This is a genomic window from Corynebacterium sp. UMB8791, assembly GCF_054166365.1.
On record NZ_JBSZCG010000103.1, the window covers coordinates 56,507 to 113,752 of the forward strand.

Annotated in this window: 56 protein-coding genes and 1 tRNA gene (2 of these 57 only partly in view); 38 read left to right on the forward strand and 19 right to left on the reverse strand. The window is 59.7% G+C overall.

Features of this window, described 5'->3' with window-relative positions; all coding sequences use genetic code 11:
- A protein-coding gene (locus tag ACXIUA_RS03085) for a zinc-dependent metalloprotease (protein WP_256060150.1) crosses the window boundary here: on the reverse strand, positions 1-767 show its 5' portion. It extends 595 nt beyond the left edge of the window; the window shows 767 of its 1,362 coding nt (coding positions 1-767); its start codon is at positions 765-767; the stop codon falls past the left edge of the window.
- A gap of 93 nt (positions 768-860) precedes the next feature.
- On the opposite strand from ACXIUA_RS03085, the gene ACXIUA_RS03090 reads away from it, so the two are divergent.
- Positions 861-1,949, forward strand: coding sequence for a YlbL family protein (locus ACXIUA_RS03090; protein ID WP_457976168.1), 1,089 nt, complete (start codon positions 861-863; stop codon positions 1,947-1,949).
- Here ACXIUA_RS03090 and ACXIUA_RS03095 read toward each other — a convergent pair.
- Complete coding sequence (locus tag ACXIUA_RS03095; protein ID WP_284804237.1) at positions 1,946-2,617, reverse strand: hypothetical protein; 672 nt, start codon at positions 2,615-2,617, stop codon at positions 1,946-1,948. The genes ACXIUA_RS03090 and ACXIUA_RS03095 overlap by 4 nt on opposite strands.
- A 19-nt stretch (positions 2,618-2,636) precedes the next feature.
- Entirely contained in the window at positions 2,637-3,134 is a 498-nt protein-coding gene (locus ACXIUA_RS03100; protein WP_256001015.1) for a PPA1309 family protein, read from the reverse strand.
- Positions 3,135-3,309: 175 nt separating this feature from the next.
- On the opposite strand from ACXIUA_RS03100, the gene ACXIUA_RS03105 reads away from it, so the two are divergent.
- The 12 genes from ACXIUA_RS03105 to ACXIUA_RS03160 all read left to right on the forward strand — a co-directional run bounded on the left by ACXIUA_RS03105 (position 3,310) and on the right by ACXIUA_RS03160 (position 14,623).
- Complete coding sequence (locus tag ACXIUA_RS03105) at positions 3,310-6,204, forward strand: UPF0182 family protein (RefSeq protein ID WP_457976170.1); 2,895 nt, start codon at positions 3,310-3,312, stop codon at positions 6,202-6,204.
- Positions 6,205-6,338: 134 nt separating this feature from the next.
- Positions 6,339-6,412, forward strand: a tRNA-Met gene (locus ACXIUA_RS03110).
- A gap of 252 nt (positions 6,413-6,664) precedes the next feature.
- On the forward strand, positions 6,665-6,784 hold the full coding sequence (locus ACXIUA_RS03115; protein WP_083583987.1) for a helix-turn-helix domain-containing protein: 120 nt from the start codon (positions 6,665-6,667) through the stop codon (positions 6,782-6,784).
- Positions 6,785-6,954: 170 nt separating this feature from the next.
- Positions 6,955-7,977 (forward strand): DUF4192 domain-containing protein, encoded by a 1,023-nt coding sequence (locus ACXIUA_RS03120; protein ID WP_256060153.1) that lies wholly within the window; start codon positions 6,955-6,957, stop codon positions 7,975-7,977.
- Between the two features lie 159 nt (positions 7,978-8,136).
- Positions 8,137-8,280, forward strand: a complete 144-nt coding sequence (locus ACXIUA_RS03125) for a hypothetical protein (protein ID WP_170253140.1) — start codon at positions 8,137-8,139, stop codon at positions 8,278-8,280.
- A 233-nt stretch (positions 8,281-8,513) separates the two neighbouring features.
- A complete protein-coding gene (locus ACXIUA_RS03130) occupies positions 8,514-8,792 on the forward strand; it encodes a single-stranded DNA-binding protein (protein ID WP_457976095.1) in 279 nt (92 codons plus the stop codon).
- Between the two features lie 369 nt (positions 8,793-9,161).
- Positions 9,162-9,842, forward strand: a complete 681-nt coding sequence (locus tag ACXIUA_RS03135; RefSeq protein WP_022862719.1) for a metal-dependent transcriptional regulator — start codon at positions 9,162-9,164, stop codon at positions 9,840-9,842.
- 146 nt (positions 9,843-9,988) lie between these two features.
- Positions 9,989-10,408: a class Ib ribonucleoside-diphosphate reductase assembly flavoprotein NrdI gene (gene nrdI, locus ACXIUA_RS03140; RefSeq protein ID WP_033399510.1), complete on the forward strand. Its 420-nt coding sequence runs from the start codon at positions 9,989-9,991 to the stop codon at positions 10,406-10,408.
- A 67-nt stretch (positions 10,409-10,475) separates the two neighbouring features.
- A complete protein-coding gene (gene nrdE / locus ACXIUA_RS03145) occupies positions 10,476-12,671 on the forward strand; it encodes a class 1b ribonucleoside-diphosphate reductase subunit alpha (protein ID WP_457976096.1) in 2,196 nt (731 codons plus the stop codon).
- 51 nt (positions 12,672-12,722) lie between these two features.
- The gene (gene nrdF / locus ACXIUA_RS03150) at positions 12,723-13,748 is read left to right on the forward strand and encodes a class 1b ribonucleoside-diphosphate reductase subunit beta (protein ID WP_034666259.1); all 1,026 of its coding nucleotides are present in this window, start codon (positions 12,723-12,725) and stop codon (positions 13,746-13,748) included.
- Positions 13,729-14,001: a hypothetical protein gene (locus ACXIUA_RS03155; RefSeq protein WP_133065267.1), complete on the forward strand. Its 273-nt coding sequence runs from the start codon at positions 13,729-13,731 to the stop codon at positions 13,999-14,001. The genes nrdF and ACXIUA_RS03155 overlap by 20 nt, the downstream gene beginning before the upstream one ends.
- Before the next feature lie 40 nt (positions 14,002-14,041).
- Entirely contained in the window at positions 14,042-14,623 is a 582-nt protein-coding gene (locus tag ACXIUA_RS03160; RefSeq protein WP_022862715.1) for an NADPH-dependent FMN reductase, read from the forward strand.
- A 256-nt stretch (positions 14,624-14,879) separates the two neighbouring features.
- Here the strand turns inward: ACXIUA_RS03160 and ACXIUA_RS03165 are convergent, their stop codons facing one another.
- The gene (locus ACXIUA_RS03165) at positions 14,880-15,992 is read right to left on the reverse strand and encodes a coiled-coil domain-containing protein (protein ID WP_070478496.1); all 1,113 of its coding nucleotides are present in this window, start codon (positions 15,990-15,992) and stop codon (positions 14,880-14,882) included.
- Positions 15,993-16,658: 666 nt separating this feature from the next.
- Between ACXIUA_RS03165 and ACXIUA_RS03170 the strand changes: the two genes are divergently transcribed.
- Positions 16,659-17,138 carry a hypothetical protein gene (locus tag ACXIUA_RS03170; RefSeq protein WP_070478498.1) on the forward strand — a complete coding sequence of 160 codons (480 nt, stop codon included), beginning with the start codon at positions 16,659-16,661 and terminating at the stop codon, positions 17,136-17,138.
- Positions 17,139-17,301: 163 nt separating this feature from the next.
- Here ACXIUA_RS03170 and ACXIUA_RS03175 read toward each other — a convergent pair whose 3' ends face one another.
- On the reverse strand, positions 17,302-18,045 hold the full coding sequence (locus ACXIUA_RS03175) for a hypothetical protein (RefSeq protein WP_070975951.1): 744 nt from the start codon (positions 18,043-18,045) through the stop codon (positions 17,302-17,304).
- A gap of 396 nt (positions 18,046-18,441) precedes the next feature.
- Here ACXIUA_RS03175 and ACXIUA_RS03180 point away from each other — a divergent pair, with 396 nt between their 5' ends.
- Positions 18,442-21,033: an excinuclease ABC subunit A gene (locus tag ACXIUA_RS03180; RefSeq protein WP_457976097.1), complete on the forward strand. Its 2,592-nt coding sequence runs from the start codon at positions 18,442-18,444 to the stop codon at positions 21,031-21,033.
- Positions 21,034-21,106: 73 nt separating this feature from the next.
- Here ACXIUA_RS03180 and ACXIUA_RS03185 read toward each other — a convergent pair whose 3' ends face one another.
- Both ACXIUA_RS03185 and ACXIUA_RS03190 read right to left on the reverse strand, forming a co-directional pair.
- Positions 21,107-21,376 carry a type II toxin-antitoxin system RelE family toxin gene (locus ACXIUA_RS03185; RefSeq protein WP_256021699.1) on the reverse strand — a complete coding sequence of 90 codons (270 nt, stop codon included), beginning with the start codon at positions 21,374-21,376 and terminating at the stop codon, positions 21,107-21,109.
- A 9-nt stretch (positions 21,377-21,385) separates the two neighbouring features.
- Positions 21,386-21,640, reverse strand: coding sequence for a type II toxin-antitoxin system prevent-host-death family antitoxin (locus tag ACXIUA_RS03190; RefSeq protein WP_256021700.1), 255 nt, complete (start codon positions 21,638-21,640; stop codon positions 21,386-21,388).
- 535 nt (positions 21,641-22,175) lie between these two features.
- Between ACXIUA_RS03190 and ACXIUA_RS03195 the strand changes: the two genes are divergently transcribed.
- The 5 genes from ACXIUA_RS03195 to ACXIUA_RS03215 all read left to right on the forward strand — a co-directional run bounded on the left by ACXIUA_RS03195 (position 22,176) and on the right by ACXIUA_RS03215 (position 28,361).
- Positions 22,176-22,622, forward strand: coding sequence for a hypothetical protein (locus ACXIUA_RS03195; RefSeq protein ID WP_246814875.1), 447 nt, complete (start codon positions 22,176-22,178; stop codon positions 22,620-22,622).
- Between the two features lie 41 nt (positions 22,623-22,663).
- Positions 22,664-23,161, forward strand: coding sequence for a hypothetical protein (locus tag ACXIUA_RS03200; RefSeq protein WP_070476921.1), 498 nt, complete (start codon positions 22,664-22,666; stop codon positions 23,159-23,161).
- 280 nt (positions 23,162-23,441) lie between these two features.
- A complete protein-coding gene (locus ACXIUA_RS03205) occupies positions 23,442-24,971 on the forward strand; it encodes an LGFP repeat-containing protein (RefSeq protein ID WP_083290767.1) in 1,530 nt (509 codons plus the stop codon).
- Positions 24,972-25,159: 188 nt separating this feature from the next.
- On the forward strand, positions 25,160-25,324 hold the full coding sequence (locus tag ACXIUA_RS03210) for a hypothetical protein (RefSeq protein ID WP_168161596.1): 165 nt from the start codon (positions 25,160-25,162) through the stop codon (positions 25,322-25,324).
- 187 nt (positions 25,325-25,511) lie between these two features.
- Entirely contained in the window at positions 25,512-28,361 is a 2,850-nt protein-coding gene (locus ACXIUA_RS03215; protein WP_457976098.1) for a DNA methyltransferase, read from the forward strand.
- Positions 28,362-29,211: 850 nt separating this feature from the next.
- Here ACXIUA_RS03215 and ACXIUA_RS03220 read toward each other — a convergent pair.
- A complete protein-coding gene (locus ACXIUA_RS03220; protein WP_457976099.1) occupies positions 29,212-29,955 on the reverse strand; it encodes a hypothetical protein in 744 nt (247 codons plus the stop codon).
- A gap of 182 nt (positions 29,956-30,137) precedes the next feature.
- Between ACXIUA_RS03220 and ACXIUA_RS03225 the strand changes: the two genes are divergently transcribed.
- The 9 genes from ACXIUA_RS03225 (at position 30,138) to ACXIUA_RS03265 (ending at position 39,917) form a co-directional block, all read left to right on the forward strand.
- Positions 30,138-30,767 (forward strand): LysE family translocator, encoded by a 630-nt coding sequence (locus ACXIUA_RS03225; RefSeq protein ID WP_457976100.1) that lies wholly within the window; start codon positions 30,138-30,140, stop codon positions 30,765-30,767.
- 135 nt (positions 30,768-30,902) lie between these two features.
- Positions 30,903-32,249 carry an NADP-specific glutamate dehydrogenase gene (gdhA, locus tag ACXIUA_RS03230; RefSeq protein WP_457976101.1) on the forward strand — a complete coding sequence of 449 codons (1,347 nt, stop codon included), beginning with the start codon at positions 30,903-30,905 and terminating at the stop codon, positions 32,247-32,249.
- Positions 32,250-32,401: 152 nt separating this feature from the next.
- The gene (argC, locus tag ACXIUA_RS03235) at positions 32,402-33,457 is read left to right on the forward strand and encodes an N-acetyl-gamma-glutamyl-phosphate reductase (protein WP_256006259.1); all 1,056 of its coding nucleotides are present in this window, start codon (positions 32,402-32,404) and stop codon (positions 33,455-33,457) included.
- Between the two features lie 60 nt (positions 33,458-33,517).
- Positions 33,518-34,678 (forward strand): bifunctional glutamate N-acetyltransferase/amino-acid acetyltransferase ArgJ, encoded by a 1,161-nt coding sequence (argJ, locus tag ACXIUA_RS03240; RefSeq protein ID WP_457976102.1) that lies wholly within the window; start codon positions 33,518-33,520, stop codon positions 34,676-34,678.
- An 8-nt stretch (positions 34,679-34,686) separates the two neighbouring features.
- Positions 34,687-35,622: an acetylglutamate kinase gene (gene argB / locus ACXIUA_RS03245; RefSeq protein WP_457976103.1), complete on the forward strand. Its 936-nt coding sequence runs from the start codon at positions 34,687-34,689 to the stop codon at positions 35,620-35,622.
- The gene (locus ACXIUA_RS03250; protein ID WP_457976104.1) at positions 35,619-36,803 is read left to right on the forward strand and encodes an acetylornithine transaminase; all 1,185 of its coding nucleotides are present in this window, start codon (positions 35,619-35,621) and stop codon (positions 36,801-36,803) included. Before argB ends, ACXIUA_RS03250 begins: the two co-directional genes overlap by 4 nt.
- Before the next feature lie 157 nt (positions 36,804-36,960).
- Positions 36,961-38,136, forward strand: coding sequence for an ABC transporter substrate-binding protein (locus tag ACXIUA_RS03255; protein WP_256006263.1), 1,176 nt, complete (start codon positions 36,961-36,963; stop codon positions 38,134-38,136).
- A gap of 49 nt (positions 38,137-38,185) precedes the next feature.
- Positions 38,186-39,130: a FecCD family ABC transporter permease gene (locus ACXIUA_RS03260; RefSeq protein WP_256042089.1), complete on the forward strand. Its 945-nt coding sequence runs from the start codon at positions 38,186-38,188 to the stop codon at positions 39,128-39,130.
- Positions 39,131-39,134: 4 nt separating this feature from the next.
- Entirely contained in the window at positions 39,135-39,917 is a 783-nt protein-coding gene (locus ACXIUA_RS03265) for an ABC transporter ATP-binding protein (RefSeq protein ID WP_457976105.1), read from the forward strand.
- Between the two features lie 5 nt (positions 39,918-39,922).
- On the opposite strand, the gene ACXIUA_RS03270 is transcribed toward ACXIUA_RS03265, so the two are convergent.
- Genes ACXIUA_RS03270 through ACXIUA_RS03280 form a run of 3 tightly spaced genes read right to left on the reverse strand, consistent with a single transcriptional unit; the run spans position 39,923 to position 43,739 of the window.
- Positions 39,923-40,402, reverse strand: a complete 480-nt coding sequence (locus ACXIUA_RS03270; protein ID WP_457976106.1) for a response regulator — start codon at positions 40,400-40,402, stop codon at positions 39,923-39,925.
- A complete protein-coding gene (locus ACXIUA_RS03275; RefSeq protein WP_457976107.1) occupies positions 40,377-42,287 on the reverse strand; it encodes a sensor histidine kinase in 1,911 nt (636 codons plus the stop codon). The genes ACXIUA_RS03270 and ACXIUA_RS03275 overlap by 26 nt, the downstream gene beginning before the upstream one ends.
- Positions 42,288-43,739 (reverse strand): SLC13 family permease, encoded by a 1,452-nt coding sequence (locus tag ACXIUA_RS03280; RefSeq protein ID WP_457976108.1) that lies wholly within the window; start codon positions 43,737-43,739, stop codon positions 42,288-42,290.
- Positions 43,740-43,793: 54 nt separating this feature from the next.
- Between ACXIUA_RS03280 and ACXIUA_RS03285 the strand changes: the two genes are divergently transcribed.
- Positions 43,794-44,159 (forward strand): hypothetical protein, encoded by a 366-nt coding sequence (locus ACXIUA_RS03285; protein WP_252931476.1) that lies wholly within the window; start codon positions 43,794-43,796, stop codon positions 44,157-44,159.
- Here ACXIUA_RS03285 and ACXIUA_RS03290 read toward each other — a convergent pair.
- Positions 44,156-45,085 (reverse strand): cation diffusion facilitator family transporter, encoded by a 930-nt coding sequence (locus ACXIUA_RS03290; RefSeq protein WP_457976109.1) that lies wholly within the window; start codon positions 45,083-45,085, stop codon positions 44,156-44,158. The genes ACXIUA_RS03285 and ACXIUA_RS03290 overlap by 4 nt on opposite strands.
- 480 nt (positions 45,086-45,565) lie before the next feature.
- Here ACXIUA_RS03290 and ACXIUA_RS03295 point away from each other — a divergent pair, with 480 nt between their 5' ends.
- The 8 genes from ACXIUA_RS03295 (at position 45,566) to ACXIUA_RS03330 (ending at position 52,041) form a co-directional block, all read left to right on the forward strand.
- The gene (locus ACXIUA_RS03295; RefSeq protein ID WP_457976110.1) at positions 45,566-46,741 is read left to right on the forward strand and encodes a DMT family transporter; all 1,176 of its coding nucleotides are present in this window, start codon (positions 45,566-45,568) and stop codon (positions 46,739-46,741) included.
- A 133-nt stretch (positions 46,742-46,874) separates the two neighbouring features.
- Complete coding sequence (locus tag ACXIUA_RS03300; RefSeq protein WP_070362895.1) at positions 46,875-47,177, forward strand: urease subunit gamma; 303 nt, start codon at positions 46,875-46,877, stop codon at positions 47,175-47,177.
- Positions 47,178-47,190: 13 nt separating this feature from the next.
- Positions 47,191-47,499 (forward strand): urease subunit beta, encoded by a 309-nt coding sequence (locus ACXIUA_RS03305; RefSeq protein ID WP_252931478.1) that lies wholly within the window; start codon positions 47,191-47,193, stop codon positions 47,497-47,499.
- A 33-nt stretch (positions 47,500-47,532) separates the two neighbouring features.
- The gene (gene ureC, locus ACXIUA_RS03310) at positions 47,533-49,245 is read left to right on the forward strand and encodes an urease subunit alpha (protein ID WP_070362893.1); all 1,713 of its coding nucleotides are present in this window, start codon (positions 47,533-47,535) and stop codon (positions 49,243-49,245) included.
- Positions 49,246-49,344: 99 nt separating this feature from the next.
- Entirely contained in the window at positions 49,345-49,818 is a 474-nt protein-coding gene (locus ACXIUA_RS03315; protein ID WP_070362892.1) for an urease accessory protein UreE, read from the forward strand.
- A complete protein-coding gene (locus ACXIUA_RS03320) occupies positions 49,799-50,515 on the forward strand; it encodes an urease accessory protein UreF (protein WP_070362891.1) in 717 nt (238 codons plus the stop codon). Before ACXIUA_RS03315 ends, ACXIUA_RS03320 begins: the two co-directional genes overlap by 20 nt.
- Positions 50,516-50,537: 22 nt before the next feature.
- On the forward strand, positions 50,538-51,158 hold the full coding sequence (gene ureG, locus ACXIUA_RS03325; protein WP_070362890.1) for an urease accessory protein UreG: 621 nt from the start codon (positions 50,538-50,540) through the stop codon (positions 51,156-51,158).
- 4 nt (positions 51,159-51,162) lie between these two features.
- Positions 51,163-52,041, forward strand: coding sequence for an urease accessory protein UreD (locus ACXIUA_RS03330; RefSeq protein WP_070476968.1), 879 nt, complete (start codon positions 51,163-51,165; stop codon positions 52,039-52,041).
- Here ACXIUA_RS03330 and ACXIUA_RS03335 read toward each other — a convergent pair whose 3' ends face one another.
- The 7 genes from ACXIUA_RS03335 to ACXIUA_RS03365 form a co-directional block, all read right to left on the reverse strand.
- Entirely contained in the window at positions 52,042-52,371 is a 330-nt protein-coding gene (locus ACXIUA_RS03335) for an ArsR/SmtB family transcription factor (protein WP_070362888.1), read from the reverse strand.
- Between the two features lie 31 nt (positions 52,372-52,402).
- Entirely contained in the window at positions 52,403-53,173 is a 771-nt protein-coding gene (locus ACXIUA_RS03340) for an ABC transporter ATP-binding protein (RefSeq protein ID WP_070362887.1), read from the reverse strand.
- Positions 53,173-54,156 (reverse strand): FecCD family ABC transporter permease, encoded by a 984-nt coding sequence (locus ACXIUA_RS03345; protein WP_070476970.1) that lies wholly within the window; start codon positions 54,154-54,156, stop codon positions 53,173-53,175. Before ACXIUA_RS03345 ends, ACXIUA_RS03340 begins: the two co-directional genes overlap by 1 nt.
- Positions 54,157-54,158: 2 nt before the next feature.
- Complete coding sequence (locus ACXIUA_RS03350; RefSeq protein ID WP_457976111.1) at positions 54,159-55,160, reverse strand: ABC transporter substrate-binding protein; 1,002 nt, start codon at positions 55,158-55,160, stop codon at positions 54,159-54,161.
- A 76-nt stretch (positions 55,161-55,236) separates the two neighbouring features.
- Positions 55,237-55,683, reverse strand: a complete 447-nt coding sequence (locus ACXIUA_RS03355; protein WP_457976112.1) for a GNAT family N-acetyltransferase — start codon at positions 55,681-55,683, stop codon at positions 55,237-55,239.
- Positions 55,680-56,885, reverse strand: coding sequence for a DUF418 domain-containing protein (locus ACXIUA_RS03360; protein WP_457976113.1), 1,206 nt, complete (start codon positions 56,883-56,885; stop codon positions 55,680-55,682). The genes ACXIUA_RS03355 and ACXIUA_RS03360 overlap by 4 nt, the downstream gene beginning before the upstream one ends.
- Positions 56,886-56,907: 22 nt before the next feature.
- Positions 56,908-57,246, reverse strand: partial view of an amidohydrolase gene (locus ACXIUA_RS03365; RefSeq protein ID WP_457976114.1) — the final stretch only. Its footprint extends 864 nt past the window's final position; 339 of the gene's 1,203 nt are visible here — the last part of the coding sequence; its start codon lies beyond the right edge, outside the window; its stop codon occupies positions 56,908-56,910.

Genomic DNA, 57,246 nt, shown 5'->3' on the forward strand with positions numbered 1-57,246 from the left:
AGCCACGGCACGTGCTTGAACAGGCGCTGGCGGGCTGCTTCGCGGGCCACGATGTAGACCAGGACCTCCTGGCCGGGGATCTCGAGACCCTTGGCGGCGGCGGTGACGTTCTTCGGCAAGATGGCTGTCACGCCTGCGGGGGCGACGGGCAGGCCGAAGTCGGAGCCGGTCAGGGCTTGCTCGGCAAGATCACCGAGGGCGTGGCCGAGCTTGACGCCGAAGTTCATGGCGTTCATCTGTTCCATCATGCCGACCATCGGGCCCATCATCTCGCGGGCCTCGGCGGGCATGGTGTCTCGCTGTGCGCGGTTCATCTGCTCCGCAACGGGGTTGACCAGGCGCTTCCACATCGGCATGGTCTCAACCAGCCAGTCGTCCGCATTCCACGTGCGCGGCTGGGCGTTCGCGGAAGGAAGCGTAGTGGCGTCGTCAAGCCAAAGGTCGGCGAGGCGTACAGACTCCTCAACCGCGGTGCGATCCCCCGCGGAGACCGCAGCCTTGTCGCCGACGTGCTGGCGTGCCATGCGCAGCGCCATTTCGAAGTTCACGGATTCGCCCTCTGTGCGGGCGTTCATCGTCGAGCCCATGCCGGAGAGCATCTGCCCGAACTGGTTCAAAATATCGCCCAAGCCACCTTGGCCACCGCCAACGTTGCCCCCGAACCCGAACGCGGCGAACGGGTTGTTCTGCTGGTTGCGACGCTCGTCGTCACCGTTGTCACCGTCGTTGTCGTTGTTGGGGAAGGTAAATCCGAATCCATTACTCATAGGCACCACCCTACAGTCGTGTGCGCAGGTTGTGTCGGCTGCAAGCGGGAAAATCGCAACGCTGTGGGCGAACATCTAAGATCTGTGGGCGTGATGAACGCCGAGCAAGAACAAGCACAGGCACAGCCGCGCAGCCGCCGCCTCGCCACGATTGTGTGGGGTGCCATTCCGCTAGCGGTGCTGGCCGCGGCGCTGAGCCTCGACCATATTCCTGGCACCGATATCTCCCTGGCCGTGCCGTACGCGGCGCAGGGGCCGGGGCCGACGTTTAACACGCTCGGCGATGTTGAGGGCGTGCCCGTCGTTGAGATCGAGGGCGCGGACTCCGACGAAACGGAGGGCAACCTCAACATGACCACGGTGTCCGTGCGTACCAATATGACGCTGGTGCAGGCGCTGACCCGCTGGATCACCACGGATGACACGATTGTGCCGCTGGAGCAGATCATGCCTCCGAATACGAACCGGGAGGAGATGAAGCAGCGCAACCAGGAGGCATTCGTTGCTTCGGAGTCGGCGGCGACGATCGCCGCGATGAACTACCTCGGCCGCCCGACGACAGTGGTGGTTCACGAGGTGATGGAGGGCAGCGCCGCGAACGGTGCGCTGCAGGCGGCAGACATCATCACGAAGGTCGGGGGGAAGGACGTCTCACAGCCGCGGGAGGTGCAGCAGATCGTGCGCGAGCACGCCCCCGGCGACCGGCTCAGCGTCGACGTGTTGCGTGACGGCACGCCGCACACGGAGGAGATCACCCTCGGCGCGAATCCGGAGGATGCGAAGGTGCCCATGTTGGGGATCTTGATGACGTCCGCTCCGGCCGACGGCGTGCAGGTGACCTACAACCTTAACGATGTGGGCGGGCCGAGTGCCGGGATGATGTTCTCGCTGGCGGTGATCGATAAGCTTTCGCCGGGTCTGCTCAACGGCGGGAAGTTCGTGGCCGGCACCGGCACGATTGATGAGTCGGGGGAGGTCGGCCCGATCGGCGGCATCTCCCACAAGATCGCAGGTGCCCGCGACGCAGGCGCGGAGCTTTTCCTCGCGCCCGAGGGCAACTGCGCGGAAGTCATGCGCACGGACAGCGGGGAGATGCAGGTCGCGGCAGTCAAAACGCTTGATGACGCCGTGAAGGCCATGGACGCGTTCGCCCACGGCCAGCCGGTGCGCAGCTGCAGCTAGGACTCAGACTCGGTGGAGGTGGTTGCCTCCGCAGGGGTGGTGGCGCCCTCCGGGCGCTTCGCCAGCCCGAGCTTGTAGATGTGTTCGCGCGGGCCTTCGCGGTCCATGGTGAGCAGCTGCTTCATAATCTGGCCCTTGTCATTATCAATGACGGTCACCACGGCGGAGGACCCAACCGTGGACCAGCCGACCACGAAACGGCCGGTGTCCTCCACGACCTCGCTCGAGCGCAGCTCGGTGAGCACCTGCGTACTCGTGGTGGCGACGGACTCGGACTCCATGAACTGGAACTGGCCCATCTCGGAGCTGCTGCAATCGAACGCGTCCGGGAGGCCGGTCGGGGTGCAGCTGTCTAGCTTTTCGAAGAACTCGGGCGGAGCGAGCGTCGAGAACTGCTTGGCGACCTCAGCAACGCCGTTATCGTCTTTCTTCGCAGTGCTCGTAGTGCTTGTTGACGTCCCCTCCGTCGTAGCCTCCGCGGACTCAGCCTCAGACTCCGACGGCGAAGGCGACTCCGTGGTCTCAGCGGAGGTGGTCGGCGCCTCCGTCGTGGTCGGTTCCTCCGATGGCTCGTCCTTGCCACCGCACGCGGTGGCTACCACCAGCGCCATCGCCAGCACCGCTGGCGTACCGACGCGCCGACGCCAAACGCTCGAAAATGTAGCCACGTTGTGCTCCTTTAACCTCTTAGGACAGCTCATCAGGGTCTTGTTCCAAACCGTAGCGTAACGCAGCAATAACATTCGGCGCCACGTTAGGCCCACCGCGAAGCTCAATATCATCCTGGGCGAACAGGCCGCGCTCCTCCAGCTCCTCCTCGGTTAGGCGCATCTGCAGCAGCGTCTGCTCGATGCCCTCCTCGCGCAACACACCGGAGAAGAGGCGCGCCGGGCGCGGCGAGGGGTCGTCGCTGCTGGTGTCCCGGAACATGATCTCCTGTGCCAGCACGGCTCCCTCCACCGCGTGTGGCCAGGCGATACGTGCCACGTACTCCGCCAGCTCCTCGGAGCCGGGGCGGATGTTGTCCGGCAGGTTGTCCTGCACGACGAGGGTCAGGGGCGAAGAGGCGTCGTCAACCTCGAGTTGCTCGAGCTCGTCCACAAGCAGGGAGGAGGGCACGAGTGCGAAGAGCGTTGGCCCTTGGTCCCAGCCTTCCGCGTGCACGAACTCGACGGCTTCGGACATGGCCTTATTTAATGCTTGTTGGTTGAGCACGGGAACCCTTCTGTCAGTTCAGGCGTTACACTTTTTAAGGTAGAACCTTAATACGCGTACTAAGACTATTTCGAAGGAGCAGGATTTGGCCACCCGCCTCAGCCAACCACAGCCCCACGCGAAGAAACAGAACTCCGGACTTGCCATCACCATTGGTGTCCTCGGTGTATTGCTGTTTTGCATCCCGATCCTGATCGGTCTCTACACCGATTTTCTTTGGTTCGGGGAGCTTGATTTCCGTGGGGTCTTCAACCGCGTCATCGTGGCGCGAGTGGTGTTGTTTGTTATTTTTGCCGCCGTTGGCGCGCTGATCACCTACCTCGCCGCGTGGCTTGCGTGGCGCGGCCGCACAAAAGAAGCCTTGAGCTTTGAAGCCGTTGTCGGCGACACGCGGACCCAGGTCAACTTGCAGCAGGGCGTTCGCACGCTCTTGGTGTGGGTTCCGGTGGTGATCGCGGTCTTCTCCGGCCTGGCAGGGCAGCGCCTGTGGCGCACGTTCATGCTGTGGTTCAACGGGGAATCCTTCGGCGTGGATGATCCGCAGTTTGGCAAGGACCTCGGGTTCTACGCCTTCGCACTGCCGGGTATCACCGCGATTATCGACGGCCTCTCGCTCCTGCTGCTCGTCGCCTTCATCGTTGGCGCGGTGGGCCACTACTTGCTGGGCGGCATCCGCATCGGCAATAAGGTCAGCGGGGTGCCGGGCCACATTTCGACGTCCGCTCGCGTGCAGCTTGCCGTGACCGCGGGCCTGTGGATGGTGCTCAAGGCAGTTAGCTACTGGCTGGAGCGCTACACCCTGCTGTACTCCCAGAACGACATCTTCACCGGTGCGTCCTACACCACGGTCAACGCGTCGCTGCCGGCCAAGGTGATCCTGACGGTCATCGCGGTGCTCGTCGCAGCGGCGTTCTTCGCGTCCGTTGTATATAAGGACTTCCGCGTTCCTGTGCTGGCCGCGGTGCTGATGCTTGTGTCCTCGCTCGTAGTCGGCGGTGTGTGGCCGGCGCTGCTGGAGCAGTTCTCGGTCAAGCCGAACCGCCAGTCGAAGGAAGCCGAGTACATCGCCCGCAATATTGAGGCCACCCGCTACGCGTTCGGCTTGACCGACGAGCAGGTGAAATACCAGGACAACTGGGGCGCGGAAAAGGTCTCCAACGATAAGGTTGCGGACGACGCTGCCACGATCAGCAACATTCGCCTGCTGGACCCGGAGATCATTTCACCGACCTTTACCCAGAACCAGCAGCTGCGTAACTTCTACGGCTTCCCCGACCAGCTGGCGATGGACCGCTACGAGGTTGACGGCAAGATGCGCGACTTCGTCGTCGCGGCCCGCGAGATGGACCCGAACGCGCTGCGCGAAAACCAGCGTGACTGGATCAACCGCCACACCGTGTACACCCACGGCAACGGCTTCATTGCAGCGCAGGCGAACCGTGTTGACGAGGCCGCGCAGGACGCCGGCTCCACCCGTGGTGGCCTGCCGATCTTCACCGTCTCGGACTTGCAGTCCAACGCGATTGCTGCTGAGAAGGACCAGGCGGACGAGCTGGGGATCCAGGTCGACGAGCCCCGCGTCTACTACGGCCCGGTGATCGCTTCCGCGAACGACGGCCTGGACTACGCCATCGTCGGTGATAACGGTCAGGGCCCCGTCGAGTACGACACTGACAGCTCCACCTACACCTACCAGGGCGAAGGTGGCGTCAACATCGGCAACTGGGTCAACCGCATCGCGTACTCCGCGAAGTACCAGGAGCTGAAGTTCCTGCTGTCCGACCGCGTTGGTTCCGAGTCCAAGATTCTCTACGACCGCGACCCACGCGAGCGCGTTGAGAAGGTCGCGCCGTGGCTGACCACGGACTCCAAGACCTACCCGGCCGTGATCGACGGCAAGATCAAGTGGATCGTGGACGGCTACACCACGCTGTCCCAGCTGCCGTACGCAACGCGTGAATCCCTGACGGATACGACGCAGGATGCGCTGAACCCGGACGGGACCACGCAGCGCCTGCTGAATAACAACGTCGGCTACATCCGCAACTCCGTCAAGGCCACCGTTGATGCCTACGACGGCACGGTGGACCTCTACGCGTTCGACGAGAACGACCCGGTGCTCAAGGCGTGGATGGGCGCGTTCCCAGACACCGTGCGCCCGGCAAGCGACATCTCCGATTCGTTGCGTGACCACCTGCGCTACCCAGAGGACCTGTTCAAGGTTCAGCGCGAACTGCTGGCTCGCTACCACGTGAACGACCCAGGCGTGTTCTTCAACAACGACGCCTTCTGGTCCGTGCCGAACGACCCGACCGCGCCGGAAGGCCGCAAGGAGCTGAACCAGCCTCCGTACTACGTTGTCGCCGGCGACCCGGAGACCAATAAGCCTTCCTTCCAGCTGATTACGCCGTTCCGTGGCCTGAACCGTGAGTTTCTGTCCGCGCACATGTCTGTGTCCTCCGACCCGGAGAACTACGGCCAGATCACCGTCCGCGTGTTGCCAACCAACACGCAGACCCAGGGGCCGAAGCAGGCGCAGGACGCCCTGATGTCCTCCGACCAGGTGGCGCGTGACCGCACCCTGTGGAAGGGCACCAACGACCTGAAGAACGGTAACCTGCTCACCCTGCCGGTTGGCGGGGGAGAGATTCTCTACGTGGAGCCGATTTACTCGCAGCGCAAGGACCAGGCGTCCGCCTTCCCGAAGCTGCTGCGCGTGCTCGTGTTCTACCGCGGCCAGGTTGGCTACGCGCCGACGATCTCCCAGGCGCTGAAGCAGGTTGGCATTCACTCTGAGGCCGCCCAAGACATCGACATCGTCGACGATAAGGGCAACACGAAGCCTGCCAAGGAAGCACCAGCCGATGGCGAGAAGGCCGAGACCCCAGCACCAGCAGTTGCCGGTAACAAGGACGAGGCCCTGAACAACATCAACGACGCGCTGCGCAACCTGGAAGGCGCACGCAACGGCTCCTTCGAGGAGTACGGCAAGGCGCTCGATGAGCTCGACCGTGCGGTGAAGGAATACCAGAGCATGTAGCCCTTCCCGTGTGAACACCTGAATCCCCTGCGAATCCGTGAGGTGCGCAGGGGATTTGGTGTTTTTAAGGGTCGTGCGTATAGTTATCACTCGTTGCCCGTTAAGGCAGCAGGTGAAAATTCAACATCACCCGACGCGGGGTGGAGCAGCTCGGTAGCTCGCTGGGCTCATAACCCAGAGGTCGTAGGTTCGAATCCTGCCCCCGCTACTAAGATAAGGCCCCTACCAGTGCAAATGCTGGTAGGGGCCTTCTTCATTTTGTGAGCGGATCACCTTTTGGTGCACTAGCTGGTGTACTAGGGTCAAAATCCTGCACCAAACGGAACTGCGACGCTCCAACGAAGCGGCGCAGGTTTTCGGGGCATTGCTTAGTGATTGCGAGGTCGGCGGCAACGAAGGAACGCCACGGGAGCCGGCAGTTCGGGGGGTCTGCCTATCTCGGGGGTGAGACTGCTCAACCGTGGCGTTCGGGAGAAAGCTTATTGAGGGCGGCAAGTCCGTCAGCGCAGTAGCCAGGACACTCAACGTCTCGCGGCCGACGATCTATCGCGCTCTCAAGCGCATCGAAGCCGACGCTTAGGCACAGGCTGCGTCGCTAGCGCTCGCACCCGGCGAGAAGGCATCAGGCTGCGCTAGCGACGCTCGGCACACATGAGTGCTGCACTGCTGGGATACGCCTGCGATCGGCAGAGCCGGGCCGAATACGGGATTGACCACATACACCCCGTATTCGTGCAAAGGAGCACTGCCATGTCCACCCATTCTCACACGCTTGCATCCCACGGCGAGATTCTCGCGAACCTCCCCGGCATCCTCGGGTTTTACCCGAACAACTCGCTGATCCTCGCATTCTTCGTCGACGACGAGGGCGTCGACACCGTCCGCCTCGGCCCGGTCGCGCGGTTCGACCTGGACGAAGCTGTTGCAAAGCTCACCGAGAGCCGCGAGCGGTTCGCAGCGTGGGTCCACCACCTCGAACTCGACGCTGTTATCGCGTACATGATCAGCGATGACATTGCGCAGCCGGTCTTCGAGGAGACGGCAACGTATCTCACCAGCGGGGCAGTGCACCTACCGCCGCTGCTCGGGGTGGTGCAGGTGCCTGAGATCGTCACCGGGGCTGCGTGGTGGTCCGTGTATCAGCATCCGCTCATCGACGAGCCGCGCCACGGCGTTGTCGGCGAGGTCGCCGCATCGGCGGCGCTGCGGCAGATGCTAGAGCACACCGGCGAGCTGCCGGAGCCGAGCAAAGACGACATCGAGGCACGGTTGAACAGCACCGATCACGGCATCGACGCTGCCGAGCACGCCGACATCATCGAAGACGCGCTGGCGTATATCCCGCCCATGTTCTCCGACGTGCTGCAGCGTGAGTACGAGCAGGCGGCGGCAGGGATGACCCAGCCGAGCACTCGCGCTGTTCGATCCGCGCTGAAATGCTTCACCACGCCGCGCTTGCGAGACACGCTGCTTGCAGCGCTGCTCGATGACCCGCAGGCGGGCCTTGCGTTTATAGAGAAGGTTATGCGTGCCGTCCCGACCAGCTGGCCAGGGATGCGCTCGCAGCTCACGGCCACTGTTGCCGTGCTCGCGCACGCCACAGGCCAGCCGGGGCTGGCTGGCGTGGCTGCGCAGCGAGCCACCGAGATCGGGCCAGACGAGAACTTCCCGTCTCTGGTGGCCAAGCTGACCGACATCGGCCAAGGCGAGCGGATGGTTGAACTCGTTCGCGAGGGCGCTGAGAAGACCCGAACGATCTTGTTCGCCGAGTAATCCCACACACCCCGTTGCAGCGATGCAACGGGGTTTCTATTTCTCGTCGGCCGTGGCTTGCGACGACAGACACCTCAACGAGGCAAGGGAGCGACCCCTAGACAGCAGAGCTGTCTCCAACAGACGGATTGACCACCAATCCGAACAAGGAGGCACCTGATGCGCGACTTCATCCACACCGACCTGGAACTGCTCTACCAGCTCGCCGACGGCATCGACGGCGAGGACGCCGATCCGGGCGCAACACAAGAACTGCGCGACCTAGAGGCGGCAGGCACACCGCTGCCCTGGGCAGTGCTGTAGCGACAGCGCAACCACCCCGCAGCAGCAAAGCCGCTGCTTAAGTACCCAAATTGCACGGCAAATCACACCCACTCATATAAGGAGAAATCACAATGTCCAACCCGTTTAACAATGGCACCATCGTTGGCAACGCAGCACGCGAGCCGAAGATCTTTGAGCACGCAAACGGCGGTGCGACGGTGAAGCTCAACGTCTAGGCACGTAATACGTTCAAGAACAAGTCCACAGGCAAGGTGGAATCAGAGATTGTCGAACTCACTGGCTACGTGGCTGACGCCAAGAACCTCGGCGTCTTCGGATGCATCGGCGCTGGTGATCGCGTTGCAGTGAGCTACTCGCTGAAGACTGACAACTACACCGATAAGGACGGCAACAAGCACTATCCGCTGGTAGCGCGCATCGACACTGTGCAGCTGATCGACTCCAAGAAGGAGTCTGAGGCACGAGCAGCACGCCGCGAGAACAGCGCAGATAACGCTGCTGCTAATGACTCTGAAGAAGTGCCGTTCTAGTTGCAACAACACCCCGCAGGGAAACCTGCGGGGTTATTTTTTCAGCACAGACCACGCATAACGCCGTCGCCGTCCAGTACGGGAGCGCTGATACTCCTGCTCCAGACGCTCTGTCTCTACACAGTGCATTACATGAGCCATTACATGCGCTGTTTTACTGCACTGTGTACTAGCCATTCCATTACGCACTACGCTGGCGCACTTCAAGTTCATTGAAATCTTCTCAGACATTAGTGGTTCTCCTTCAAGTGAAGAATGCTTTAACTGGCCCCACCTTACCGGCATTCCTCTCAAACTTGGCCTCTGTTCGCTATGAGCGTTGGGGCACAGCGCCTAAGGCGCATACGGAAGCTGGGTTAACATTTACTCATGTCTGTTTCTGAGCTGTCCACCAGTACCCAGAACTATTTGAAAGCTATCTGGGGGCTAAAGGAATGGTCATCCGAGCCCGTTACCGCCACACTTATAGCGAAACAGCTGGGACTCAAGCTCTCCTCGGTCTCCGATGCAGTGCGCAAAATGTCGAAGCAAGGGCTCGTGTCACACACGCCCTATGGCTCTGTGGAGTTAACCGAACTTGGCAGGCAGTACGCATTGGTCATGGTGCGCCGCCACCGATTGCTTGAGTCTTTTTTGGTTCAAGCATTGGATTATACGTGGGACGAGGTCCATGATGAAGCCGAAAATCTTGAACACGCGGTGTCTGACATGCTCATAGAGCGCGTGGATAAGTTCCTCAATTACCCCACTAGGGATCCACACGGCGACCCTATCCCTACGGTTGATGGACAGGTCACTATCCCCAGTGCGCACCGTCTCACCGACAGCGGCGCACAACCGCAGGTGACCGTGGAACGCATTTCTGATTCCGACCCACAACTGCTGGCCTTCCTCAAAGAGCAAGGCATCGTCATTGGGGCTGTTCTTACCACGCGCGAAGGAACGCCCTTTTCAGAATCGCTCGAAGTACAGGTAGCCGACAGTACTCAGTGGGTAGTACTTGGGCGCCCAGCTACGGACGCAGTGTTTGTAGCACACCACAGCCTGTAGTCTTTCCCTTTCTCATTAATCCTGTCCCTACCTGCCCTTTTAAAAACTACGGTGCGGCGTAGTTTGCAACTACGGTAGTACGTAGTTAATCTTTTCGATCATCACCTATCCCACTTATGGCTAAGGCCAGGATGAGAAGGATTGTCATGTCAGACTCACCAGATTTGGTGTACTTTTCTAGCGTTTCTGAAAACACAAAAAGATTCGTCGAACGCTTAGATAGACCCGCAGTGCGCATTCCACTGCGGCCCAAGAAAACCGGAATGATCCAGGTTTCACACCCGTACGTACTCATCGTTCCAACCTACGGCGGTGGCTCGCTCAAACGCGCAGTCCCCAAACAGGTCATCGACTTCCTCAATGACCCAATCAACCGTTCCTTTATCCGGGGCGTGATTACCTCAGGCAATACCAACTTCGGAAGCGCTTACTGCGTCGCCGGCCGCATCATTTCCGCTAAGTGCCACGTTCCAGAGCTGTATCACTTCGAGCTACTCGGCACGCAGAAGGACGTTGCCGCTGTAAAGCAGGGCCTTCACAAGTTTTGGGAGCAGCAAAGCAACTAACAATTACACCCCATTGATTTCCCACAAAATGAAGACCACATCCGCAACACACAGATTGGAAACCACAATGCCGCCACTTAAGGCCACCCCCACACAGCCCATTGGTTCTACGCCCCGCACCGCTTCAGCAGACGATGCCGGCGGTGTCGGTAAGCGCAAGAGCTACCATGCACTCAACGCGCAGCTGAACCTATTCGACGATTCGGGAAGAATCCAGTTCGACAAGGACATTGAGGCAACACAAGACTTTTTAGCGCACCATGTCACTCCCCGCATGCATCAGTTTGAATCCACCAAGCAGCGCTTGGAGTGGTTGGTTGATAACGAATACTACGAGCGGGAATTCCTTGAGCTTTATGATGACGATTTTCTGTGCACTATGTACGACAGAGCCCACCGAGCCAAGCATCAGTTCCGCACTTTCCTCGGCGCATTTAAGTTCTTTACTTCATACGCACTGAAAACCTTTGATGGCTCGCGATTTCTGGAAGGCTACGAAGAACGCGTCGCCACCACAGCTTTGTACCTTGCACAGGGCGATGAAGAGCTTGCGGAGAAGCTGGTGGATGACATCATGACCGGACGCTTCCAGCCCGCCACCCCTACTTTTCTCAACGCAGGAAAAGCCCAGCGTGGCGAAATGGTCTCCTGCTTCCTCCTTCGCATCGAAGACAATTTGGAAAGCATTGGCCGCAGCGTGAACTCTGCACTGCAGCTTTCAAAACGCGGCGGTGGTGTGGCCTTGTTACTGAGCAATCTGCGCGAATCCGGAGCCCCAATCAAAAAGATTGAGAACCAAGCTTCCGGCGTAGTCCCAGTCATGAAAATTCTGGAAGATAGCTTCAGCTATGCCAACCAATTGGGCGCTCGACAGGGCGCTGGAGCCGTCTACCTACATGCGCACCATCCAGATATTCTTCGTTTCCTGGATACCAAGCGGGAAAATGCCGATGAGAAAGTCCGCATTAAGACTCTTTCGCTGGGAGTTGTTATTCCAGATATAACCTTCCAGCTGGCCAAAGAGAACAAGGATATGCATCTTTTTAGCCCGTATGACATCGCTCGCGAGTACGGCGTAGCCATGTCTGACATGTCTATCACCGAGTATTACGACGAGCTGGTTTCCAATCCGCGAATTTCTCATACGACTATCAAGGCCCGCGAGTTTTTCACCACGCTGGCTGAGCTTCAGTTTGAATCTGGATACCCCTACATACTCTTTGAGGATACGGTCAACCGCGCTAATCCCCTCAAAGGACATATCAATATGTCCAATCTGTGTAGTGAGATCCTCCAGGTCAACACGCCATCCACCTACGGCGCCTCAGGTAACTACACCACCGTTGGCCAGGACATTTCCTGCAATCTAGGGTCGCTCAACATCGCTAAAGCTTTTGAATCACCGGACTTTGGGGAAACTGTTGAAACCGCGGTGCGCGCTCTCACGAAGGTCTCAGACCTAACAAATATCGAAGCTGTTCCTTCCATCGCTCACGGTAATGCATCCATGCATGCCATCGGGTTGGGCCAAATGAATCTCCACGGTTTCCTGGCTTCCAAGCGTATTCCTTATGGCTGCGCCGAAGCACTGGACTTTACAAATATCTATTTCCTGACCGTGACCTATCATGCGCTCCGTGCATCCCATGCGCTAGCGGTTGAGAAAGGTCAACGATTCACTGGCTTTGAAGAATCCACCTATGCCACTGGCGTCTACTTCGACAAGTACATCGACCAAGACTGGGCGCCGGCCACTGACCACGTAAAACAGCTATTCCATGAGGCTGGCGTGCAGATTCCTCAACGCGAGGATTGGCTACGGCTCAAGAACCAAGTGATGCAAGACGGCATCTACAACGCCTACTTGCAGGCAGTTCCACCCACTGGATCAATTTCCTACATCAATGACTCCACCGCGTCCATACACCCGATTGCCTCCAAGATTGAAATACGCAAGGAAGGCCGCTTGGGGCGCGTGTACTACCCCGCACCGGAAATGACCAACGACAACTTGGAGTATTTCGATGACTCCTACACCGTGGGGTACAAAAAAATCATCGACACCTACGCTATGGCCACCCAACACGTGGACCAAGGGCTTTCCCTGACTTTGTTCTTCACCGCTGACACCACTACGCGGGACATCAACAAGGCACAAATCTATGCCTGGAAAGCCGGAATCAAGACCTTGTACTACATCCGTTTACGCCAACCTGCACTCCAGGGAACCGAGGTCGAAGGCTGCGTTTCCTGTGCTCTGTAGGAACACGGTCCTTCCTTCATTCACAACCATCCATCAAGAAAGAAAGAAGCTATGTCTTCAACATCAAACACTGCTGAGCTAACCAGCATCTCAGTTACGCCGCCAAGTTACCGGCATGACCCTTCAGCCCGCATCCGCGCCATCAATTGGAATCGGGTGAGCGATGAGAAGGATCTTGAAGTGTGGAACCGCCTCACCGCCAACTTTTGGTTGCCAGAAAAGGTTCCACTTTCAAACGATCTCCCGGCGTGGCAGAGGATGACACCGGAGGAACGCAACCTCACCATGCGGGTGTTCACGGGACTCACCACCCTGGACACCGTCCAGGCCACTGTGGGCGAAATCTGTCAGATCCAAGATGCCCGCACCGAGCACGAGGAGGCCGTGTATACCAACATCGCCTTCATGCAATCAGTCCATGCCCGTTCTTACTCTTCAGTGTTTTCTACTTTGAGCAGTACGAAAGAAATTGATGAGGCATACCGCTGGGCGGTGAATAATGACCTTCTCCAGGCACGCGCCAAAAAAGTGCTCACTCATTATTTTGGACCCGATCCACTCAAGCGCAAAGTGTCATCGACGCTGCTTTCCTCGCTGCTTCTCTACGCGGGTTTCTATCTTCCCCTGCATTTTTCCGTCCACGCCACCCTGACAAATACGGCAGACATGATTCGCCTCATTCTGCGTGACAAGGCAGTGCACGGTTACTACTCAGGCTACAAGTACCAGCGCGGACTGGAAACGTCTGCTCCACAACGGCAACAGGAGATGCATGATTTCACTATTTCCTTGCTCGAAGAGCTTTATGCCCTAGAGCTGGATTATTCCGGCGAGCTATATGAGCCGTTGGGGCTCATGGATGATGTAGCTGTATTCGTTCGCTATAACGCCAATAAGGCGCTCATGAATTTGGGCTACCCGGACTACTTCCCACCTGAAGAAACGGAAGTGAACCCGGAAATCCTCGCTGCCCTAGCACCAGGAGCAGATGAAAACCATGACTTCTTCTCCGGCTCCGGTTCCTCCTATGTCATTGGCACCGCTGAAGAAACGAGTGATGATGACTGGGATTTCTAAACCGTTTCCACGACCAGACCAAGGAAGCTGGCTTGAGACCATCGCGCTGTTTGAAGCCATCCGCGAAGGAAACCAACCAGCAGCCATGCGGCTTTTGGATACGTCCGCCGCACGGGAGGCCGTCCTCGGGGGACTGTTAGGACTCATCGAACTGTACTTCCGCCATGAAGAAGACAAAGTGGATAACTTTCTTACTGCCGCCCACGCCGCCGGGCCACCGCCTGCCTTTGGCTGCAAACCTTTTCTCCCTTGATCGCACGTACCTACGCCCAACTAAGAAGAAAGGACTTCCTATGACCACCCCACGCATTAGTGTTATCGTCGGCAGCCTGCGCCGCGGCTCATTTGCGCGCAAGATTGCACACGAAGTGCTCACAATGATCCCTGAAAACTACCAGGCAGACATCGTTGAAATCCGTGACTTGCCGCTCTATGACTTCGACTACGATGACCCCTCGGTCACGGACAAGCCCATTCCAGCTGAGTACACCACTTTCCGCGACACCATCAAGAACTCGAGCGGCGTCCTCTTTGTTACCCCGGAAAATAACCGTACTATCCCTGCCTGTCTCAAGAATGCAGTGGACATCGGTTCCAAGCCCAACTCGGATGTGGCTTGGAAGAACCTTCCCGCAGGTATCATCAGTCACTCTGTAGGCCGCATGGGCGGCTACAGTTCACAGAAGAACCTCCGGCTCGCCCTGTCCTACTTCGATATGCCGCTTCCTGGTCAGCCCGAGGTATTCCTTGGCCAATCCCCCACCCTCTTCGAAGACTCCGGCCATCTCAATGAAGGCACCGCAGGCTTTGTCAAAGACTACGTTATACGCTTCCTGCAGTTGGTCGACATGACATTAACAGCCAAGCACAGCTAGCGACGGCGACTAACCCTAGCCACCGCCCTCTACGAAGTACTTGAAGGCTTCTAAAGGGCCTTCTCAAAGACACAAACCCCGGATCACACTCATCCTTGAGTTACCTGAATCTGAACCCAGGACGCTTCAAAAAACACCGCTCTAATTCTTCGATTTTCGCTGAATTAGAGCGGTTTTAGCGCTGTCGCTGGACACTGACCCTGGCGACATCCTGTTAGGCCGCTACAGGGCCATACAGGGCAGGGGAGACCCCCATCTACGGCTTGCCGCCGTCGGGGGACTCCTTGTCACCGTCGTGGTCGCGCTGTTGCTCCTGCTGGCGGCGCTTAGCGATGCGTTCCAGCGCGCGACGCAGTACTGCAGCGCTTTCCTCCTGAGTACGGTCGATGACGATCTCGCGGTACCGTTGCTTCATCTCTGGGTTGCTGTCAATCTCGACCCGCAAAAAGTCCTGATCAACATGCGAAATCTCCTGCAACGACTGCGTTGCTTCCTCGATGATGATCTTCGCTTCCTGCTCTGCTTCCTCGCGCGTTACTGCAGCGTCACGTGTGGCCTCATCATGTTCTTCACTGCCGAATTCTTCGGCAAGGTCAAGCAGCTCATCTGCCTGAGCTTCAGCGAGACCCAGCGTCTGCTCAGCTTCTTTGCGTGCGTCACTGCGGATCTGCTCGGCTTCTTGCTCGGCCTTTTCGCGTGCTTCGCTGCGGAGCTGTTCAGCTTCCTGCTCTACACGCTTGAGCTTGGCTTCGGCGGCGCTCTCAACCTCCTTGGCACGGTCCAGCAACTCTTCCGCCCGTGCCTCGGCAAGACCCAACTCCTGTTCAGCATCCTTCTGTGCATCATCACGAATCTTTTCGGCGTCCTGCTCGGCCTTCTCGCGTGCTTCTTTGAGTACGCGCTCGGCAACCTCGCGAGCCTGCTGTTCAGCATTTTCCTGCACACGCTGGGCTTCTTCACGGGCCTGCTGCGCCCGTTCGAGTTCTTCTGCAGCTTGCTTGCGGTCTTTCGCTGCAGCATCGACATCTCGCTGTACGGAGCTGTGCTTCCGTTCCACCTCGTCCTCACGGTTCGCAAGGTCGCGCTCCCGGTCCTGCTGTTCGACGTAACGGTCAAGATTCAGCGACTCATTGTGACGTTCAGACACATCTAGCTCTACCGGGTAACCCAACGCGTACATGTGCTCTCGAAGTCCACGCTGCGCGTCGATGAACTTCTGGTTCCCGGAGATTTGTTTGCCCTTCTTCGGGCCAGATATGTACCGCACCGACTCATCAGTGTTGTACGCGATGCCGGGCCGGCAGCGGAGCTTGTCGGGATCAGCCCCCTCTTCGGAGGGGGCTTTTCCTGTTTCCGGCTTAAGGGACATTTTGTGCGTAAACACGGCGTGTCGCGATAAGGGACATTTTGTGTGTGTGTTCAGCTCCGTCCGGCCCACCTTTTTCTCACTCCTAAGCCGGGATTCCACTGATGATCAATGCCGGTATCGAATTCTTTCGGCCCGTCGACCTCTTCCGGTCGACCTCTTCCCGTCGACCTCTTCCGGTCGACCTACTCCGGTTTACCAACGCAGGTCAGCGCAAAATCGGCCAAATAGCACGAAATGGGCCCAAAATGCCGTGACCTGCATTGGTCGACGCTAGGAGGTCGACCGGAACACCCGCTAACTCGATGCGGCCAGAATTGTGCACGTCAAGGGCTTTGCTCGTCCCCTGGCTATTTGCGACCGCCCAATGCACAGGCGGCTGGTTCTAGTTCCTTAGAGTCCTTGATCTCGCTGGGGTTCCTGTGCTGCCCGCAGACTCCATACCACACACCAGACGTCATTCGGTGTTGATTTCTCAAAACGGGCAAATGGAACTGTTTTGAAAACCATATCTGGTTGTTGGCCGAGGCCATCCCGGGAAACCAGATAGACATCTACATACAAAATGTCCCTTACGCCCACATTCGATCTTCGAGCAATAGCGTTGGGAACCGAGACGCGGTCTCCAGCGTCTAAATATAGACAAGCATTCGCAGATGGAGTATCGCCATGATGAAAACAACCACGATTAATGAAGACATTGAGTCAATGAGCAGGGCGCATAACGGACTGTCGCCTCGTGCATGGAGCCTGATTAAGCACCGAACCAAAGAATTGCTCGTATCACATATCGCCGAGTGCGCGGCAACATGGGGAGGAGATGCCAGCAGGGCGGATGCAAGCGGGTGGCAGGTCTTTGGGATTGACCAAGCAGTGCGGCTTTTGGGGGAGGAAACCCTTGGAGCGCAGTTTCAGCGATTGAATGCGTTGACAGAAGGCCTTTCTAGGTACTTGTTGGCCAAGTATTACCAGGTTCCTGCGGGCGTCTATGACGAAGTGACGGATGAACAGATTGATGCTGTCGACGCTCTCCTGGGCACGGGCGATGTTAGGAGCGTTGTAGGCGAGGTCGTTGAGGAAGCGGTTCGTCGTATCCATGTTGTTGAGGTAAAACATGCGCTTGAACAGTTTGTAGCAGGAGAGTCATGAGCGCACATGCTATTGAACAGACCGTGTATCCCGTGTTGCGCGGGACGTATTGCCTCAATGTTGGATTGGACGCTCGCTCGCGGCGAGGACGCAACCCGTTCCAAGCTTGACCGGTCAAACTGAACCGGTGTGCCAGAACGAGTTGCGGTATCGATAACCCCGCTTAGCTGTCCCAGTCCACCGCCCAGGGATCCTCTTCTTCTTGCTGCTCCATCAGCGCGTTGATCGGCTCCGTCAGGTGTTGGTCGATCACCGTCCAGGCGGCTTCGTTCTGGTCCTGCAGGAAGATTCGTTTCATCTCGTCGCTGCTGTCCGGAAGGCTCTGGATGTCCTCCGCCCATCCCGCTAAGCGTTGTGCTCTCCGAGTCCACGACAATAAATCGACCTGTTGGTTCAGCTGCCGCCAAAGTTCCTCGACTGCCTGTGGGCTGTGGTCCTTGCCCAACGTTTTCAGTGCTTCCTCCACGGTAGTTTTCATCACTGCGTCGTTCAGTTCTGCTGGTGTGATCGCTGGCTTGTGGTAGCGCATCATTCCTGCCAGCTTCGTCGCGTCCCCTCCCGTCGCTTCCAAGGCTTTGATCACGAGCTGTCCTACTTGGTATTGCAGAAATTGAAACATTATTCGGTACAGGGATTGATCCTTGTCCTGTTGAATGCCCGGTGTCGAGCGCAGTACGTCGATCGCTTTGCGCTCCAATTCTGTGTGCTCCTGGTTGAGTTGGGACACCATCTTGTACGCGGTCGGCTCGTTCGCGTTCTCCGGATCGGTTATCTTCAGGTACTCCACGATGAGGAAGATCGAGTCGCTGTCGCGATCGACCATCGGAAGATCCCAATCCGACCCTCCCAGGATGTCCGGCACTGGTCGCTTCGGGTAACCGTGAAACCTGATTTGTGGTGTTGTCATCGTTGCTCCCTTCTACTTTCGGCAATGCTATAAAGGCATGCCGACATGACGGCATGGAGTTATGCTGGCGAGACGGCATGCTGACATTCTGTGTTTGAGTCAGCGCTGGTTAGAGGGTGTCCCGGCGTATTTTCTCTCGCAAAGATTTGCGATTTTTCTTTATATCGTCAGCGGCTGCTTCGGTGAGGATTTCCATCATTGTCGGGAAGTATTCTCTGGCTTGTTCGCTAATACGAATCGTTAATTTCTTCTCACGGTCGGGTGGTTTCATTCCGGTTTCAGCAGCAGTGGTTGATTACCCGTGGTTGCGGAGGGCGCATAGGCGGAGAGCGTCGTGCTACCCGTCGCTGACAACCCCCTCCGAGAGGGAGCAGCCCACACGGTAGGGTGGCCACCATGATTCACTCCACGTCCGAGTCCTCGGCTGCGCACGCTACGGCGCGTGCGGGCCACGATCCCATGATCCGGGTGCGTGATGCGCACCTGCACAACCTGAAACATATCGACGTCGACTTGCCTCGGGATACCCTCGTGGCGGTCACCGGTGTGTCGGGTTCGGGCAAGTCCAGCCTGGCCTTCGGCACTATTCATGGGGAGGCGCAGCGTCGCTACCTGGAGTCTGTTTCGCCGTTCGCGCGTCGTCTGATCGGTGGCGCGGTCAACCCGCGTGTCGGGTCGGTCGCGGGTCTGCCACCGACGGTGGCGTTGCAGCAGTCCACCACCCTGGGTGGGGCACGATCTTCTGTGGGAACGATCTCGAATATGTCGAATAGTATTCGGCTGCTCTTTTCCCGCTCCGGCAGCTACCCGGACGGTATGCGCGAGCGGCTGGAGTACGGCAGGCTCGACTCCGACGCTTTCTCGCCCAACACCACCGCTGGCATGTGCCCAGAGTGCCAGGGCACCGGTACCGTGCACCGGCCGACGGAAGCGTCGATGGTGCCGGATCCCAGCCTGTCCATCTGGGACGGCGCGATCGCAGCGTGGCCGGGGGCGTGGTTAGGGAAGAACTTCCGCGACATCCTGGGAACCCTCGGCTACCCGCTGGACGTCCCGTGGCGGGATATTCCGCAAGAGGACCGCGACTGGATCTTATTTACGGACGAGCAGCCGGTGGTCACCGTCCACCCGGTGCGGGACGAAAATGCGGTGCATCGGTCGTATAAGGGGAAGTGGCGCTCGGTTGCCTCGTACCTCACCGACACGTTGGCGGAGACGGAGTCGGACAAGAACCGTCGTCGGGTGCTTTCCTTCATGCATTCATCGACGTGCCCGACGTGCCAGGGCCGCGGTTTCCAGCCGGATACCTTGCAGGTCACCTACGCCGGCTACGCCATCGATGAGTTCAACGCGTTGGCATTGAAGGACGTGCTGGCTGTGCTGGAGGCGCGCCTGGAGCGCCTGGAGGGCATCGCGAAGCAGGACTGGAACGAGCACGACGAGGCCGAAGAGCTGCTGTTGGATCAGGTGCTGCCCACGGTGCGCGCGGCGATCGAGCTGGGGCTGGGGCACTTAAGCCTCTCCCGCCCGGCACGGAGTTTGTCTGCCGGCGAGCACCAGCGCCTGCGGCTGGCGTCCCAGTTGAACTCGAGCCTATTCGGCACGACATATGTGCTGGATGAGCCCTCGGCGGGCTTGCACGTCGTGGAGCGCAAGGCTGTCTCCGAGTTGCTCCAGCGGTTCATCGACGCTGGTAATTCGGTGCTTCTCGTGGAGCACGACATGTCCCTAGTAGCGGGATGCGATTGGATTGTGGACATCGGCCCCCGCGCAGGGGAGCGTGGCGGGGAGCTGGTGTTCTCCGGCCCGACTAGCCAGTTCCGCGCCAACGCCAAGCAGCTGGGCTCGCCCACGGCGATCGCCCTGAATGCGGACTTCCCCGAGTTGACGGACACCCCGGCCGACACCGGTGCATCCATCAGCCTGCGCGGTGTGCATGCCCGCGCCTTCGACGGCGCCGACGTGGACTTCCCACTGGGAGCACTTACCGCAGTCACGGGCGTATCCGGTTCCGGCAAGTCCACCCTGGTCATTGGGGTGCTGGCGGACGTGGTGTCTCGCTCGGCCAAGCAGGTGGTTGGCGCCGAGGAGGCATCGGATGGGGATGCGGATGGTGAGCTCACGGCGGGTTCAGATCCCTCTGAGGATTTCAGGGTGGACAACGTAGAGGGCGTCGATAAGATTCGCAGGTTGGTGCACATCACCCAGAAGCCGATTGGGCGCACAGTGCGTTCCACCGTGGCCACCTACACGGGGCTGTTCGATCACGTCCGCAAGCTCTTCGCCGCGACCCCCGAGGCCAAGCAGCGAGGTATGTCGGTGTCGGACTTTTCCTATAACACGACGAAGGGCCGCTGCCCGGAGTGCGACGGTGCCGGCAGTATCGAGGTCGAGCTGGTGTTCCTGCCCGGCACGTACACGACCTGCCCGGCCTGCCACGGCAAGCGCTACAAGCCGGAGATCCTTGAGGTGCAGTGGAACGGGCGCAGCATCGCCGACATTTTGGCGCTCACCGTGGACGAGGCGCTGGAGGTATTCGCTGAGGAGCCGAAGATTCTGCGCTCTGTCGAATTCCTGCACGCACTCGGCTTGGGCTACCTGCGGCTGGGGCAGGGGTCCCCGGAACTTTCGGGCGGGGAGGCGCAGCGCATCAAGCTGGCCTCCGAGATGCAGCGCGGCTCCAGCCGCAAGCACAGCCTGTACCTCCTTGACGAGCCGACGACAGGGCTCCACCCTGCGGATGTTGATCTGTTGCTCGCCCAGCTGCGTCGCCTTGTCGACGACGGCGCCACGGTGGTCGTCGTCGAGCACGACCTGCGGGTGGTCGCGCAGGCCGACCACATTATCGACGTCGGCCCAGGCGCCGGCGACGAGGGTGGCCAGATCCTGGCCACCGGGACGCCGACGGCAGTCGCCCAGCAGGGGACGGGTCCGGATTCGCGTTCGGTGACGGCCCAGGTGTTGGCCGAACGGGCTGGGTTGCGCTGAGGCTGAGCATTGAGTGTCATGTAGGACGCACGCTTGAGTGGTTCCGGAGGCTTCGACGCCTATCAGCGTGGCGCTAGTTTCGGTAGACATGCCTGCGATGCGCGATGCGCAGCACAAGAATATGGAGCTCGCCGTCCGCAATCTCATATACAACGCGGTAATGCCCGACGCGGATGCGGTACTGGTCAAACTCAGCGCGTAGTTTCTTCACCCCGCTAGGTCGGGGATCGAGTGCTAAGGCATCGATTGCGGTAAGGATGCGCCTCTGGGTCTGCTTGTCGAGTTTGCGTAGTTCCTTCGCAGCAGAAGATTTGAAGGTGATGCGATAAGTGGCGTTTGACATAACCGAGCTTTACGCGAAGCCGAGTTCCTTTTTGAGGTCCTCAAACGAGATTTCCTCGCTCTCTTGCCGAGCAATTTCGGCGGCGCGGATGTCTTCCAGGTCCTCGAGAGCTTCGACAGCGCGGGCAAAGAATGTAGGAGAGACGACAACTGCGCGAGCACGGCTGCCCCGGCTGGTGATAACGACAGGTGTGCGCTGCGCTTCCTCTAATAGCTGGCTCTGCGAATTGCGGAACTCGCTGGATGCCACTGATTTTGTTTCCATACCGTAAATGTACATCTTGTACATATCGGTTGGCAACGGTATTTCACTGGTCGTTCCGATTCGGGCTTGTGGTCAAAAGGCGCTGTAGCGCGATTGATCTGCAAGGTTTTGCTCGTGTCGAGGTGTTAAAGGAGTGCGATGCAGGTCGCACATTTTCGTCCAGCCCGGCTGATTTTCGACGACCAGCGTCGCACTCCTTAAGCACCTCGACCGGAATGGGCTGCAGCTGTTTGTTCGAGCTTCCCAGTCGCCAAGTCGAACGAGGAGACACGCAAAAAGATATTGCCAGCCGCGCGTGGACCGCACCCAGCGCATTCGTTGGGCTTGAGGGACATGTGGTGTGTAAAAGCCGCTGCCGAACCACCCATTTCTCACGCTTAAGCTGGGGCTCCACTGACTGTCGATGCCGGTATCAATTCTCTCGGCCACTGTGCTGGGCGCATGCTGGGTGACGCGTAGTCGGTAAGGCACGTGTTAGCATCTGGTGACGGACGGGTGTAAACCCTACAGAAGTTCCCACTTTGGATTTATGGAAATGGCAAAAGCTCCAGAGCATCAATTCGATTTAAAGGCCGCTGCAAACTATTTGGCCGAAATTCTCAATAAGGATGCTTTGAGTGAAAGCGATTCTCGGGTTGAAGGTGCCGTATCCTCGCCGAAGTTTCATGGGGCTGCCGCTTGGATTGATACATTTTTATATCTCGTTTTGGAAGTGGAAACGTCGACTGGGACCACCTTCGTGGGGTTTGAAACTCTCTTTCAACCCGAGGGAACGTTTCACGAAAATTCGGTTGAGTATGAGAATGTCCATGATTTGTGGGCGTACGAAATTGCTGGTGATTTGTTTCTTCAAACACTCAGTTTTGAGGATCCGGATCGTATCACGTGGATGAGAGTTGATACGAAACATTTCGTTCCTGCTACGTGGAGCGATTTGCTGGATTTTGCGTATGGGTCGAATCGAATATGGGTGCGTGATTAAAGTGGTACCAACACCGGCATGAAACCTACAGGAGCAGCCTCATGAACGCCGACGTACACTCCAGTTATTTCCTTGCTGATTCCTACGGGTCGCGCCTGGAGAAGATTGACGAAGAGTCGCGCGCCCTGCTTGCCGAATACCAGACTTTGCAGCCTCCTCTCGTCTCGCCGGATATGGATGTCACGAATCTCCGTGGGACCGCTTTCCCGCGGAGCTCAGTGGAGCGGATCCGCGATTCGAGCCTCAGCGAAGAGGAGCGTCAGAAAGCAGTGACCTACCTGCTGGGTTGTTGGTATATCGACCAGGTTGATGGTGTTTGGGATTTCGTTCCCATGCTTGTGGATAGGCCAGCGCTCTACCTTTCGTTTGGCCTCGGGGTCCGGACGGAGAACGGCTCGATGCTCATTATCGCCGAGTCTGCTCGAGAGCTTGTGGAAGGCGGGGACCTGGCTTTTAGTGAGGCCTTCTATGCGTCCAACGTGAAAGTCGAACGGCGACTTGCGGAAGAGAGGTCGCGCTCGGAGGAGGCTCGGGCCTAGATTCTCGCACCAAACGTCCATGCCATCAAACGTGCATGAAGGTTCGCTTGGGCAAGGACTGACTTGAGTTGAGGACTGTAAGGCGCAGAGTTGAGGTGTTGAAGCACGTAATGATTCCGCCATCTGCAGTGCTTTTACTGGGGTAGCGCAGGAGCACAGCTGCATGTGCGAAAGCGAGTTTACCCCTCCCAATATCGAAGCCACGAAAGTCCTGCGCAGGATTGTCGAATCAGCTACTCTAACGAGAAAGTTGATTTCCCCTCCCTAAGTAGGTTGCAAAATGAAATTGATTAACCGCATTCTCCCTCCCGTCACTGCGTTTCTTGCCGCGTGCAGTTTAGGCGTGGCCACAGCTAGCGCCGATGTCTTTCATGGGCATTGGATCGGCGGCCGAATTGAAGAAACGTATCAACGCCTCGGCGGATGGCCCACATTTGGGGATGCTTTGACTCCCGAAAGCGTGTCGGCGTGGAATGGTCGTTTTCAAGTCTTTGCCCGCGATTCCTCCATTTACTGGCACCCCAACATCGATGGTGGAACCGCCCACCAAGTTGGAGGGGCAATCAGGGACAAATGGGCGGAATTGGGGTGGGAACGGGAGCATCTGGGTTATCCCGTCACAGATGAACTTCCCACTCGGAAGCCAGGAGGGCGATTCAACCATTTTCAAGGAGGATCGATCTATTGGAGCCCGTCCACCGGCGCGCATAATGTTCAAGGCGAGATTAAAAAGCGATGGGGTTTGAGCGACTGGGAAATGGGCCCACTTGGCTTTCCTACGACCGACGAGATCGACACTCCTGGCGGAGAAGGAAAGTTCAATCACTTTCAAAGAGGCTCGGTCTATTGGAGCCCGTCCACCGGCGCGCATAAAGTGCTAGGCGAAATTAGAAACTACTGGGGTAAACACGGGTGGGAGAAGAGTAGGTTCGGTTTTCCTGTATCCGAGGAACGGCATTTGAATGACGGCGCAGTTCAACAAGAATTTCAAGGCCATGCCCTTCAATGGGTTCCTTTTAGGCCCGCATCCCTACCAACCTACGACTCTGCATATGGTAGCTACAACCAGATTTACGATATTTTCAATATCAGTGAGCAATGGACCCCGCAGGCCCTCAATAGAGAGTTGACCACTCGGTTTAATCAATATTTCACTTTCACGGGCTGTCCTGACATCCTCCACGTAGGAGATACTTGCGACCTTGACACAGCATTACCTGTGGTTGCCCCAGTACGAGTAGAGGCCATTTCTCCAGACGGTTTCACCCTTAAATCCCTGGAGGGGCACCCCGAGGGTGCCGGCAGGTTGATTAACTTTAGATTCGTTCCGACTACCGTCACAGGGGTTACGACTATCAGATTGCAAGTACAAGCATGGGGGCCAGTTTCAAGTGCATCGCTCGCCGGGCCTTTGAACTCCGAAACCATCGCTCGGTATTCATGGTCCCGCCTGGCACACAATCTAAGGAAGCGAACTTCGACTGCATCTGCTACATACATCACCGCAGATAAGAACACAACCTCTGTTAGGACGTTGAATGTTCCCAATTCGGACTCAGCTTTTGCCCTTTCAGGTGCTGAGGTGGTTGACACGAAAGACTACCAGTTGAGCGAAGGTATGGACCGCGTTCCGCTCTTCCCAGCAGGAACATCCTCGGAGGAAATCGAAGCGGCACTGCAAGGTGGTAGCATGCCCACTTCATTTCCAACAATCCTTGAAAATGAGACCGACACCTCAAGCGACACCACGACCGATAGTCAGCCAGAGCCCGTTCAGATAACACAGGGAGCAGAAGATAGAACACAATAGAAGTCGTCTCGTCACCCCCAAAAAAGAAGAATTAGGAGAGAAACATGGTCTTTGCGGTTCTCAGTTTCGGTGCAGCAATCGCGCTATTCGTGTCCTTTTGCATCTTGGTAATTGGGTTCGTAGTCCACTTACTCCTAGTCCACTTCTCAGTGAAGCGAAAGGTGCTTTCTGCATACCGTTTCTTAGTGGTGATGGTTTTATTAGCACCTGTTTTTCTGATGTACGACGGGTTCGGCGGTGGGAGGCGTGACGGCTTCTTTAGCGTAGTGGTCACCGGGTATTTAATTACCGCAGTCATCATCAGTTTCCTTGGGCGCATCATTGAGTACTACAACAGCGAAGAGCGGGAGTAGTTAAGCAAAACGTGCGGTCATCATCGTTGCGCGGGGCACCTGAAACCACTGGCGTTGAAGATGGTTGGGTGAACTCGCTGCGGCAGCAGGCGTCGGCTCCCCAAAGAAGAAGTTCTCTTGGGTGGAGGCCCCAGGCTTATCGACGATCGCCCGCTCGCATGTCGAGCGCCTCCGTTAAGCTACCCGTATGAGTTCTGTGACAACTGCTCCGCGCCTTGACCGCGCCACCATGCGCCGTAACCTCGACGGCTTCAAACACCGTTGGAACGAACGCCTCGACGGGTGGCGCTCGCTCGACGAGGGCGCACTGGAACGCAAGTACGCGCAGTCATATTGGGCAGAGCTCCTCGCATGCTTCGGCATTACCGCCTCCCGCATGGACTTGTTCGAACAGGACGCGAAGCGAGCGTCGAGTGGGCAGCGCGGCTACATTGACCTCTTCTGGCCGGGCGTGGTTATCGGCGAGGCGAAGAAACCGGGCGTCGACCTGCAGGTAGCGATCGACCAAGCCCGCGACTACCTCCTCGGCGGTACTGTCAACGACGCCGAACAACCCCGCTACATCATTGCCACAGACTTCTACCGCATCAGGCTGATGCGCCTGGGTGATCCAGAAACGCGGTTCAACATTGAGTTTCCACTCGAGGAGATCACGGATCACGTCGACGAACTCAAGTTCCTGGCGGGCTACGAGGATAAGCTCACGCATGTTGAACAGACCCAGGCTTCGATCGCGGCGTCGAAGATCATGGCGAACCTGTTTACCGCGATGGTCGGTGACGAGGTGGACGAAGAAGTTGGCGACGCAGCCCCTACGTACATGCAGGATGAGGAGCTCGCGGTGCAGGAAACGTCCATGTTCCTCACGCGGCTGTTGTTCCTGCTGTTCGGCGATGATGCCGGGCTGTGGGAGCAGGACCTGTTTTATCGTTTCATTCTTGAGCACACCAACAGTGAGAACCTCGGCACACAGCTTGCTGGTCTGTTCGAGGTCCTCAACACCCCGGAGGAGCGCCGCCGACGCGTCCCCGATTCGATGGCGGCATTCCCGTACGTCAATGGCGCCCTGTTTGAAACTATGATGCCGACGCAGTTTTTCACCCCGGAGATGCGCGACGCAATCCTGGTCGCCTGCCGTTTCCAGTGGACCAACATCTCCCCGGCAATCTTCGGCTCACTCTTCCAACTTGTGAAGTCGAAGGAGGCGCGTCGCGACGACGGCGAGCACTACACGTCCGAGAAGAACATCCTGAAGACGCTCGGCCCGCTATTTCTCGACGAGCTCCGCGAAGAAGCCGACCGTCTCATCAACTCGAAATCGACCAGTGTGAAAAAGCTCCGCGAATTCCGCGATAGCCTCGCCACACACGTATTCATGGACCCCGCCTGTGGCTCCGGAAACTTCCTCATCGTCGCCTACCGTGAGCTGCGCAAGATTGAGACCGACGTCATCGTCGCGATCCGCGAACGCGAAGGCAACACCGCGATGTCGCTGGATATCACGTGGGAGCAGAAGCTTTCCATCGGACAGTTCTACGGCATCGAGCTGAACTGGTGGCCAGCCCGCATCGCCGAGACCGCAATGTTTCTCGTAGACCACCAGGCGAACCGTGAACTCGCCGACCGAGTAGGACTCGCACCGGAACGTCTGCCGATCAGCATCACCGCACACATCACGCACGGTAACGCGCTCGCCGTGGACTGGCGCAACGTCCTACCGGAAACCGCAGGGCGAACATATGTGTTCGGCAACCCACCATTTATCGGGCAGTGGACAAAGACTAAAGAACAGACCGCCGACATGAAACGCGTGTGGGGCAAAGACTACGACGGCTACCTGGACTACGTCACCGGCTGGCACGCCCAAGCTAAAACATTGCTCGCAGAGCGTCAGGGTGAGTTCGCATACGTCACCACCAACTCGATCACCCAAGGACAGCCCGTTCCAGCATTATTCGGACCGCTGATTCGGGATGGGTGGCGGATCAAGTTCGCGCACCGAACGTTCGCATGGGACTCCGAAGCGCCAGGCAAAGCAGCCGTGCACTGTGTCATCGTCGGGTTCACCCGTGACCGTGGCGTGAAACAGCGCCTGTGGGACTATCCAGACATTAAAGGCGACGCGGTGGAGCAAGCAGTTGTTCATGGGATCAATGCGTATTTGATTGATGGTCCTAATGTACTTGTCAAGAAACGGTCGAAACCGTTGGCTGATTTTTTGCCGAAAGCTTCAAAGGGAACCCAACCAACTGACGATGGTCATCTTTTAGTCGAAGTAGATGAGTATGACGAAGTCAAGGCTGATCCAATCGCTGCAAAGTATTTGCGGCCTTTCCGTATGGGAAGAGAACTGGTGCGAGGCCTTGATCGTTGGTGTCTGTGGATGGCAGACGATGACTTCGAACCCACGGATATTGCAAAATCGCCCTTGCTGAAGCACCGAGTGGAAGCTTGTAAACAGTTTCGGCAACGAGGATCGGAATCGAGCGATGCTTTTAAGTTGAAGGATATTCCTCATTTGATGCGACCGAATTCCAATCGCCCATTGGTACGGTACGTCGGAATCCCTCGTGTCGTGACCGACTCTAGAAAATATTACACAGTTGACTATTTAGAGCCGACAACCATTGCAGGCGACAAGGTGTACACAGCGGTGGATCCATCTGGTCTATTGTTCGGTTTGATTTCATCATCAATGTTTATGACGTGGCAGCGTGCCGTAGGCGGACGAATGAAATCTGATCCAAGCTTTGGCTCTACGCTGACCTGGAACACGTTCCCCGTCCCCGAGCTGGATGAGAAGACGCGCCAGCGGATCATCGACGCGGGCAAGAAAGTGCTGGCCGCCCGTGAATTGCACCCGGAGCGTTCGCTGGCGGAACACTACAACCCGCTCGCGATGGACCCGGCGCTGCTCAAGGCGCACGACGCGTTGGATAAGGAAGTCGACAAGGCATTTGGGGCACCTCGCAAACTTGCGAACGAGCGTCAACGCCAAGAGTTGCTCTTCGCTAACTACGCGAAGATGACCAAATAAGCGACTGGATGAGGAAGGAGCAATCGAAAAATGCGAACGGTCCAACCGACCTTGTTCGAGCGGTAGTCTATTTCCTTTGTCGAACATAGTCGTGCCAAGCAAACGACTACGGTCGGTGTGCTCCTGGAATGGAGAATCGCGAATGCTGCAACGTTAAGTAATGCTCGGGCCAGGTCGGTTTTGCCGACGGATGATTTCGTATGACCTCGTCCCGAGAATGGCTAGGGTAGAAAATTGCTCTAAAGCTTTGGAGTTGTATATAGTCCGAATCAAGAGATACCCCCTCCAAGCCTATGCGTTGCAAGCTCAAATGCGAGGGGGGCTTTTGCATAACAAATCAAATGGGGACGCGACTTGATTTTGAATCGCAAAGAATTGGATTAAGGGACATTTTGTGTGTAGCTAACCGCGTCCAGCCACCCTTTTCTCACGCTTAAACTGGGGCTTCGAAGCGGACACCCCGACTGCAGTAGCTTTGCATTTGTTGGAATAGGGCCGGTAGGGTGGGCTGCGATAGATCCCCGGTCAAGCCTCTTTCCCATGAGGAAAATGCACAAATGACCGGGGCCTTTCATTATCTGTGGCGGCATACTCGATGCCGAAGGATTGGGCGGGCCACGAGCAGCGGATTGGGCTGCCTGGCCAGCGGGCATGCACATCGATGACAGCGCAGCTGCAGGTGTTCAGAAGACTGAAATGATAGCAGCGTGGTGAGTATCCGGTAGCGGATCACCCAGGTGCATGTAGGCGTTGGGTCGTTATTTGCCACCTGTGAACGAACGCCAGCGTCAGGGAGTATGCCCTTCACTAACTACGCGAAGATGACCAGCGGGCAAGCGGGGGACAAGGCCTAGCTGTCCCAGTCCACCGCCCAGGGGTCTTCCTCTTCCTGCTGGTCCATGAGGGCGTTGATTGGTTCTGTTAGGTGCTGGTCAATCACGGTCCAGGCGGCTTCGCGCTGGTCCTGTAGGAAGATCTGTTTCATCACCTCGCTGCTGCGCGGGATGTTGGCGATGTCCTTCGCCCACCCGGCCAGGCGTAGCACCCGCTTCGTTTTCGCGATCAGGTCCGCCTCCTCGTTGAGCTCCAACCAGAGTTCCTCGACGGCCTGCGGACTGTGGTCCCTCCCGAGCATCTTCAGAGCTTCCTCCACGGTGGTTTTCATGACGGCGTCGACAACCCAGGCGCATTCTATAGATGGGTGGTGGTAGCGCATCATCCCGACCACCTTGTACGGGTTCCCGTCCGTGGCCTCCAGGGCTTTGGCCACGAGCTGCCCGGCTTGGTACTGGCGGAACTGGAACATCACCCGGTAAAACGCCTGGTCCTTCTCCTTCGGGATGCCTGGTGTCTCGCGCAGTCGGTGAAATAGTCCCTGCTCCATTGCGCGGTGTTCGTCGCTGAGCTCGCGGAGTAGTTGGTAGGCCGTCGGCTCGTTCGCGTTCTCGGGGTCGGTGATTTTCAGGTACTCCACGAGGAAAAAGATTGAGTCGCTATCGCGGTCGGTCATGGGCACGTCCCAGTCGGAGCCGCCGAAAATATCGGGGACGGGACGTTTCGGGTAGCCGTGGAACCGCACTGTGGGCGTTGTCATGATTGGACTCCTTCGATGTTGTCGGTGTCGCTGCAATGTACCGAACGGGTCCGACATGGCACTGAGCCAGCACGCGCTCAGTCGCAGATATGTTCGTCCTGCGAATCACACCCGGATGTCGCGGATAGCGCATATCCTGGCACCTACTGAAAACTTTGGCCCGATGCGTAGGAGGTTCGCCCGTGCTCGTAGACGTGCTCACCTGGGCAACGGTGATGGCGATTCCGGGGCCAGACATTGTGGCGATCGGCACGCAGACGTCACGCTACGGGCAGCGGGCGGGGTTTTGGACTGCGCTCGGGGCGATGCTTGGAGTGGCAACGTGGTCGATACTCGCGCTGCTCGGGATTGAGGCGATCCTGCACGTCGTGCCCGCGCTGTCGGTGGTACTGCCGCTGGCGGGGTCAGTGGCGCTGATGCTGCTCGGCGCGTTTGGTCTGTGGGGGAGCGTGAGGCGGGCGAAGGGGGCGTCGAAAAGTACTGAAGAGCAAGAAGTGGCGAGCGTGGCTGCGCGCACGGCGGGTGCCTCGGTGCGGCTGGGATACGTCACCAACATCTCGAACCCAAAGGCGCTGGTGTTCTTCACCTCCTTCTTCACCCCGTTGATGAGCCACTACGATGGGCTGGCGGAAAAGCTCAGCATGCTGGGGCTATTGCTGGGGGTGACGCTTATGGTGTTTAGCGCGATGTCGGTGCTGATTCAAGTGGCGGCGAAAACGCAGCTGCGCAACATCCCGGGGCTGCAGTACCTGCCGGGGATCATCTTCCTGGGCATTGGGCTGTTCTACTTCGTGGAAATGCTGGCGAAATAGCGCAGAAAATGTGACTTATGTCGCAAAAATTCGGTGGATTTTTTCCTGCGACGCTTTTGCAATGAGGGAAAACTAACAGGGGTCCAGCCAATGAAGTGCTCGCCACGGAAGGGGCGCTACGAAGAAAGGATTCACATGTCTATCGATCAACAGATCTCAGACTATTACGGCAAATTGCAGATGAGGAACGCGGGGGAACCAGAGTTCCACCAGGCGCTCGCGGAAGTGCTTGACTCCCTCAAGATCGTCCTCAACAAGGATCCTCACTACGCTGACTACGGACTCATCGAGCGCCTCTGCGAGCCAGAGCGCCAACTTGTGTACCGCGTCCCATGGGTCGATGACAACGGGCAAATCCAGGTCAACCGCGGCTTCCGCGTACAGTTCAACTCCGCGCTCGGCCCATACAAAGGCGGGCTGCGGTTCCACCCGAGTGTGAACCTGGGCATCATCAAGTTCCTGGGCTTTGAGCAGATCTTCAAGAACTCCCTGACCGGTCTGCCAATCGGCGGTGCGAAAGGCGGCTCCGACTTTGACCCGAAAGGCAAGTCCGACGCCGAGATCATGCGGTTCTGCCAGTCCTTCATGACGGAGCTGCACACCCACATCGGCGAATACCGCGACGTGCCAGCCGGTGACATCGGCGTTGGCGCCCGCGAGATCGGCTACCTCTTTGGCCAGTACCGCCGCCTGGAAAACAGCCACGAGTCCGGCGTGATCACTGGCAAAGGCCTGAAGTGGGGCGGCTCCCTCGTGCGCACCGAGGCAACCGGCTATGGCCTGGTCTACCTCACCTCCGAGATGATGCAGACGCACGGCGAGACCTTCGAGGGCTCCAAGGTTATCGTGTCCGGCTCCGGCAACGTGGCTATCTACGCTGCGGAGAAGGTGCAGCAGCTCGGCGGCGTGGTTGTGGCCATGTCGGACTCCTCCGGCTACGTCACCACCCCGAACGGCGTGGACATCGAACTGCTCAAGGACGTCAAGGAAGTGCGCCGCGGGCGCATCTCCACCTACGCGGCTGAGGCCGGCGAGGGCGTCGAATTTCACCGGGATGGCAACGTGTGGGAGGTCCAGGCGGATGTTGCCCTGCCGTGTGCCACCCAGAACGAGCTCGATGGTGACGACGCCAAACTCCTCGTGGACAACGGTGTCCGCTACGTCGCCGAGGGTGCCAACATGCCGTGCACCCCAGCGGCTGCCCACTACTTCCAGCAGAAGGGGATCGCGTTCGCGCCGGGCAAGGCCGCCAACGCAGGTGGCGTGGCCACCTCCGCGCTGGAGATGCAGCAGAACGCCTCGCGCGACTCCTGGTCTTTCGAATACACCGACCAGCGCCTGCACGAGATTATGTCGAACATCTTCAAGACGGTCGATTCGACCGCCAAGGAGTACGACATGGAGGGCGACTACGTTGCCGGCGCGAACATCGCGGGCTTCAAAAAGGTCGCTGACGCGATGCTGGCGCAGGGTGTTATCTAACCTGCATGATTATGCCCTAATGGCATAAAATACGCGTTCACTGCCCACTGCCGATTTCGTTTCGGTAGTGGGCAGACGTGTTTCCGGGGTAGGAGGAAAGAAATTTTCCTGAATAACATACAGGGCGCCGTATATCTGTTACGCTGCCGTGTATGTCAGAGCAAAAAGTGTTGAACGTAGCAGTCGCGGGCGCTACCGGGTACGCCGGCGGTGAGATCCTCCGCCTGCTACTCGGCCACCCGGCATACCTCGCGGGCGAGCTCGAGATCGGTGCGCTCACCGGGGCCTCCAACGCGGGAGCCTCGGTCGGGGAGCTCATGCCGCACCTGCCCGAGCTTGCCGACCGCGTCATCGAACCCACCACGGTAGAGGTGCTCGCGGGCCACGACGTCGTCTTCCTCGGCTTGCCACACGGGCACTCCGCGAAGATCGGCGCGGCGCTGCCGCCAGAAGTCACGGTCATCGACTGTGCTGCGGACTTCCGCCTGCGCAGCGCCGATGCCTGGCAGCACTACTACGGCTCCGAACACGCCGGGTCCTGGCCGTACGGCCTGCCGGAGCTGCCCGGCCACCGCGAGCAGATCGCGGCAGCCACGCGGATCGCGGTGCCCGGCTGCTTCCCGACGGGCGCTACGCTCGCGGCGTGGCCCGCGGTGGCATCCGGCCTGGTCGAGCCGGACCTGACTATCGTCTCCGTCACCGGCGTGTCCGGCGCAGGTAAGAAGGCGAGCGTTGCCATGCTGGGCGCGGAAACGATGGGCTCGCTGAAGGCCTACAGCGCTGGCGGCACCCACCGGCACACCCCGGAGATCCATCAGAACTTGCAGGAAGTAGCGCAGTCTCCGGTCGGCATCAGCTTCACGCCGGTGCTCGCACCGCTGCCGCGCGGCATCCTCACCACCGTGGTGGCGTCGCTTGCCCAGGGCGTGGATGCTGCCGCTGTCCGCGCGGCGTACGAATCCGCCTACGCGGGCGAAGCCTTCGTCACCCTACTTCCGGCAGGGCAGCAGCCACAGACGCAGCACGTGGTCGGCTCAAACATGTGCCACGTGCAGGTAGAAGTCGACGAATCGGCCAAGAAACTGGTGGTCACCAGCGCCATCGACAACCTCACCAAAGGCACCGGCGGCGGTGCCGTGCAGTGCATGAACCTCGCGCTCGGGCTCGAAGAGACCGCGGGGCTCTCGCGAGCCGGGGTGGCTCCGTAACCGCCAGCCTCACTCCATCTCTACTTCTTCTCATAACGGACTGTAAAGGACATTTTCATCATGAGCACTACTGGTGTTACCGCCCCCAAGGGATTCAGCGCCGCAGCAACCTGGGCCGGCATCAAAGCATCCGGCAAGCCGGATATGGCCGTCGTGGTCAACGAAGGGCCAAAGAACGCGGCTGCAGCCGTGTTTACCCGCAACAAGGTCTTCGCGGCTCCGGTCAAGGTCAGCCGCGAAGTAATCAGGGGCGGCGCGCTGTCCGCCGTCGTGTTTAACTCTGGCAACGCCAACGCCTGCACCGGCGCGCAGGGCGTCGAGGACGCCAAGGCGATGCAGCAGCTGACCGCCGAGGGTATCGGGGTGGACGCCTCGCAGATCGCGGTGTGCTCCACCGGCATCATTGGTGACCTGCTGCCGATGGACAAGATAGAGCACGGCATCGGGGTCGTTGTGAAACAGCTCGGCGACCATGGCGCGGACGCCGCCGTCGCCATCAAGACCACGGATACGGTGGCGAAGGAGGTCGTCGTCAATGGTGACGGGTGGACGCTCGGCGGAATGGGCAAGGGCGCTGGCATGATGGCGCCGTCGCTTGCCACCATGCTCGTGTGCATCACCACGGACGCGGACGTCGACAGCCAAGCGCTGCAAGCTGCGCTCGACCGCGCCGTCGCCACCACCTTCAACACCCTCGATATCGACGGCTCCACCTCCACCAACGACACCGTCATCGCCATGGCCAGCGGCGCAAGCGGCGTCACCCCGACGCATGAAGACCTCGACGCCGCGATGCAGGACGCCTGCTCGCAGCTCGCCGCCATGATGCAGTCCGACGCCGAAGGCGTGACCAAGCGCGTGGCCATCACCGTCGAAGGTGCGGCCGACGATGCCCAGGCGCTCAACGCAGCCCGGACAATCGGGCGCGACAATCTGGTCAAGACCGCGATGTTCGGCTCCGACCCGAACTGGGGCCGCGTGCTCGCCGCCGTCGGCATGGCGGACGCCGAGATGGACGCCGAGAACATCTCCGTCACCTTCAACGGGCAGACCGTATGCGAGCAGTCGGCGGGCGCGCCGGGCGCGCGCGACGTGGACTTGAGCGGTGCGGACATCGAGGTCGTCGTCAACCTCGGCACCGGTGGGCAGGGCAGCGCCACCGTGCGCACCACCGACCTGTCGCACGCCTACGTCGAAATCAACTCCGCATACAGCAGCTAGGAGGCACCGTGTTAGCGAATCTCAGCAGCGAGCAGCGGGCAACCGTCCTGGCAGAGGCACTGCCGTGGCTGCAGCACTACCGCGACAAAATCGTCGTGGTCAAGTACGGCGGCAACGCCATGATCGACGAAGACCTCAAGGCCGCGTTCGCCGCCGACATGGTGTTCCTGCGCACCGTCGGCGCGAAGCCCGTCGTCGTCCACGGTGGCGGCCCACAGATCAGCGCGATGCTCTCCCGCCTCGGCCTCGACGGCGGCGAGTTCGTCGGCGGGTTCCGCGTCACCACCCCCGAGATCCTTGACGTGGTGCGCATGGTGCTCTTTGGCCAGGTCGGGCGCGACCTGCTGGGCAAGATCAACTCCCACGGGCCCTACGCGGTGGGCACCTCCGGCGAGGACGCCGGCCTGTTCACCGCGAAGCGCCGCACCGTCGACGTCGACGGCGAAACCCGCGACATCGGGCTCGTCGGCACGATCACCGATGTGAACCCCGCCGCCGTCATGGACATCATCGAGGCCGGCCGCATCCCGGTGGTCTCCGGCATCGCGCCGGGCGAGAACGGCGAGGTGTACAACATCAACGCCGACGAGGCAGCGGGCGCACTCGCCGCGGCGATCGGCGCGGAGCGCCTCGTGGTGCTCACCAACGTGGAGGGCCTCTACACAGACTGGCCGAATAGGGATTCGCTGCTGTCTAAGATCGAGGCCGGGGATCTCGAGCAGATGCTGCCAGCATTGGACTCGGGGATGATCCCCAAGATGGAGGCGTGCCTGACCGCAGTGCAGGGTGGGGTGAAAGCCGCCCACGTCATCGACGGGCGCGTCGCACACTCCGTACTTCTTGAGCTGCTCACGATGGGCGGGGTGGGCACCATGGTTCTGCCAGATGATTACGACCGTTCCCAGTACCCGGACGGCACCATTTTTAGAAAGGATGACGCATGAAGGACTTCACACAGCGTTGGGCGGGCGCGCTTCTAGATAACTACCCGGTTCCGCCAGTCGAACTCGTCGAAGGTTCCGGCTCCACCGTGACCGACGTGGATGGCAAGCAGTACATCGACATGCTCGCCGGCATCGCGGTCAACGCGCTCGGCCATGCGCATCCGGCAGTGGTCGAGGCGGTCACCAACCAGCTATCGACGCTCGGCCACGTCTCGAACCTGTTCGGCTCCGCACCCGTGGTCAAGGTCGCCGAGGCACTCCGCGAGCACGTCGGTGATGACACCGCCCGCGTCTACTTCGGTAACTCCGGCACCGAGGCCAACGAGGCCGCCTTCAAACTCGCGCGGCTGACCGGACGCCGCCGCATCCTCGCAGCGCAGCACGGCTTCCACGGCCGCACCATGGGCGCGCTCGCCATGACCGGCCAGCCCGACAAGCAAAAGCCCTTCGAGCCGCTGCCCGTCGGCGTGGAGTTCTACCCCTACGGCGACATCGAGGCGCTCACCGCACTCGTGGAGCAGAACCCCTCCGACACCGCGGCCATCATCCTGGAGCCCATCCAGGGCGAGACCGGAGTCATCCCCGCCCCGGAAGGCTTCCTCACCCAGGTCCGCGAGCTGTGCGACAAGCACGGCATCCTCTTTATCGCCGACGAGGTGCAGACTGGCGTCGGCCGCACCGGCGACTTCTTCGCCTTCCAACACGAGGGCGTGCTCCCGGACGTGATCACTATGGCCAAGGGCCTCGGCGGCGGCCTGCCGATCGGCGCGACGATCGCTCGCGGCGAGGCGGCGAAGCTCTTCACTCCGGGCAGTCACGGCACCACGTTCGGCGGCAACCCAGTCTCGTGCGCGGCGGCCACGGCAGTGCTGGCCACCATCGACGACGCCTTCCTCGCGGAGGTGCGTCGCAAAGGCCAGGTGCTTTACGACGCCGCCTCGAAGATCCCGGGTGTGAAGGAAGTCCGCGGGCGTGGGCTCATGCTCGGCGTGGTCTTGGAGCAGCCGGTGGCGAAGCGCGTCGTCAAGCTTGGCCTTGAGCACGGCGTGATCCTCAACGCGCCGGCGGATGACGTGATCCGCCTGACGCCGCCGCTGGTGATCAGCGACGAGGAGATCGCACAGGCGGCCCGGCGCCTCGCGGCCGCGATTGCGGAGGCCTCAGAAGAGGTCTCACAATAATTTGACAGGCTTGACGTATCGCTTTCACATGTGCTGTAATTTGATTGTTCAATTCATTAATTGAACATTTGCTAGTGGGGTGGAGCCATCCACCCTTGCGCCTTCACATTCCTTGCTCGGAATCGGTGCAACCAAACCACAGTGAAAGTCGATAATCATGGCCTTCTCCGCGAAGAAATCCCTCCCAGCTGTAGTGCTCTGTGCCGCGATGATGTGGACAGTGACTGGATGCAGCAGCCCTGCGGACAACGAGCCTGCCTCGGAAACGAGCCAGACTGCCGCAGACGCCTCGCATGCAGTGACCATCACGGACATCACCGGGAACACGATTCAGCTGGAGAAGCCACTCGAGCACGCAGCCATTCAGCTTTCTGGTTCTGGCGGGCCGCTTTTGACGATGGCGGCCCTTGACCGGGACAACTACACGTCTAAGATCGCTGCGATGGATAAGGGCCTCGAGTCCAACCGACAGGACCTGTGGGACCTTTTGCTTGAGGCGAACCCGGAGCTTGCTGATATCCCGAAGATTGGTGATGCGACGAAGGATCAGATCTCCGCCGAACAACTTTTGACGATGGGTGTCGACGGAGTCATTGCTCCGGTTCGCCAGAAAGCAAAGATGGATGTCATCGCTGAACAGACTGGCATCCCGGTAATCTACATCGATTACCACAGCCAAAAGCTGGAAAACCATATTCAGTCCACCAAGATCATCGCTGAAGCCACTGGGCTGACGAAGAACGTCGACGAGATCACGAAGTTCTACGAGGACGTCGTCGGCGACATCGAGGAGCGCGCTTCGAAGCTGGACCACACCACGTCGGTCTACTTTGAGACGACCTCGAACGGCCCGACCGAATTCGGCAACACCTACGGCGCCGGCATCATGTGGGGCGCCATCCTGGACGCCGTCGGCGCGGACAACATTGCGACGCACTTTATGGCTGCGGACGACGCCGAGGCGCTCTCCGCCGAACAGGTCTTGGTCAGCAACCCGGACAAAATCGTGCTCTCGGGTTCCCTGTGGGCGAACCAGCCGGACTCGGTCAAGATGGGCTTCTCTGTCTCCAATGAGGAGGCGCTGGCCTCGATGGAGCCGTTCCGCCAGCGCGAGGGCTGGGACAAGCTCAAGGCAATCCAGAACAACGAGCTGTACGCGATTGGTCACCCTATGACCCGCGAAATGCTGGACTTCTACTCCTACGCGCAGCTTGCCAAGCTCTTCCACCCGGAGGAGTTCGCGGACCTGGATCCGGAAGCGCTGATCAAGGAGTACTTCGATAAGTACATGCCGATCCCATACGAGGGAACCTGGTTCATCAAGTATGAGTAAGGCAAGAACAAAAAGCCTCCCGAAAGGACTACTGGTCGCATTTGCCATTTTGGCGGTCGTAGTCCTTTTCGTGGTGGATCTTTGCGTCGGCCCCGCCAACATCAAGCTCTCGAACTTCTCCGCCGTGCTAGATCCTGATTCGGTTGAGCACATTGCGTTTTTCCGCATGCGCATGCCGGCTGCCCTCATGGCAGTTGGGGTGGGGATGAGTCTGGGGTTGGCGGGTGCCGTGATGCAGACGATCCTGAATAACCCGCTTGCCAGCCCGTTCACGCTTGGCGTGTCCTCGGCGGCAAGCCTTGGTGCTGCCATCGTGTTCGTGATGGCGCTGCCGATGGTATTTGTTACCGGCGGTGCGCTGGTGCTCGCACTGCTCTCTGTGCTGGTGATCTTCGCGGTGGGCAAATATATCGAGATGAGTAACTCCTCACTGGTGCTCGCGGGTATCGCGCTGAATTTTCTTTTCGATGCCTTCCTGTCTCTGATCCAGTACCGCGCATCCGAGGAGAGCCTGTCGTACATCGTCTTCTGGACGATGGGCGGGCTGACCCGCGCCTCCTACCCGCAAGCGTGGATTCTGCTCTCGACGTTCGTCGTTGTGTTCGCGGTGCTGCTTCGCAACGCCTGGAACCTGACCGCCCTGAAATTCGGCGAAGCACGCGCGGAAGCACTCGGCGTCAACGTCGGACGAGTGAAGATCCTTTCCCTGATCCTCGCCTCTATCCTTACTGCGCTTGCGGTAAGTTTCTGCGGAAAGATCGGGTTCATCGGGCTGGCCGCGCCACACTTGGCACGCCGCCTGGTTTCCGAGGACCAGCGTTTCTACCTGACAAGCTCCGCCATCCTCGGCGCAATGATCCTGCTTGTCTCCTCAATCCTTTCCAAGCTGATCGTTCCGGGCGTGGTGGTGCCCATCGGCATCATCAGCTCGATTATCGGCATCCCGTTCTTGGTCTATGCGCTGACCAGCCAGCGCCGTCAAAGGGCGGTGTAGCGGCATGATTCGCGTCAAGAACTTCTCGTTCGATTACGGCGAGCGCCAGATCATCAACAACATCAGCTTCCAAGCCAAACCCGGCGAGGTCACCGTGTTGATGGGACGCAACGGCGCGGGCAAGACCACGCTGATGACGTCGATTGTCCGCTCACACAACCAGGGGCGCGGCAAGAAGATCTCCGGCGACATCGAAACCACTGGCACCATTTCTTACCTGAACCAGCACACGGAGGGTGACCTGCCGTTCACGGTCTTCGAAACGGTGATGATCGGCAAAGTAGCCAAGCTAGGCATCCGCACCACGCAGGAAGACGTCGACGACGTCAACGAAGTGCTGGACATGCTGGAGCTGCAGCCCCTCCGCGACGTCGCGATCCGCAACCTCTCCGGCGGGCAGCGCCAGAAAGTGTTCATCGGGCAGGCGATGGTGAAGCGCCCCGAGATTCTCCTTTTCGACGAGCCCACTTCCGCCCTCGACATCGAAAACCAGTACCGCATCCTGCACCAGATCAAGGACCTCACCGTCCAGCGCAACATCACGACGGTGGTGACCCTGCACCAGATCGACCTGATTGAGCGCTTCGCCGACCACATCATCGTGCTCCACGAGGGCCAGATCTACGCCGAAGGCTCACCCGCCGAAGTGTTTACGAAGCAGACGTTCCGCGACGTCTACTCCGTCGAAGCGATCCTGGCCGGGGTCAAGGACCGGATCCTGTTCGGGTTCGACCTCCTCGACCACCCGAAGATCCCGTCTGAGCACACCCCGACTTCGATCCACTAGGCCCGCTAGTCCCGGTGGCGGGTAAGCTTCAGCGCCCGCTGCTGGTCAAGCACCTCGAAGTAGGGCAGCGGGTCAATGTCGAGCGCCTCTACGTAGTCCGTGAGCATGTTCCGCACAACCTGGTGCAGCTCCTCGACGTCCCACGGCTTAGCGATGTAGTAGTCCAGGTTCGCCTCGTTGACCGCGTGTACGGTGTCCTTGAGCTGAGCCTGGCCCGTGACCAGCACCTTGCGGGTCGCTGCGGTGCGCGGGTCCTGCGCCATCTGCACCAAAAACTCCACGCCGGTGGTTCCGGGCATGCGGTGGTCGCACAGCGCGAGCGCGAGGAGGTCGCCGTCGTCGCTGAGCTCGTCGATCACTTCCCAGGCCTCGTCGGCGCTGGAGGCCACCTCCAGGCGGACGACGTCCGCGAAGGGGAGGAGGTCGCGCTCAAGGGCGGCGCGCACTTCGGCTTCATCTTCAAGAATCAGAATGGTGAGGTTCATGGTGTCTCCTTGGTCCGTTGATACGTAGGCGAACGCTGGCTTGGGTGCCCCGCGGGGAGGACTCCAGCGTGATAGTTCCGTGGTGCTTATTGATGATGCTTCGGCACACACTCAGGCCGATGCCCATCCCGAAGCGCACCTGGCCGTTCTTCGTGGTGAAGCGGGGTTCGAAGAGCTGCTCGAGGCGCTCGCCGGGGATGCCGGGGCCGTCGTCGATAATGTCGACTTCCACCCAGCCCGGCTCGGGCGCACTCGTGCGGATCGTGACTGTGCTGCCGACGCCCGTGTCCTGCATCGCTTCGGCGGCGTTGGTCAGCAGGTTCGTCCACACCTGGGCCAGCTGGCCCGGCATGCACGTGATGTTGGGCAGCTCCGCATAGTCGCGGATGACCTCGACGTGGTCGAGCCGGTGCGAGATGAGGCGCAGCGTGTCGTCGATACCTTCGTGGATGTTCACGTCGGTGACGGGGTCGCCGTCAGGGCGCGCGTACGAGCGCAGCGAGGCCACGAGTTCCGTGATGCGGCTCGCCGCGGTGGAGAGGTTGCGCACCCCAGTGCCGATCGCCGCAGCGCGCTCGATGGTCTCGAAGTCGAGCCTGCGGGAGCGAGCCACCTGCTTAGCAAAGGCGGCGTCGTGAAGCCCGGCGAGCACCCAGCGCTGCGCAAGCGCCCGGTCGCCGATGACCTCCGTGAGCTCACGCCGCAGCCTGCGTGCCTCCTTCGTACTCACCGAGGGAGCTAGTTTCGCCTGCTCAAGGGCTTTCAGGACGCCCTCGCGCCACTTCCGGTTCGGGCTTGACGCCAGCAGCGTATCGACGTCCTCTCCGAGATGCGCCGCCGTACGCTCAATCGCGGCCATCGGGTTGTTCAGCTCATGCGCCACCCCCGCGGCCAGCTCGCCGAGCGAGGCGAACCGGGCCTGGCTCATCAACTCGCGGCGGGCCTCCTCCAGATTGCGCAGGGCGGTGCTCAGCCGCGCCCGCTCTTGCTCGAGCTCCACGGTCATCTCATGCTGGTGCACCTGACTGTTCTCAGAGCGGCGCAGGCGCCGGTCGTAGGAACGCACCAGCAACACAGCGAGCATGCGGTCCAGGCCGGGGGCGATGTCGAGCAGGTAGTTGAGCTGGTCCATCGGCAGCTGCACCGCGGTGACCTCTGTCGTGGTCCGCGCCGTGAAGAAGCCGATGCGCGTGCCTGCCAGCGCCAACAACCCGATGACAAGGCCCGTCGATCCACGGTGCATCGTGATGTCGCCAGCGTCCGTGTTGCGCTGCAGCACCACCTCGCCCGAGATAGTCAAGATGACCTCCTCAACCTCCTTGCCCTCCGTGGTCAGGTTCACCCCGGGAGGAAACACCAGGCGTGGCTGGCGCCCAAGGTGGCGGTCGGCTGCATCAATAATGCGCCCGACAATCTCCTCGTTTGTCAGTTCTACATCCAGCGCCGGCGCGGCCGGCTGATCGTACTGGGCCGCGAGCTCGGGGCTGTCGTGGTAGCGCGACGCCCAGTAGCGGGTGAGCTGCTGCTGCAGGTTCCTGGCCAGTGCCTCCTCGTGGATTTCCGGCGTGTACACCAGCATGTCCAACCTGCCCAGCTCGCTGAGCCGGTCCAGGCCCGACACCGAGGGGGCGGTGGTCAGGACGATGATGCGGGTGTGCTCGTAGTGGGCGTCGTCAAGAAAAGCGACGAGGGGGTGATCAGCGGTGAGCCCGTGCTCGTGCACCGTCACAGTGATGAGCGCGAGGTCCTCTGTGCGCGGTAAGTCGGTCAGCGAGGGGAACGTGAGCACCGTGTGCGTGTCGCCGAACGCGTCGCGCACGATGCTCTGGACGGTGCGAGACGCCTCCGACGCACCGATGACCGCGATTTTCGAGTGGGGAATCATCTACAGCAGCCCCAGCAGCGTCCACACCGACGGCATCACGAAGATCAGCAGCAGCGTTGCCATCGTGCCCACCACCAGGCCGACCTGCGCCATCTGCGGGATGGTGATCTCCTTCGTGGCGTACGCAATCGCGTTCGGCGGGGTGGAGATCGGCAGCGCCATACCCAGCGAGCAGGCGATCGCCACAATCACCGCGATGAGCATCGGGCTCGGCTCGGACAGCGTGATCGCCAGCGAGACCGCCAGTGGCACCAGCAGGTTCGCCGCCGCCGAGTGGGAAATGACGTTCGCCATGGCAAACCCGATCAGGCCCAGTAGCGCCAGGATCATCATCGGGCCGAGCACCTTCCAGTTCACGGAGCCGACCAACCAGTCATCGAGCCCCGTCGCACCCACGCCCGTGCCCAGCGCAATACCGCCGGAGACCAGCCACAACACAGGCCAGTCCAGCGCCTGGACGTCCTTGCCCTTCATCACTTTCAGGCTCAGCAGCGCGACGACGGGGAAGAAACCGACAATATTCGAGGAGATCCCGTGAAGTGGCTCGCTCATCCACAGCGCAATCGTCAGCCCCGCGACGGCGTAAAACAGCTTCGCGTTCGACGACGTATCCCAGGACGCATCCATTGCAATCGAGATCCGCGTCTCCGAAGGGATGAACGCGACGCACAGGAACAGCCACGCAAACACCAGCACAACCAGCATGAACGGGACGGCAAGCAGCATCCACTGCACGAAGGACACCTTGATGCCGTATTCTGCCAGCGCACCAATCGCGATCGCGTTCGGCGGCGTACCTACCGGAGTACCGATGCCGCCCACGTTCGCCGCTAGCGGAATCGACAGCGCCACACCCGCGCGCACCTTACCCGGCGGCAGCGTGCGCAAAATCGGGATGACCACCGCGAACATCGTGGCCGTCGTCGCCGTATTCGACATAAACATGCTCAGCAGCGCGGTAATCAGCATGAGCCCCAGCACCGTCAGCCGCGCCTTGTCCGGGAACGGCCGAAGCATGATCGCCGCCAGGTTCTTGTCCAGCCCGAACTTCTCCGCGCCATGCGCAATCATGAACCCGCCCAAGAACAGGATGATCACCGGGTTCGCCAGCGCCGCAAAGTAGTCGGACGCCGGCAGCACCGTCTCCTTCAGCGCCTCGACGCCACCCGTCGGGTCAACGATGGCGCCCTTCGAAAGCAGGGTGACCTCGAGGAAGATCACTAGCACCGCGGTCGCGGTCAGCGGGATCGGCTCGAGGATCCAGAAGACAATCGCCAACAGGAAAATAGAAAGCATCCGCTGGCCGGGCGCCTCGAGGCCAGGGATGTTGAAAAAGAAGGGGAGCGCGAAGAGCACGGCGCCAAGAATCAGGCCCGCCCACTGCTTCTTCGAAAGGGAGGGGGTGCGCTGCTGGAGCGCCGGTGGTGGAATCGTTCCATGCTGTACAGCCATACCTCTGTATCTTAATCGTATGACCAGCGAATTTCGGTGGTTAGAATAAGCAGAATGAAACACTCAAAGCTTTTCGTCGCAGCACTCGCCGCCGCCTGCGTATCGACGGCCACTTCGTGCACCACCCAGCCCCTCCCATTCGAGCAAACACCCGCCGCACCGGCTTCGCAGGAAGCAGAGGCCGAGCCCGATGCCGATCCAGGCGAGATGGACGAGCCCGCCTTCGAAGACGCCATCATTGCCATCTGGTCAAAGACGGACGAGATGCGTGGCATCGGCGTTCCCGAGTCCGAAATCGAAGACCTGCAGGCCCGCACCGACAAGCGCGACGAGTCCATGGGGCAGCGCGCCATGTTCTACGTCACCGAGGCGGACAAGCTCAGCGAACAGTACGCGTCCGTAACCGAAGACGGGTCTTAAGCCCAGAGCGGGCCTGTGCGCGTGTGGTACCCCGCGGGCTCCACGTGCACGATGGTTTCCGATTCGCCGATGGCTTCGGTGATGCCGTCCTCGATGGCGTCAGCGTGTTCGTGGGAGTACGCCACTGTCCAGCCGCCGGGTACCTGCACCACGAGGCTGATGAGCCGATCCCGCCCAAACGCAGCCGTGCGCACAGACGTGAACTCGACGTCGTGCTCGGCGACGTAGCTATTAAGGAAGCCGTGCAGCTTCTCCAGCTCATCTTGCGGTAGCGCTTCCGAGAGCAGCCCAAGAATGGCGCCTTTGAGCAGGCGGTAGCCAGTGAACAGGACGTTGAAGCCGACGCACAGCGCGATGATCGGGTCGAGCAACTGCCAGCCGGTAATCCAGACCGCCACGATGCCCACGATCACGCCAACCGTGGTCCACACATCAGTAAGGAGGTGGTGGCCGTCGGCATCCAGTGTTGACGAACGGTACTTCTTACCGGCCTTCACCAGCGCAACACCGACTACGAGGTTTAATACAGTCGCAGCAACAGAGAATGCCAAACCGATGCCGATCTGCTCGACCGGCTGTGGATGCAGGATGCGTTGTACCGACGTATAGATAATGGCCACCGATGCAACCAAGATGAGGGAGCCTTCCACCTGTGCGGAAAAGTACTCTGCTTTGGCGTGGCCGAAGTTGTGGTTCTCATCCGCGGGCTTCGCGGAGAGTTTGAGTGCCCACAGGCCCACGAGTGCAGCGATCAGGTTAATGACGGATTCGATGGCGTCGGACAAGAAGCCGACTGATCCCGTCACTCCAGCTGCGATTACCTTGAGCGCAATAGTAAGGACTGACGCGGCAATCGAGAGCCACATGAACTGTTCGAGGCGGCGCTGCTCCTGTTTGCGCTCGGTGTTTATTTCGGCAAGTGGCATGGTTGTTCTTTCGTCTTCCCTAATTGACCTGCATTATCGTAACAGTCGGGGAAGGGCAAAAGACGTTTGCTTGGCAGGGTCGGTGATGAGTGATGCCAGCCCGCCCCGAAAATGGTCTATCAAAACCGCGGTGTACCTTAATGAATATCAAGCGAATATTTGATAATTGATTTATAAATAAATGAAACGGAAAGTATGGGTTGTTCAAACAAACAATTGAGTCTTACAATGTCAAGCAAACGTTTGAAATTTAATGTTTTGGGCCCCATTTCTGTGGTAATTCTGGGAAGTATGTAGATATGCAGTACGTTTGCACTGCATTGAGTGACCCCTAATCGGGGGTAGTCAAAATGTATAAAAACATGAATGTAACTTTCATAAAGACACTCGGGGCGGGATTATATATGCATTCCGTAGCAAACTATGCAAATAGAGCCTTAGGGAATTCTGAATTCTTGTCAGGAATGTATGGTGATTGGCATGTCAAATACTTCTAGCGCCACTGCGGCAGCGGACATCAAGGGTCCGCCAATCAAACCAGTGAGCCACGGCAAGGCGGTTTTGTTCCTTGCGCTTGGTACAGCATTCCTTGCCGGCACCCCGCTGTGGGTAAAGGCGACAAACATGGATCCAGCGACGCAGGCCTTCCTGCGCGTCGTGATCGGTTGCCTCGTGTTGATCCCGTTCGGTGTTATGGAAATCCGCAAGAAGGCGTCGCTGAGCAAGAAGGGCATCATGCTCTCCATTGCCTCCGGCCTCTTCCTGGGCGTGGACTTCACGTGCTGGAACTACTCCATCTTCTATGTCGGCGCCGGCATTGCCGCAATTCTGCTGAACCTGCAGGTCATCATCGTGCCGATGCTTACGGCAGTCTTTGATAAGTACAAGATTCCGCCGGTCTTCCTGATCCTTGTCCCGATCATGGCCGTCGGTGTGATGCTGACCGGTGGCGTCTTCGAGGCCTCTGAGGCATCTGGTGGACCGGAGTCCATCTACGGCATTAAGACTGCAACCCTGGGTACCATCTTCGGCCTGACCTCGGGCGTGTGCTACTCCTTCTACCTGTACCTCTCCCGTAAGGCTGGTACCTCCGCACGTAAGGACCTGTACGTCCAACCGATGATGTACACGATGATGGCGCAGGCAGTCCCGCCAACAATCGTGGCATTCTTCATCTCCCCGCGTAAGGGATTCGACTTCGTGAACGGTGTTCTGATCGACGGCCAGCTCCCGCTGGTTGATCCTGAGCACACCGTCGGTGACGCGCTGACCACTTGGAACTGGTTCAACCTGATCTGCTTGGCTATCCTCGGCCAGGCGCTGGCATGGACCTTCGTCCAGTACGGCACGGTTTGGCTCGACCCGACCCTGTCCGCAGGTATCCTGCTGCTCTCGCCGGTGACCTCCGTCATCATTGCAGCTCCGCTGTTCGGCGAGATCCCATCGGTACTCCAGATCATCGGTATCTTCCTGATTCTGGGTACAGTGGCATACCAGAACGGACTGTTCTCAATGTTTACAAAATCGAAGATGAAAACCGACCATGAGAATCCGGACCACTCACTCGATGAACAACTCATCAGAGAGGGATTAGCGCCCGGACACTCACCGGAAGAAGCCTCGGATAACCCGAAGAAGCATCACCATCACCACTAATTCGGAGTAGGTTCGGGGCGAACCGAAAAAATTTCACACAATGAGTGAAAACTGAACCCCGTCTGTTCCAGAAGGCACAGACGGGGCGTCGGCAAATAATCGAATATCAATCGTCAACGAGCAAGGAGAAGAAATGAAGCTGACCCAACGCGAACAGGAAAAGCTGCTCATCGTGGTTGCTGCTGATGTGGCACGTCGCCGCAAGGAACGCGGCGTGAAGCTGAACTACCCAGAGTCGGTAGCCCTCATCACGGATTACCTCATGGAAGGCGCCCGCGATGGCAAGACGGTAGCGCAGCTGATGTCCGAGGGCATCCAGGTGCTTACCCGTGACGATGTCATGGAAGGCGTTCCAGAGATGATCTCTGACGTTCAGGTTGAGGCAACCTTCCCTGACGGCACCAAGCTTGTCACTGTCCACAACCCAATCCGATAAAAGGAGACTATCCATGATTCCAGGCGAGTACTTCATCACTGAAGGCAAGGTCATCCTGAACGAAGGCAGCGAGCCAATCACGCTTGAGGTGAAGAACACCGGCGACCGCCCGATCCAGGTCGGTTCCCACTTCCACTTCGCAGAGGCAAACAGCGCCCTCGAGTTCGACCGTGAAGCTGCGATGGGCAAGCGCCTCGACATCCCGTCGGGCACCGCAGCCCGTCTCGAGCCAGGCGATTCCCGCACTGTTGAGCTGATCGACTTCGGCGGCAAGCGCGAAGTTCACGGCTTCAACGGCAAGGTCAACGGCCCAGTCAAGTAAACGGATTACGAAACCTTTAAGGAAGGGAACAAAATGGCATTTGAGATGGATAGGCGTCAGTACGCCGAGCTTTACGGCCCACACACCGGTGACGGCGTCCGCCTCGCGGACACCTCGCTGATCGCACGCGTTGAGAAGAACCTGCTGAAGCCAGGCGAAGAAGTCAACTTCGGTGGCGGCAAGGTTATCCGCGACGGCATGGGTCAGAACTCCCGTGTTACTGGTGAAGAACTGATTCCGGACCTCGTCATTACCGGCCCGATCATTATTGACTACACCGGTATCTACGTTGCTGACATCGGCATCAAGGACGGCAAGATCCTCAAGATCGGCCGTGCAGGTAACCCAGATATCCAGGACGGCATCGACATCGTTGTCGGCGTCGCAACCGAGGTCATCGGCGGCGAGGGCAAGATCGTCACCGCTGGTGCAGTGGATACCCACATTCACTTCATTTCCCCAGAGCAGGTCCTGGCTGCGCTGGACAACGGCACCACCACGCTCATCGGTGGCGGCGTTGGCCCGGTTGATTCCACCAACGCAACCACCGTCTCCGCTGGTGCGACCAACATCAAGCACATGATCGAGGCTTCGGTTGACTTCCCGGTCAACGTTGGATTCCTGGGCAAGGGCCACGCGTCCGCGCTCAACCCGCTGCGTGAGCAGATCAAGGCCGGCGCTATCGGCCTGAAGATTCACGAGGACTGGGGCGCGACCGCGAACACCATCGACAACGCGCTCAAGGTCGCGGACGAGATGGACGTCCAGATCGCGATCCACACCGACACCCTCAACGAGGGTGGCTTCGTGGACAACACCATCAAGGCAATTGACGGCCGCGTCATCCACACCTTCCACACCGAGGGTGCTGGCGGCGGTCACGCGCCGGACATCATTGAGCTGGCTGGCCACTCCAACGTGCTGCCAGCGTCGACCAACCCGACGCTGCCGTACACCCACAACACGCTTGAAGAGCACCTTGACATGATCATGGTCTGCCACCACCTGAACCCGGATCTTCCGGAGGACGTGGCGTTCGCAGACTCCCGTATCCGCAAGGAGACCATCGCGGCGGAGGACGTCCTGCACGACATGGGCATCCTCTCCATCACCTCCTCTGACTCCCAGGCAATGGGCCGCGTCGGCGAGGTCGTGCTGCGCACCTGGCAGGTCGCTGACCGTATGAAGCAGCAGCGTGGTCCGCTCGAGGGTGACTCCGAGGGCAACGACAACGAGCGCATCAAGCGTTACGTGTCCAAGTACACCATCAACCCAGCGATCGCTCACGGTATCGCGCACGCAGTCGGTTCCGTTGAAGAGGGCAAGCTTGCTGACCTGGTGGTCTGGGAGCCGGCACACTTCGGCGTCAAGCCGCTGCTCGTGCTCAAGTCCGGCTACGTTGCACGCGCAGAGATGGGTGACTCCAACGCATCCATTCCGACGCCACAGCCACGTACGATGCGTTACTCCTACGCGGCATACGGCGATGCAGTTCGTCGCACCAGCGTCACCTTCCTGCCGACGGCCGCATTCGAGGCCGGCGTGCCGGATCAGCTGAACACGAACCGCAGGTTTGTTGAGGCGAAGGGCATCCGCAACCTCTCCAAGGCAGACATGAAGTACAACTCCGAGACGCCTGACATCAAGGTCGATCCGGAGACCTACGTGCTGACCGTCAACGGTGAGGAAATCCACTCCGAGCCAGCTGAAGAACTGGCTATGGCACAGCGCTACTTCCTGTTCTAAGGTGGACGTGTAGCAGAAGCGAGCGGGGGCAGCAGACGCTGCCTACGCTCGCTTTTTCTCTTTCTGCGACAAAAACTATTGAAAGGTACTTATCGTAAAATGATCGTTACTGAGATTCTCGGCAACGTGAATACAACCGAGGGTATTGATGCGTCGAACTGCGACTACGTCGTGTTCGACAACGAATCCCGCGTCAAGCGCATTCAGCGCCTGACCACCGAGCAAGGCACCGAGCTCGGCATCCGTCTCGACAACGACTTCCGTGAGTTCGTCGACGGTGACATTCTTGCCCGCGAGGGGGACAAGCTGATCGTCGCGAAAATCGCGGCTTCCGATGTCCTGGTGATCGAACCTGCAACGATCCGCGAGGCGCTCGAGGTTGCGCACGCGCTCGGTAACCGCCACCTCCAGGCACAGTTCTTCGCCGCAGGCGAGAATGCATTCGACAAGGACGTTATGGTTGTGCGGTACGACCACACCGTCGAGCACCATATCCAGCACACCGGTGTGTCCTACCACCGCGGTGAATACGTGATGCCAAAGGCGTTCCGTCATGCAGAGCACACCCACTAATCGCAGCCAGCTCGTCGTCTGGCACCTCACCGACTCCGCCCTGCCAACTGGTGGCTTTGCGCACTCCGCGGGCATGGAAACGTACCTGCAGCGTGACGTCATCCGCGACGCCGACACGTTCGCGACGTGGCTGCGCGGCTACCTGTACCAGGCCACGTTTAATGACGCCCTGGCGGCCAGGTTCGCCATCGAGCTGCAGCAGTCTGGCCTGTCGGAGGCGGAGCGCGTCGAAAAGCTCGCTGAGCTCGATGCCCTGGTGCATGCGACGCAGACGCCGAAGGAGCTGCGCGCCGCGATGCAGTCGATGGGTCGGCGCATGTCGAAGGTTGCCAAGATTGTCGACGCCAACGATGCGCTCGTCACCGAGTACGACCGCGGGCTTGCGGTCCGTGAGTACAAGGGCAACCCCGGCATTGCGTTCGGGCTGGTGCTCGGCGCGGCTGGCGTGGAGGAGTACACCGCTGTCGAGGCGTACCTCATGCAGCTTGCGACCTCGATGGTGCAGAACGCGATCCGCGCGATCCCGCTCGGCCAGGACGCGGGCCAGCGTCTGCTGGTTGGCGTGTATGACTGGGTGTCGCGTTACGCCGCGGTGACCATGGAGCACACGATCCACGACTTGGGTGTGGCGGCGCCGGATATGGAAATTGCGCAGATGGAACACGAGTTCCTGCACTCGCGAATGTTTATGTCTTAAAACTTGGAAGGAAGATAGAAGTATGTCAGTAATCAAGATTGGCGTCGGTGGCCCTGTCGGCTCCGGCAAGACGCAGCTCATTGAGCGTATTACGCGCGCCCTGGAGGGAGAGATCTCCATGGCCGCGATTACCAACGACATTTACACCACCGAGGATGCCCGCATCCTGGCTCGCGACGGCGTGCTGCCGGAGGACCGCATCATTGGTGTTGAGACCGGTGGCTGCCCGCACACCGCTATTCGCGAAGACACCTCGATGAACGAGGCCGCCTACGAGGAGCTTCTGAACCGGCACCCGGACCTGGAGCTGGTGTTCATGGAGTCCGGCGGTGACAACCTGTCCGCGACGTTCTCCCCGGAGCTCGTCGACTTCTCGATTTACATCATCGACGTTGCGCAGGGCGAGAAGATTCCGCGCAAGGCAGGCCAGGGCATGATCAAGTCCGACCTGTTCGTGATTAACAAGACGGACCTCGCTCCGTACGTTGGCGCGGACCTGCAGGTCATGGCCGACGACTCGAAGAAGTTCCGCGGTGACAAGCCGTTCGTGCTGACCAACCTCAAGACCGACGAGGGCCTTGACCAGGTCATCGAGTGGATTCGTCGAGATGTGCTTATGCAAGATCTCGACACCAAGGCGTAGCTTGATGTGGGGCGAGTCAAGCGCGGTCTTCACTCACGAACCGCCGCATGAGGAAACTGGTGTACTGGAGCTTGGTATCGGCATTGGCGGTACCAAGTCCGTAGCGAAACGGCAGTACCACGAGGGTGCGTTCAAGATCATCCGCCCGCACTACCTGGATGATTCCGGGCAGGTCTACTACACCATCGCGAACCCCGGTGGGGGATACGTTGGTGGGGACGTGTACCGGATGGAAGTCGAAGTAGAGCCGGACGCGTCCGTGCTTTTGACTGACCAGTCCGCGGCGAAGGTGTACCGCACCCCGGACGACTACGTTGTACAGAACGTGGAGTTCACCCTGCACGGCAACGCCGTGATGGAGTACATCCCGGATCAGCTGATCCTGTACCGGGAGGCGGACTTCCGCCAGCAAATTACCGTCAACATGGACGCGGAGTCGCAGCTGTTCATGTCGGACATCGTCACGCCGGGCTGGTCGCCGGATGGTCGCCAGTTCCTGTACGAGCAGGCGCACCTGCGTAACGTCGTTCGTGTCGACGGCAAGCTGGCCGTCGTGGACAACGTGCGCATCGAGCCGACGAAGGAACTCTTCAACGACGTGAAGGAGTCCTTCCTGGGGCAGCACACCCACTTCGCAACGGCGATCTGCATCGACCCGAACATGACGCCGGAGCTGCTGGAGAAGGTCCGGGATGCAGTGCGCAACTCCCTGGAGGGCAAGGGCACTGCGAGCGCTTCGGTCACAGAGACCGAAGTTCCTGGCTTTGTGCTTCGCGGTGTTGCTGACTGGACGGAGGACCTGATGCGCATCATCAAGGCTGCGGCGAACGTCGTTCGCGCCGAGACGCGCGGCCAGGGGCCGATCGACCTGCGCCAGTACTAGTTACTTGCTATCGGCCGAATCCGGGCCATGTCCATGTTCGTGGGCATGGCCCGCACCTATCCAGTGCAACAGCTCGTGGATGTCATTGTCCGCGATGGCGTAATAGATGCTGCGGCCGTCTCGTTTCGAGGACACCGTGCCGTTGTTCTCCATCGCGCGTAGCGCGGCGGACGCGGTTGCGATACGAAGCTCGGTGACCTCCGCGAGCTCGGTCACGGTCAGCTTGTGCTGGCCGGCGTGGTGAATCGCAGCAAGCAGCGTCAACCGGGTCTGGTCCCCGAGGATCTTGAAAATCCCGGTCCAATGGGGGAAATCTACTGACTGAGCCACTACTGAAACCTTTCTGGAATCCTAAAATTCACTACACCGGATGGGAAATATGCAGCACCGGGATGTCCTGGCTATCTCGGTCTAGGTTACCGCTCACACCGAAAACATTCTCAAGGACCGCCGGAGTAAGCACATCGTCTGGCGCGCCGTTGCCCTTGAGCTGCTTATCGTGCAGCAGCAGGAGGCGATCGCAGTAGCGCGCGGCGAGCGCCAGGTCATGAATCGCCAGCACAATCACCGTGTTGTGTTCACGGGACAGGTGGCGAAGCATGTTCATCAGCTTGTACTGGTGATGCAGGTCGAGGTGGTTTGTCGGCTCGTCCAGCAGCATCACCTTTGAACGCTGCGCCATCGCGCGCGCAACCATGGCGCGTTGGATCTGGCCGCCGGAGAGCTCCGACATCTTCTGGTCCACGATGCCCTCGAGGTCCGCGTGACGCAGGGCGTGAAGGATAATCTCCTCGTCCTCCGGCTGGGCTTGCGCGAACGGTCCACGGCCGGCGCTGCGGCCCAGCTGGATCACCTCGCGCACGGTCAGTGGAATCTTGTCGCCAGAGTGCTGCGCAACGTAGGACAGTACGTGGACGCGCTCGGTGCGAGGGTAGTCGCGGAGCGGTTTGCCGTCGAAGAGCACATCGCCAGTGAATGGGTGCACCCCGGCGATGGATTTGAGCAACGTCGATTTGCCGCAGCCGTTCGGGCCCACGAGCCCAATGACCGACGGGGCGTCGAGCTCAAACGAGATGCCGCTCAGGATAGTCGTGCCTGGGAAGCCCGTTTCGAGGTTCTTGACTTCTAACATCAGTGCTTCCTCCGCAGGATCAAGAAGAATGCCGGGACACCGATGAGCGCGGTGATCACGCCGACAGGCAGTTCCTGCGGGGCGAACAGCGCGCGGGCGATGGCGTCGGCAACTACGAGGGTGATCGCGCCGACCACCGCGGAAATCGGGATCAAGCTGGCGTGCCGCGGCCCGGAAATCATGCGCACGGCGTGCGGAACAATCAAGCCCACAAACCCGATCGCGCCGACGGACGCGACCGTGGCCGCCGTCATCAGCGACACCGCAACCAGCACCGCGTAGCGCAGCGCCACAACGGGAATCCCCATCGTGGACGCGGTCGCATCACCGAGGGAGAGCGCATCCAGGTAGCGTGACATCATCCACAACGCCACCGTGCCGATGGTGCCGACGATGAACACCGCAATCACGGTGTACCAGCGCGCGGCGCTAAGCACGCCAAGCAGCCAGAACATGATGCCGCGGGTCGACTCAGCGTTACCGGACGCGGTGACAATCAGCGAGGTCAGCGACTGGAACAGGAACCCAATCAGCACACCGGTGAGCACCACACGCGCGGCATCGGCAGCGCTGTTGCGCAGCAGCAGCATCAACATGCCGAAGGACACGAGTGCGCCCACCGCAGCACCGGCGATGATGCCGTACTGCCAGGTGGAAAACAGGATCGCCACCACGGCACCTGTTGACGCGCCCGAGGAAATACCCAGCAGGTACGGCTCGGCCAGGTCATTATGTGTGATGGCCTGCATCGCCACGCCGGACACCGCGAGGATGCCGCCCACCATCGCAGCCATCAGGATGCGCGGGATGCGAAGCTCCGTCAGGATGGACATGCGCAGTGGGGAAGGTGCCGGGTAGGCCGGATCGAAAATGCCGCGCAGCTCAGTAAAGCTCAGGGAGCTTGAGCCAATCGGAATAGAACAAACCATCGCGAGTACCAGCAGTACTAACGCGATGGCTGAAACAGTGACGGTTTTCTTCACAGCTACTTGGTTGCTCCGTCGAAGAGGCCGTCGTCAATTGCCTTGGAGATGTTCTGCACAACTTCGTAGGAACGAGCGGAAGCCGAGGTAGCGACGCCAGGAACCACAATGTACATGTTGTTTTTGACTGCCTTCATCTCCTTGGTGCCAGGGGTGGCTTCGAGGTCAGCGACCTTCTCCTCCCACTTGTCGCCAGGCTCGCCGCGGCCAGGCAGGTCCGCGAGGATAATCACGTCCGGGTCAGCCTCAGCGACAGCCTCCCACGACACCTGTGGCCACTCTTCATCCAGGTTGGCGAAGACGTTGGTCATGCCGGTGCGCTCACCCATGTTGGTCACGATCGACGGGCCGCCAGCGACGTACGGGGAACCGCCAACAGAGGAGTAGAGCAGCATGAACGTGGTGCCCTCAGGCGCCTGCTTCGCGTTCTCCAGCTCGGAGTTCTGCTTCTCGATGAGCTTCTTCGCCTCTTCTTCGCGGCCGAAGAGCTTGCCCAGGTCCTCGAGGTCCTTCGCGATCAGCTGGAAGGAGTCCTTGCCCTTGTTGTCGCCGTAGGACGGGCACTCACTGTTCGGGTTGAAGGTGGCGATGCCCAGCTTTGCCCACTCCTCGCGGGTACCTGCGGCGTCAGCGCGCCAGTTCAGCTCGAACGGGGAGAAGATGAAGTCCGTGTCCGCGTCACGCAGCTGCTCCGAGTTCGGCACCGACGGACTGACTTCCTTCAGACCGTCGAGGGAGAAGCCAGCTGGTGGCAGGTCCTTCTGGTGGCCGTAGCCTGCAATCTGATCCTTGGCGCCGAGCAACAGCAGGGTGTCCGTTGCGCCCTGCTCGAGCGTGGTCGCACGCTGGACCGGTCCCTGAACGGTGACCTCGGTGCCACAGTTATCGATGGTGATGGCGGAGTCGGACTGTGCCTGTGGGGTTTGCTCATCCGTGGAGCTGCAGCCGGTCAGAGCCAGCCCTGCGACGAGAACAGAACCAAGAGCTGCAGAGATTGCGCGCATGGAGCTTCCTTTCAAACAATCAATGATCTGACAGAATGAGACTAGCGCGAAACCTTAGGAAAAGCTAGAAAAATATTTATGAGCGACGAAGACGCATCACACGATACGGAACTCCAGTGTCAAGGAACTCCTCGCCCTCGGCGACAAGGCCGAACTGCTCGTAGTAGGGGACCAGGCCAGACTGTGCCTCGACGATGAGGTCGCCCGGCCAGCGCTCGGTGAGCTGGATGCCCGTTCGCGCGATCTGCGCGCCCAGGCCTGTGCCGCGAGCGGCCGGGGCGACGACGAAACGGCCAAACTGGGAACCCGTTGCGGTGGGAAAGACGCGGGCGCAGCCCTCCAACACCGCACCGTTCCACGCGAGCAGGTGCAGCGTGTCCGGATGCGCGTCCTGGTCGTCGAGCTCCCGGTACGGGCAGTGCTGCTCGGCGACGAAGACGTCGACGCGGAGCTTGAATAGTTCGAACGCCTTGAGCGAGGTGAGCTCCGAAAGCGGTGCTACTTGGATTCGGTGTGCGCTCATTGCGGGAGGGCCTTTCCGCTCGCAGGATCTGAGTATGGTTCGATGCGGCGCGTCGGGCTGTATGAGAGGCGGCGGTGCAGCGACTCGAACGGGCCCTGCTTGCCCATGCGCTCAAGCAGGGCGGCGAGCGCCACCGACAGCAGCCACACCGCGGTCCCGAGCAATATTGGGCGGAGCTCCCCGAGACCCGGCAGCCACGAGTAGCCGATCAGTACCGCGGTCGGAAGCAACACGAACGTCTGCAGAAGGTAGCCGGACATGGAGCGCTTCCCCAGGGCGATCATCGGCATCGTCCAGCGCGGTGGCTGCTGGTTCCAGTGCTGCGTTGCCAGCGCGAACGCAGCCAGGATGCCCGGTCCGGTGAGCATCCCGAAGCTCTGGTTCAAAATTGACCAAAATGCCGCTGTCGACGCAGGCAGGATACCCAGCTGTGCAAGCCCAAGTGGGATGCCGATCGCAACAACGACAGCGACGGCCACCGCTACCCAAATCCACAGCGTCCGCGCGTGCTCATTCACGTCAGTGAGCACGCCGTCACGCGCCCACACAAAACCAATCAGGGAAAGCGCGCCCAGCTGGATCACAACGAGGGGCTGCGAGAAAAACATGTAGATCGCGAACTCTTGGTTCCCAGCAAAGTACGTGGCAAAGGAGCTAGCATCCGGCGCCGGCGTAGCAAGTTCTAGGGGTGTTCCATAGAAAAACACCGCAACCAGCGAGTACACAATGCACGACAGTCCCAGAATGATGCCAGCAATGACGTAGAGCACCCCCGAGCGCACGCGCAGGAACAGCGCCATCAGCACACCAATAAGCCCGTAGGTCAACATGATGTCGCCGCTAAACAGCAGCCACATGTGTGCCAGGCCAAAGAGCGCGAGCATCCCGTAGCGCTTCGCCAGCACGCGCCGGGCAGCACCTGCCGGATACCCTTTGCGAGCCAAACTCGCCGCGACCAGACCGAAGCCGAAGCCGAGGAGCGTTGAGAACATCGGCAGGCCACGGACGTGCACGAACATCGCCGCGAAGACCGTCGCGGCTTGGTCAGCCACCGTGCCTGGGTGCTCGCCTGTCACGGTAGTACTTAAAGGAGTGAGCCAGTACGAAATCGCGTTGGCTACGGCGATGCCGAGCAGCGCCAAACCCCGCGCGATATCCGGGACGACGAGCCGTGTACGTTGCTGTTGCTCTACGGTACGCATGCAACGAAAGCGTACGGCAGGCCTACCCTCGCATCAACCACGGAGACGTAGAGACCAAGATGGCCTGGATACTGCGGTCAAGCACCGGCTGCAGGTCAGGGGCGAAGTACGGCGAGTGGTTCGAAGGGGCGCCGTCGATATCTTTGACACTGCCCAAGAACCAGTAGAAGTACGGGGCGCCGAACGCGTTGCCAATCGTGGGGAAGTCCTCGGAGCCGGAAAGCCTGCCGAAGTCGCCCACCTCGTCGAAGTTCTTCCGGAACGCGGTCATGACAGTGTCGGCCGTCGCCTCGTCGTTGTGGAACTCCGGTGCACCACCGATGCGCTCGAACGCGGGCGGCTTTGGCGTGCCAGCGGCCTC

Coding starts and splice junctions, on each gene's coding strand:
- nrdF (WP_034666259.1), top strand. CDS start 12,723: ATGTCTTCAACATCAAACACTGCTGAGCTAACCAGCATCTCAGTTACG.
- ACXIUA_RS03255 (WP_256006263.1), top strand. CDS start 36,961: ATGGCCTTCTCCGCGAAGAAATCCCTCCCAGCTGTAGTGCTCTGTGCC.
- ACXIUA_RS03360 (WP_457976113.1), bottom strand. CDS start 56,885: ATGCGTACCGTAGAGCAACAGCAACGTACACGGCTCGTCGTCCCGGAT.
- ACXIUA_RS03195 (WP_246814875.1), top strand. CDS start 22,176: ATGGCAAAAGCTCCAGAGCATCAATTCGATTTAAAGGCCGCTGCAAAC.
- ACXIUA_RS03190 (WP_256021700.1), bottom strand. CDS start 21,640: ATGGAAACAAAATCAGTGGCATCCAGCGAGTTCCGCAATTCGCAGAGC.
- ACXIUA_RS03160 (WP_022862715.1), top strand. CDS start 14,042: ATGACCACCCCACGCATTAGTGTTATCGTCGGCAGCCTGCGCCGCGGC.
- ACXIUA_RS03265 (WP_457976105.1), top strand. CDS start 39,135: ATGATTCGCGTCAAGAACTTCTCGTTCGATTACGGCGAGCGCCAGATC.
- ACXIUA_RS03290 (WP_457976109.1), bottom strand. CDS start 45,085: ATGCCACTTGCCGAAATAAACACCGAGCGCAAACAGGAGCAGCGCCGC.
- ACXIUA_RS03295 (WP_457976110.1), top strand. CDS start 45,566: ATGTCAAATACTTCTAGCGCCACTGCGGCAGCGGACATCAAGGGTCCG.
- ureC (WP_070362893.1), top strand. CDS start 47,533: ATGGCATTTGAGATGGATAGGCGTCAGTACGCCGAGCTTTACGGCCCA.
- ACXIUA_RS03350 (WP_457976111.1), bottom strand. CDS start 55,160: ATGCGCGCAATCTCTGCAGCTCTTGGTTCTGTTCTCGTCGCAGGGCTG.
- ACXIUA_RS03165 (WP_070478496.1), bottom strand. CDS start 15,992: ATGTCCCTTAAGCCGGAAACAGGAAAAGCCCCCTCCGAAGAGGGGGCT.
- ACXIUA_RS03125 (WP_170253140.1), top strand. CDS start 8,137: ATGCGCGACTTCATCCACACCGACCTGGAACTGCTCTACCAGCTCGCC.
- ACXIUA_RS03300 (WP_070362895.1), top strand. CDS start 46,875: ATGAAGCTGACCCAACGCGAACAGGAAAAGCTGCTCATCGTGGTTGCT.
- nrdE (WP_457976096.1), top strand. CDS start 10,476: ATGCCGCCACTTAAGGCCACCCCCACACAGCCCATTGGTTCTACGCCC.
- nrdI (WP_033399510.1), top strand. CDS start 9,989: ATGTCAGACTCACCAGATTTGGTGTACTTTTCTAGCGTTTCTGAAAAC.
- ACXIUA_RS03185 (WP_256021699.1), bottom strand. CDS start 21,376: ATGTCAAACGCCACTTATCGCATCACCTTCAAATCTTCTGCTGCGAAG.
- ACXIUA_RS03180 (WP_457976097.1), top strand. CDS start 18,442: ATGATTCACTCCACGTCCGAGTCCTCGGCTGCGCACGCTACGGCGCGT.
- ACXIUA_RS03100 (WP_256001015.1), bottom strand. CDS start 3,134: ATGTCCGAAGCCGTCGAGTTCGTGCACGCGGAAGGCTGGGACCAAGGG.
- ACXIUA_RS03220 (WP_457976099.1), bottom strand. CDS start 29,955: ATGACAACGCCCACAGTGCGGTTCCACGGCTACCCGAAACGTCCCGTC.
- ACXIUA_RS03320 (WP_070362891.1), top strand. CDS start 49,799: ATGCAGAGCACACCCACTAATCGCAGCCAGCTCGTCGTCTGGCACCTC.
- ACXIUA_RS03120 (WP_256060153.1), top strand. CDS start 6,955: ATGTCCACCCATTCTCACACGCTTGCATCCCACGGCGAGATTCTCGCG.
- ACXIUA_RS03135 (WP_022862719.1), top strand. CDS start 9,162: ATGTCTGTTTCTGAGCTGTCCACCAGTACCCAGAACTATTTGAAAGCT.
- ACXIUA_RS03155 (WP_133065267.1), top strand. CDS start 13,729: ATGATGACTGGGATTTCTAAACCGTTTCCACGACCAGACCAAGGAAGC.
- ACXIUA_RS03090 (WP_457976168.1), top strand. CDS start 861: ATGAACGCCGAGCAAGAACAAGCACAGGCACAGCCGCGCAGCCGCCGC.
- ACXIUA_RS03315 (WP_070362892.1), top strand. CDS start 49,345: ATGATCGTTACTGAGATTCTCGGCAACGTGAATACAACCGAGGGTATT.
- ACXIUA_RS03170 (WP_070478498.1), top strand. CDS start 16,659: ATGATGAAAACAACCACGATTAATGAAGACATTGAGTCAATGAGCAGG.
- ACXIUA_RS03280 (WP_457976108.1), bottom strand. CDS start 43,739: ATGGCTGTACAGCATGGAACGATTCCACCACCGGCGCTCCAGCAGCGC.
- ACXIUA_RS03305 (WP_252931478.1), top strand. CDS start 47,191: ATGATTCCAGGCGAGTACTTCATCACTGAAGGCAAGGTCATCCTGAAC.
- ACXIUA_RS03215 (WP_457976098.1), top strand. CDS start 25,512: ATGAGTTCTGTGACAACTGCTCCGCGCCTTGACCGCGCCACCATGCGC.
- ACXIUA_RS03205 (WP_083290767.1), top strand. CDS start 23,442: ATGAAATTGATTAACCGCATTCTCCCTCCCGTCACTGCGTTTCTTGCC.
- argC (WP_256006259.1), top strand. CDS start 32,402: ATGTCAGAGCAAAAAGTGTTGAACGTAGCAGTCGCGGGCGCTACCGGG.
- ACXIUA_RS03285 (WP_252931476.1), top strand. CDS start 43,794: ATGAAACACTCAAAGCTTTTCGTCGCAGCACTCGCCGCCGCCTGCGTA.
- ACXIUA_RS03340 (WP_070362887.1), bottom strand. CDS start 53,173: ATGTTAGAAGTCAAGAACCTCGAAACGGGCTTCCCAGGCACGACTATC.
- ACXIUA_RS03330 (WP_070476968.1), top strand. CDS start 51,163: ATGTGGGGCGAGTCAAGCGCGGTCTTCACTCACGAACCGCCGCATGAG.
- ACXIUA_RS03175 (WP_070975951.1), bottom strand. CDS start 18,045: ATGACAACACCACAAATCAGGTTTCACGGTTACCCGAAGCGACCAGTG.
- argJ (WP_457976102.1), top strand. CDS start 33,518: ATGAGCACTACTGGTGTTACCGCCCCCAAGGGATTCAGCGCCGCAGCA.
- ACXIUA_RS03270 (WP_457976106.1), bottom strand. CDS start 40,402: ATGAACCTCACCATTCTGATTCTTGAAGATGAAGCCGAAGTGCGCGCC.
- gdhA (WP_457976101.1), top strand. CDS start 30,903: ATGTCTATCGATCAACAGATCTCAGACTATTACGGCAAATTGCAGATG.
- ACXIUA_RS03275 (WP_457976107.1), bottom strand. CDS start 42,287: ATGATTCCCCACTCGAAAATCGCGGTCATCGGTGCGTCGGAGGCGTCT.
- ureG (WP_070362890.1), top strand. CDS start 50,538: ATGTCAGTAATCAAGATTGGCGTCGGTGGCCCTGTCGGCTCCGGCAAG.
- ACXIUA_RS03250 (WP_457976104.1), top strand. CDS start 35,619: ATGAAGGACTTCACACAGCGTTGGGCGGGCGCGCTTCTAGATAACTAC.
- ACXIUA_RS03355 (WP_457976112.1), bottom strand. CDS start 55,683: ATGAGCGCACACCGAATCCAAGTAGCACCGCTTTCGGAGCTCACCTCG.
- ACXIUA_RS03200 (WP_070476921.1), top strand. CDS start 22,664: ATGAACGCCGACGTACACTCCAGTTATTTCCTTGCTGATTCCTACGGG.